This is a genomic window from Methylobacterium komagatae (genome assembly GCF_042661665.1).
GTDB lineage: Bacteria > Pseudomonadota > Alphaproteobacteria > Rhizobiales > Beijerinckiaceae > Methylobacterium > Methylobacterium komagatae.
In genome coordinates this window covers 4,314,074-4,368,768 of record NZ_JBHSWN010000001.1, presented here as the reverse complement: position 1 = coordinate 4,368,768, position 54,695 = coordinate 4,314,074, and the positions used below count along the sequence as shown (strand labels likewise).

At 66.7% G+C, this 54,695-nt stretch carries 54 protein-coding genes, 1 tRNA gene and 6 pseudogenes (2 of these 61 running past the window's edge); 17 read left to right on the top strand and 44 right to left on the bottom strand.

The window, feature by feature from the left end; genetic code table 11:
* Positions 1–443, bottom strand: the 5' end (the start) of a protein-coding gene (gene hemN / locus ACFQE0_RS21730; RefSeq protein WP_378973346.1) for an oxygen-independent coproporphyrinogen III oxidase. 910 nt of this gene lie to the left of the window's left edge; 443 of the gene's 1,353 nt are visible here — the first part of the coding sequence; the start codon lies at positions 441–443; its stop codon lies off the left edge, out of view.
* 140 nt (positions 444–583) lie between these two features.
* On the opposite strand from hemN, the gene ACFQE0_RS21725 reads away from it, so the two are divergent.
* Complete coding sequence (locus ACFQE0_RS21725) at positions 584–1,330, top strand: Crp/Fnr family transcriptional regulator (RefSeq protein WP_378973343.1); 747 nt, start codon at positions 584–586, stop codon at positions 1,328–1,330.
* Positions 1,331–1,333: 3 nt separating this feature from the next.
* On the opposite strand, the gene ACFQE0_RS21720 is transcribed toward ACFQE0_RS21725, so the two are convergent.
* From ACFQE0_RS21720 to ACFQE0_RS21700, 5 genes and pseudogenes are all read right to left on the bottom strand, one after another.
* A complete protein-coding gene (locus tag ACFQE0_RS21720) occupies positions 1,334–1,813 on the bottom strand; it encodes a diguanylate cyclase domain-containing protein (protein ID WP_378975618.1) in 480 nt (159 codons plus the stop codon).
* Positions 1,814–1,848: 35 nt separating this feature from the next.
* Entirely contained in the window at positions 1,849–2,835 is a 987-nt protein-coding gene (locus ACFQE0_RS21715; protein ID WP_378973342.1) for a PDC sensor domain-containing protein, read from the bottom strand.
* A gap of 154 nt (positions 2,836–2,989) precedes the next feature.
* On the bottom strand, positions 2,990–6,232 hold the full coding sequence (locus ACFQE0_RS21710; protein WP_378973339.1) for an efflux RND transporter permease subunit: 3,243 nt from the start codon (positions 6,230–6,232) through the stop codon (positions 2,990–2,992).
* Between the two features lie 11 nt (positions 6,233–6,243).
* Positions 6,244–7,561, bottom strand: a pseudogene (locus ACFQE0_RS21705) (efflux RND transporter periplasmic adaptor subunit).
* Positions 7,562–7,652: 91 nt separating this feature from the next.
* A complete protein-coding gene (locus ACFQE0_RS21700; RefSeq protein WP_378973337.1) occupies positions 7,653–8,039 on the bottom strand; it encodes a hypothetical protein in 387 nt (128 codons plus the stop codon).
* Between the two features lie 343 nt (positions 8,040–8,382).
* Here ACFQE0_RS21700 and ACFQE0_RS21695 point away from each other — a divergent pair.
* The 3 genes and pseudogenes from ACFQE0_RS21695 (at position 8,383) to ACFQE0_RS21685 (ending at position 11,887) form a co-directional block, all read left to right on the top strand.
* A pseudogene (locus ACFQE0_RS21695) lies at positions 8,383–10,213 on the top strand (ATP-binding protein).
* Between the two features lie 73 nt (positions 10,214–10,286).
* A complete protein-coding gene (locus ACFQE0_RS21690; protein WP_378973335.1) occupies positions 10,287–11,192 on the top strand; it encodes a diguanylate cyclase domain-containing protein in 906 nt (301 codons plus the stop codon).
* Positions 11,189–11,887 carry an EAL domain-containing protein gene (locus ACFQE0_RS21685; RefSeq protein WP_378973332.1) on the top strand — a complete coding sequence of 233 codons (699 nt, stop codon included), beginning with the start codon at positions 11,189–11,191 and terminating at the stop codon, positions 11,885–11,887. Before ACFQE0_RS21690 ends, ACFQE0_RS21685 begins: the two co-directional genes overlap by 4 nt.
* Before the next feature lie 87 nt (positions 11,888–11,974).
* Here ACFQE0_RS21685 and ACFQE0_RS21680 read toward each other — a convergent pair whose 3' ends face one another.
* From ACFQE0_RS21680 to ACFQE0_RS21650, 7 genes and pseudogenes are all read right to left on the bottom strand, one after another.
* Positions 11,975–12,163 (bottom strand): putative motility protein, encoded by a 189-nt coding sequence (locus ACFQE0_RS21680; protein WP_378973329.1) that lies wholly within the window; start codon positions 12,161–12,163, stop codon positions 11,975–11,977.
* A gap of 118 nt (positions 12,164–12,281) precedes the next feature.
* Positions 12,282–13,169, bottom strand: coding sequence for an NAD(P)-dependent oxidoreductase (locus ACFQE0_RS21675; RefSeq protein ID WP_378973326.1), 888 nt, complete (start codon positions 13,167–13,169; stop codon positions 12,282–12,284).
* Positions 13,160–14,182: a transketolase family protein gene (locus ACFQE0_RS21670; protein WP_378973324.1), complete on the bottom strand. Its 1,023-nt coding sequence runs from the start codon at positions 14,180–14,182 to the stop codon at positions 13,160–13,162. Before ACFQE0_RS21670 ends, ACFQE0_RS21675 begins: the two co-directional genes overlap by 10 nt.
* Positions 14,179–15,030, bottom strand: coding sequence for a transketolase (locus ACFQE0_RS21665; protein WP_378973322.1), 852 nt, complete (start codon positions 15,028–15,030; stop codon positions 14,179–14,181). The genes ACFQE0_RS21670 and ACFQE0_RS21665 overlap by 4 nt, the downstream gene beginning before the upstream one ends.
* A 13-nt stretch (positions 15,031–15,043) precedes the next feature.
* A pseudogene (locus ACFQE0_RS21660) lies at positions 15,044–15,779 on the bottom strand (SDR family NAD(P)-dependent oxidoreductase).
* Positions 15,780–15,910: 131 nt separating this feature from the next.
* The gene (locus tag ACFQE0_RS21655) at positions 15,911–16,807 is read right to left on the bottom strand and encodes a LysR substrate-binding domain-containing protein (RefSeq protein WP_378973320.1); all 897 of its coding nucleotides are present in this window, start codon (positions 16,805–16,807) and stop codon (positions 15,911–15,913) included.
* A 56-nt stretch (positions 16,808–16,863) separates the two neighbouring features.
* The gene (locus ACFQE0_RS21650; RefSeq protein ID WP_378973317.1) at positions 16,864–18,546 is read right to left on the bottom strand and encodes a methyl-accepting chemotaxis protein; all 1,683 of its coding nucleotides are present in this window, start codon (positions 18,544–18,546) and stop codon (positions 16,864–16,866) included.
* A 322-nt stretch (positions 18,547–18,868) separates the two neighbouring features.
* Here ACFQE0_RS21650 and ACFQE0_RS21645 point away from each other — a divergent pair, with 322 nt between their 5' ends.
* Positions 18,869–19,144, top strand: a complete 276-nt coding sequence (locus ACFQE0_RS21645) for a PilZ domain-containing protein (protein WP_378973314.1) — start codon at positions 18,869–18,871, stop codon at positions 19,142–19,144.
* Positions 19,145–19,546: 402 nt separating this feature from the next.
* Here ACFQE0_RS21645 and ACFQE0_RS21640 read toward each other — a convergent pair whose 3' ends face one another.
* The 7 genes from ACFQE0_RS21640 to ACFQE0_RS21610 all read right to left on the bottom strand — a co-directional run bounded on the left by ACFQE0_RS21640 (position 19,547) and on the right by ACFQE0_RS21610 (position 21,597).
* A complete protein-coding gene (locus tag ACFQE0_RS21640; RefSeq protein ID WP_378973312.1) occupies positions 19,547–19,798 on the bottom strand; it encodes a hypothetical protein in 252 nt (83 codons plus the stop codon).
* Positions 19,799–19,943: 145 nt separating this feature from the next.
* Positions 19,944–20,123 (bottom strand): hypothetical protein, encoded by a 180-nt coding sequence (locus ACFQE0_RS21635; protein ID WP_378973309.1) that lies wholly within the window; start codon positions 20,121–20,123, stop codon positions 19,944–19,946.
* Complete coding sequence (locus tag ACFQE0_RS21630) at positions 20,114–20,455, bottom strand: hypothetical protein (RefSeq protein WP_378973307.1); 342 nt, start codon at positions 20,453–20,455, stop codon at positions 20,114–20,116. The genes ACFQE0_RS21635 and ACFQE0_RS21630 overlap by 10 nt, the downstream gene beginning before the upstream one ends.
* Positions 20,446–20,826 carry a hypothetical protein gene (locus ACFQE0_RS21625; RefSeq protein ID WP_378973305.1) on the bottom strand — a complete coding sequence of 127 codons (381 nt, stop codon included), beginning with the start codon at positions 20,824–20,826 and terminating at the stop codon, positions 20,446–20,448. The genes ACFQE0_RS21630 and ACFQE0_RS21625 overlap by 10 nt, the downstream gene beginning before the upstream one ends.
* Positions 20,820–21,170, bottom strand: a complete 351-nt coding sequence (locus tag ACFQE0_RS21620) for a hypothetical protein (protein WP_378973302.1) — start codon at positions 21,168–21,170, stop codon at positions 20,820–20,822. The genes ACFQE0_RS21625 and ACFQE0_RS21620 overlap by 7 nt, the downstream gene beginning before the upstream one ends.
* Entirely contained in the window at positions 21,167–21,388 is a 222-nt protein-coding gene (locus tag ACFQE0_RS21615) for a hypothetical protein (RefSeq protein WP_378973300.1), read from the bottom strand. The genes ACFQE0_RS21620 and ACFQE0_RS21615 overlap by 4 nt, the downstream gene beginning before the upstream one ends.
* A complete protein-coding gene (locus tag ACFQE0_RS21610) occupies positions 21,385–21,597 on the bottom strand; it encodes a hypothetical protein (RefSeq protein WP_378973298.1) in 213 nt (70 codons plus the stop codon). The genes ACFQE0_RS21615 and ACFQE0_RS21610 overlap by 4 nt, the downstream gene beginning before the upstream one ends.
* 509 nt (positions 21,598–22,106) lie before the next feature.
* Between ACFQE0_RS21610 and ACFQE0_RS21605 the strand changes: the two genes are divergently transcribed.
* Positions 22,107–23,570, top strand: coding sequence for an ATP-binding protein (locus ACFQE0_RS21605; protein ID WP_378973296.1), 1,464 nt, complete (start codon positions 22,107–22,109; stop codon positions 23,568–23,570).
* A 94-nt stretch (positions 23,571–23,664) separates the two neighbouring features.
* Here ACFQE0_RS21605 and ACFQE0_RS21600 read toward each other — a convergent pair whose 3' ends face one another.
* From ACFQE0_RS21600 to ACFQE0_RS21585, 4 genes are all read right to left on the bottom strand, one after another.
* Complete coding sequence (locus ACFQE0_RS21600; protein ID WP_378973293.1) at positions 23,665–24,345, bottom strand: hypothetical protein; 681 nt, start codon at positions 24,343–24,345, stop codon at positions 23,665–23,667.
* A 2-nt stretch (positions 24,346–24,347) separates the two neighbouring features.
* Positions 24,348–24,986, bottom strand: a complete 639-nt coding sequence (locus ACFQE0_RS21595) for a hypothetical protein (RefSeq protein WP_378973290.1) — start codon at positions 24,984–24,986, stop codon at positions 24,348–24,350.
* A 4-nt stretch (positions 24,987–24,990) separates the two neighbouring features.
* Entirely contained in the window at positions 24,991–26,850 is a 1,860-nt protein-coding gene (locus ACFQE0_RS21590; RefSeq protein ID WP_378973288.1) for a phage tail tape measure protein, read from the bottom strand.
* Positions 26,851–27,124: 274 nt separating this feature from the next.
* Positions 27,125–27,406: a phage tail assembly chaperone gene (locus tag ACFQE0_RS21585; protein WP_465264081.1), complete on the bottom strand. Its 282-nt coding sequence runs from the start codon at positions 27,404–27,406 to the stop codon at positions 27,125–27,127.
* A 55-nt stretch (positions 27,407–27,461) separates the two neighbouring features.
* On the opposite strand from ACFQE0_RS21585, the gene ACFQE0_RS21580 reads away from it, so the two are divergent.
* Positions 27,462–27,644: a hypothetical protein gene (locus tag ACFQE0_RS21580; protein WP_378975765.1), complete on the top strand. Its 183-nt coding sequence runs from the start codon at positions 27,462–27,464 to the stop codon at positions 27,642–27,644.
* A 204-nt stretch (positions 27,645–27,848) separates the two neighbouring features.
* Here the strand turns inward: ACFQE0_RS21580 and ACFQE0_RS21575 are convergent, their stop codons facing one another.
* The 5 genes from ACFQE0_RS21575 to ACFQE0_RS21555 all read right to left on the bottom strand — a co-directional run bounded on the left by ACFQE0_RS21575 (position 27,849) and on the right by ACFQE0_RS21555 (position 31,011).
* Complete coding sequence (locus ACFQE0_RS21575; protein WP_378973283.1) at positions 27,849–28,130, bottom strand: hypothetical protein; 282 nt, start codon at positions 28,128–28,130, stop codon at positions 27,849–27,851.
* Between the two features lie 53 nt (positions 28,131–28,183).
* Positions 28,184–29,686: a hypothetical protein gene (locus ACFQE0_RS21570; RefSeq protein WP_378973281.1), complete on the bottom strand. Its 1,503-nt coding sequence runs from the start codon at positions 29,684–29,686 to the stop codon at positions 28,184–28,186.
* The gene (locus ACFQE0_RS21565) at positions 29,683–30,060 is read right to left on the bottom strand and encodes a hypothetical protein (RefSeq protein ID WP_378973279.1); all 378 of its coding nucleotides are present in this window, start codon (positions 30,058–30,060) and stop codon (positions 29,683–29,685) included. Before ACFQE0_RS21565 ends, ACFQE0_RS21570 begins: the two co-directional genes overlap by 4 nt.
* A 9-nt stretch (positions 30,061–30,069) precedes the next feature.
* Positions 30,070–30,621: a hypothetical protein gene (locus ACFQE0_RS21560; RefSeq protein ID WP_378973276.1), complete on the bottom strand. Its 552-nt coding sequence runs from the start codon at positions 30,619–30,621 to the stop codon at positions 30,070–30,072.
* Positions 30,622–30,831: 210 nt separating this feature from the next.
* The gene (locus tag ACFQE0_RS21555; RefSeq protein WP_378973274.1) at positions 30,832–31,011 is read right to left on the bottom strand and encodes a hypothetical protein; all 180 of its coding nucleotides are present in this window, start codon (positions 31,009–31,011) and stop codon (positions 30,832–30,834) included.
* A gap of 317 nt (positions 31,012–31,328) precedes the next feature.
* On the opposite strand from ACFQE0_RS21555, the gene ACFQE0_RS21550 reads away from it, so the two are divergent.
* On the top strand, positions 31,329–31,493 hold the full coding sequence (locus ACFQE0_RS21550; protein ID WP_378973272.1) for a hypothetical protein: 165 nt from the start codon (positions 31,329–31,331) through the stop codon (positions 31,491–31,493).
* Between the two features lie 112 nt (positions 31,494–31,605).
* Positions 31,606–31,848, top strand: coding sequence for a hypothetical protein (locus tag ACFQE0_RS21545; RefSeq protein WP_378973270.1), 243 nt, complete (start codon positions 31,606–31,608; stop codon positions 31,846–31,848).
* A 551-nt stretch (positions 31,849–32,399) separates the two neighbouring features.
* Here the strand turns inward: ACFQE0_RS21545 and ACFQE0_RS21540 are convergent.
* The 13 genes and pseudogenes from ACFQE0_RS21540 to pdxY form a co-directional block, all read right to left on the bottom strand.
* Positions 32,400–33,524 (bottom strand): AAA family ATPase, encoded by a 1,125-nt coding sequence (locus ACFQE0_RS21540; protein ID WP_378973268.1) that lies wholly within the window; start codon positions 33,522–33,524, stop codon positions 32,400–32,402.
* Positions 33,524–33,760 (bottom strand): hypothetical protein, encoded by a 237-nt coding sequence (locus ACFQE0_RS21535; protein ID WP_378973266.1) that lies wholly within the window; start codon positions 33,758–33,760, stop codon positions 33,524–33,526. Before ACFQE0_RS21535 ends, ACFQE0_RS21540 begins: the two co-directional genes overlap by 1 nt.
* Entirely contained in the window at positions 33,757–34,287 is a 531-nt protein-coding gene (locus ACFQE0_RS21530) for a RuvC family protein (protein ID WP_378973264.1), read from the bottom strand. The genes ACFQE0_RS21535 and ACFQE0_RS21530 overlap by 4 nt, the downstream gene beginning before the upstream one ends.
* Positions 34,284–34,982: a hypothetical protein gene (locus ACFQE0_RS21525; protein WP_378973262.1), complete on the bottom strand. Its 699-nt coding sequence runs from the start codon at positions 34,980–34,982 to the stop codon at positions 34,284–34,286. The genes ACFQE0_RS21530 and ACFQE0_RS21525 overlap by 4 nt, the downstream gene beginning before the upstream one ends.
* Positions 34,983–35,189: 207 nt before the next feature.
* On the bottom strand, positions 35,190–35,414 hold the full coding sequence (locus ACFQE0_RS21520) for a DNA-binding protein (RefSeq protein ID WP_378973260.1): 225 nt from the start codon (positions 35,412–35,414) through the stop codon (positions 35,190–35,192).
* A 133-nt stretch (positions 35,415–35,547) separates the two neighbouring features.
* A complete protein-coding gene (locus tag ACFQE0_RS21515; RefSeq protein ID WP_378973258.1) occupies positions 35,548–36,081 on the bottom strand; it encodes a hypothetical protein in 534 nt (177 codons plus the stop codon).
* A gap of 8 nt (positions 36,082–36,089) precedes the next feature.
* On the bottom strand, positions 36,090–37,274 hold the full coding sequence (locus ACFQE0_RS21510; RefSeq protein ID WP_378973256.1) for a tyrosine-type recombinase/integrase: 1,185 nt from the start codon (positions 37,272–37,274) through the stop codon (positions 36,090–36,092).
* Between the two features lie 142 nt (positions 37,275–37,416).
* Positions 37,417–37,506: transfer RNA gene (locus tag ACFQE0_RS21505), tRNA-Ser, on the bottom strand.
* 149 nt (positions 37,507–37,655) lie between these two features.
* Entirely contained in the window at positions 37,656–39,923 is a 2,268-nt protein-coding gene (gene glgX, locus ACFQE0_RS21500) for a glycogen debranching protein GlgX (protein ID WP_378973253.1), read from the bottom strand.
* A 143-nt stretch (positions 39,924–40,066) separates the two neighbouring features.
* The gene (locus tag ACFQE0_RS21495; RefSeq protein WP_378973251.1) at positions 40,067–41,023 is read right to left on the bottom strand and encodes an ABC transporter substrate-binding protein; all 957 of its coding nucleotides are present in this window, start codon (positions 41,021–41,023) and stop codon (positions 40,067–40,069) included.
* 180 nt (positions 41,024–41,203) lie between these two features.
* Positions 41,204–41,904 (bottom strand): annotated as a pseudogene (locus ACFQE0_RS21490) (NUDIX hydrolase).
* Positions 41,897–42,781 (bottom strand): PhzF family phenazine biosynthesis protein, encoded by an 885-nt coding sequence (locus ACFQE0_RS21485; RefSeq protein ID WP_378973249.1) that lies wholly within the window; start codon positions 42,779–42,781, stop codon positions 41,897–41,899. Before ACFQE0_RS21485 ends, ACFQE0_RS21490 begins: the two are co-directional and overlap by 8 nt.
* Positions 42,782–42,814: 33 nt before the next feature.
* Positions 42,815–43,663, bottom strand: coding sequence for a pyridoxal kinase PdxY (pdxY, locus tag ACFQE0_RS21480; protein WP_378973246.1), 849 nt, complete (start codon positions 43,661–43,663; stop codon positions 42,815–42,817).
* Between the two features lie 134 nt (positions 43,664–43,797).
* Between pdxY and ACFQE0_RS21475 the strand changes: the two genes are divergently transcribed.
* From ACFQE0_RS21475 to glyS, 6 genes and pseudogenes are all read left to right on the top strand, one after another.
* Positions 43,798–44,319 carry a DedA family protein gene (locus ACFQE0_RS21475; protein ID WP_378973244.1) on the top strand — a complete coding sequence of 174 codons (522 nt, stop codon included), beginning with the start codon at positions 43,798–43,800 and terminating at the stop codon, positions 44,317–44,319.
* Positions 44,320–44,400: 81 nt separating this feature from the next.
* Positions 44,401–44,895, top strand: coding sequence for an MmcB family DNA repair protein (locus ACFQE0_RS21470; RefSeq protein WP_378973242.1), 495 nt, complete (start codon positions 44,401–44,403; stop codon positions 44,893–44,895).
* A 62-nt stretch (positions 44,896–44,957) separates the two neighbouring features.
* Entirely contained in the window at positions 44,958–46,742 is a 1,785-nt protein-coding gene (locus ACFQE0_RS21465) for a Na+/H+ antiporter (RefSeq protein WP_378973240.1), read from the top strand.
* A gap of 303 nt (positions 46,743–47,045) precedes the next feature.
* Positions 47,046–47,968, top strand: a pseudogene (locus tag ACFQE0_RS21460) (glycine--tRNA ligase subunit alpha).
* Between the two features lie 67 nt (positions 47,969–48,035).
* Entirely contained in the window at positions 48,036–48,482 is a 447-nt protein-coding gene (locus ACFQE0_RS21455) for a hypothetical protein (RefSeq protein ID WP_378973238.1), read from the top strand.
* Between the two features lie 50 nt (positions 48,483–48,532).
* Positions 48,533–50,632 (top strand): glycine--tRNA ligase subunit beta, encoded by a 2,100-nt coding sequence (gene glyS / locus ACFQE0_RS21450; protein ID WP_378973235.1) that lies wholly within the window; start codon positions 48,533–48,535, stop codon positions 50,630–50,632.
* Between the two features lie 42 nt (positions 50,633–50,674).
* Here glyS and otnC read toward each other — a convergent pair whose 3' ends face one another.
* Together otnC and ACFQE0_RS21440 are read right to left on the bottom strand one after the other, a co-directional pair.
* The gene (gene otnC, locus ACFQE0_RS21445; protein WP_378973233.1) at positions 50,675–51,352 is read right to left on the bottom strand and encodes a 3-oxo-tetronate 4-phosphate decarboxylase; all 678 of its coding nucleotides are present in this window, start codon (positions 51,350–51,352) and stop codon (positions 50,675–50,677) included.
* Positions 51,349–52,356: a LacI family DNA-binding transcriptional regulator gene (locus ACFQE0_RS21440; RefSeq protein ID WP_378973230.1), complete on the bottom strand. Its 1,008-nt coding sequence runs from the start codon at positions 52,354–52,356 to the stop codon at positions 51,349–51,351. The genes otnC and ACFQE0_RS21440 overlap by 4 nt, the downstream gene beginning before the upstream one ends.
* A gap of 197 nt (positions 52,357–52,553) precedes the next feature.
* On the opposite strand from ACFQE0_RS21440, the gene ACFQE0_RS21435 reads away from it, so the two are divergent.
* Positions 52,554–53,873, top strand: coding sequence for an MFS transporter (locus ACFQE0_RS21435; protein WP_378973228.1), 1,320 nt, complete (start codon positions 52,554–52,556; stop codon positions 53,871–53,873).
* A gap of 12 nt (positions 53,874–53,885) precedes the next feature.
* Positions 53,886–54,695, top strand: a pseudogene (gene ltnD, locus ACFQE0_RS21430) (L-threonate dehydrogenase); it runs 101 nt beyond the window's last position.

Here is a 54,695-nt window from a genome sequence, read left to right as displayed (position 1 = left end):
GTGAGGGTGCGCGGGTCGATCTCGACGGCGATCTCGGCCTCGGGGGCGATGGGAAAGCGCGCGCGCAGGGCGGCGATGAGGTCGCCGAACGCGTCGGGGGTCATCACGGTGGGCGTGCCGCCGCCGAAATGGATGTGCCGGACCGACGGGACCTGCGGCATGAGCCGCGACACGAGGTCGATCTCGCGCCGGAGCAAGCCGACATAGGCGGCGATGGGGCCGTCATGCCGGGTGATGACGGTGTGACAGCCGCAATACCAGCACAGGGAGCGGCAGAACGGCACGTGGAGATACAGCGAGGCGAAGGATCGTGCGGGCTGCACCCCGAGCCAGCCGGCGTAGGTCCGGTCACCGACGAGATGCGTGAAATGCGGGCTCGGCGGGTAGCTGGTGTAGCGCGGCAGACGCTCGTCGGCGTAGCGGGCCCTCACATCGTCTTGCATGGCGTCCCTTCCGGTCCCGGCCGGGTATGGACGTTGCAGGCCCTCGCCACCTTGACTTGCATCAACGGGTCTCGCCATCCGCAGGGGCGAAAGCGGGGCCGAAGCGCCCTACATGGGCGCGAGAGCGACGGGAGCAGGCGATGGCGGACACGAGGCGGGCGGAGAATCATCCTTTCGTTCGCAAGATCGAGAGTGTGGCGCTGTTCGACCTGTCAGCCTCCGAGCGGGCGGCCCTGGCCGGGCTGCCCATGCAGATGGCGGATTACGAGACCGATCAGGACATCGTGGTGGAGCACGAGAGGCCGAAGCGTTGCTTCGCCGTGCTGAGCGGGCTCGCCGCCACCTACAAGACCACCCAGGACGGGCGGCGGCAGGTCACGGCCTATCATGTCCCCGGCGACGTGCCGGACTTCCAGAGCCTGCACCTGGAAGTGCTGGATTTCAGCATCTGTGCGGTGTCTCCCCTGCGCGTCGGCTTCGTGACGCACGAGGCCCTGCGCGCCATGTTCGCCGCCGAGCCCCGGCTCGGGGACGCCTTCTGGCGCACCACGCTGATCGAGGGCTCGCTGGCCCGAGAGTGGATGCTGAACAACGGCCGCCGGGAATCCTACCCCCGCATGGCGCATCTGTTCTGCGAATTGATGCTTCGCCTGGAGACCGTCGGCCTCGCCGTCGATCACAGCTGCCAGTTGCCCCTGACGCAGTACGAACTCGGCGACGCCCTGGGGATCACCTCCGTCCACGTGAACCGGATTTTGCGCGAACTGCGCGAGAGCGGCCTTATCACCCTGAGCGGAGGGCGCCTGACGATCCATGATTGGGACGCTCTGGCCAAGGCCGGGGAGTTCGACCCCAGCTACCTGCACCTGCGCCGCCTGGACGAGTAAGCCTCAGACGGCGGTGACGAGCCGCGCGGGCCACGCGGGCTCCGGCCCGCCAGCGTGGCAGACGCGGTCCCTGCCCTGCCGCTTGGCGGCGTAGAGCGCCGCGTCGGCGCTCTCCATCCAGTCCTGCAGGCTCCGTCCCGGCGTCAGGGCGCCGTGGGCGAAGCCGACGCTGAGGGTGAGGATACCGCGCGGATTGTCCGCGTGCGGGATGGCGAGAGCGGCGACGCCCGCGCGGATCGCCTCGGCCAGCAGGGCCGCCTCCCCCGGCTTGCAGGCGGCGAGGATCGTGAATTCCTCGCCCCCCACCCGGAAGGCGCTGCCGCCGACGGCCTCCGCCCGCTCGCTCAGCACCGTCGCGACCTGCTTCAAGGCCCTGTCGCCCGCCGGATGGCCGTAGCGGTCGTTGAACCGCTTGAAATGGTCCGTGTCGATGGTGAGCAGAGCCCAGCGCGCCCGCTCCTCGGAATCGGCGCAAGCCGCGATCGTCCTCTCGAAATGCCGCCAGTTCCACAGCCCGGTCAGCGCATCGGTGGCGGCGAGCCGCTTCGCTCGTCCTGCGCCTCCAGCGCCTGATGCTCCGCGCGCTCGCGGCGGGTGAATTCCCGGTGCAGGAGGACGAGGACGCCGAGGATCGCGAGGCTGAGGAACGATGCCAGCGCGATGACGAACTGGGATTGCGGCCGCCACGCCCGTTCGATGGCGGAGGCCGGCAGGAAGACCGAGAGAGTCAGCGGCCAGGGCTCCACCTGCTGCGAGTGCCGCAGGCCCTGCGCATCGTCGGCGACGGGCAGGGCACCGGAATTCATCACCACGCTGCCGTCCGAGAAATCGAGGCTGACGGTGAAGGCGCTGTCACCCTTGAGGCGATCGAAGACCTCGCGGAAGTAGGACAGTTCGATGGCGCCCACGATGACACCGGCGAAGGTGCCGTCCGCATAGGAGAAGCGGCGGCTGAGCGGGATCATCTCGCGCCCGCTCAGGCGGGTGCGCCAGGGACGGCCGATGAACAGCCCGGATTTCGGGTCGTCCCGGTGGTGGGTGAAATAGAGCCTGTCCGAGCCGTCGAGGCGGCGGGGCACCACCGAGCTCGAATCGAGATAGGCCCGGCCGGCCGCGTCGAGGACGAGGATCGAGCCATAGCCCCGCGCCTGCGAGACCCGGTCGAACAGGGCGAGTTGGCGGACCTCCGGCGAGACCCCTTCGAGGGCCGGGAGCAGCATCCGGCTGGACACCGTCTGCAGGGACAGGTCGTAGAGTTCGATGTCGCGCGCGATGGCGCGCTCGGTCGTACTCAGGAGGCTGGCCGCATCGTGGCGGGCGTTGTCCGTGGCGTGGCGGCGCAGATCGTGGATCGTCCAGGCGGTGTAGGTCCACATGCCGCCGATGATCACGAGGGCGACGGCGGCCAGCAGGCGGCGTGGGTTCGACGAGGCGGAACCCGGAGCGCGCGCCCCTGCGGAGCCACCCTCGGCGCCCCACCCCTTCGCAGACCCCGTCGCGTGCATCGGCCCTCGTCGGCGCAGCAGCAATGCTGCCCCCTAATCTCAGTCTCACTGGCTCAAGTATGGTTGTAAATTCCTTTCAATTTGCCACTACAAGGACGAATACCGATATCCAAAAGCACGTCATCTGACGGCCCTCCGGCAATGTCACTCACATTCAGGTGTTCGTGACGGCGTGCGGATCTCCACCCGCCCGCAACGAGGCCCGCGCGCGGGCCGGGCCGCCGAAGCGCGCATAGAGGGCGGGCAGGACGACGAGGGTCAGGAGCGTCGCGCTGATCAGCCCGCCGATCACCACGGTGGCGAGCGGGCGCTGGATCTCGGCGCCCGTGCCGGTGGCGAGCGCCATGGGCACGAAGCCGAGGGAGGCGACGAGGGCGGTCATCGCTACCGGCCGCAGGCGCGTCATGGCCCCCTCGCGGATCGCATCCTTCAACGGACGCCCCTCCGCAGCGAGATGGCGGATGGCGGTGATCATCACGAGGCCGTTCAGCACGGCGACGCCCGACAGGGCGATGAAGCCCACCGCCGCCGGAACAGAGACCGGCATGTCCCGCAGCCACAGGGCGAGGATGCCACCCGTCAGCGCCAGGGGCACGGCGCTGAACACAAGGAGCGCATCGCGCGCTGAGCCGAGCGCGGATACGAGGAGCAGGAAGATCAGCAGGAAGCAGGCGGGCACCACGGCCGCAAGCCGCGCCTTGGCCGAGGCGAGGTTCTCGAACTGCCCGCCCCAGGCGAGGAAGGCACCGGCGGGCAGCGGCACCTGTGCCACGACCTTCGCCTGCGCCTCCGCGACGACCGAGCCGATGTCACGTCCGCGGACATTGGCCGTCACCACCACCCGGCGGCGTCCATTCTCGCGGCTGATCTGGTTCGGCCCCTCCGTGACGGAGAAGGACGCGACCTGCTTGAGTAGGACCGAGCCCGCCCGGCCGCCCGCCCCCGGCGGCAGCGGAACGGGGATGTTCTCCAGGGTCTCGCGATCCTCGCGGACCCGGTCTGTCAGGCGCATGACGATCGGGAAGCGGCGGTCCCCCTCGAACACCACCCCCGCCTCGCGACCGCCGATGGCGGCGCCGATCACATCCTGGATCGCCCCGGTGCTGAGACCGTAGCGGGCAGCCTCGGCCTTATCGATGCGGATGTCGAGGACGGGCAGGCCCTCGATCTGCTCGACCTTCACATCCTCGGCGCCCGCGACCCCGCGCAGCACCCCGGCAATGCGGTTCGCGGCCTTCAGGAGGGGCTCGAACTCGTCGCCGAACACCTTCACCGCGAGGTCCCCCCGCGTGCCCGCCAGCAACTCGTTGAAGCGTAACTGGATCGGCTGCGAGAACTCGTAGACGTTGCCTGCGAGTTGCCCGACCGCCGCCTCGATCCGCTCCTGCAACTCGGCCTTGGGCAGGGCCGGATCCGGCCATTCCCCACGCGGCTTCAGGATGACGAACGTGTCCGAGGAGTTCGGCGGCATCGGGTCGGTGGCGACCTCGGCCGTGCCGGTCTTGGAGAAGACCGTGGCGACCTCGGGGAAGGCGGCGACCGCCTTCTCGACCTTCAACTGCATCGCCTGCGATTGGGTGAGCGAGGTCGAGGGGATGCGGGTCGCGTTGAGGGCGATCGCCTGCTCATCGAGTTGGGGGATGAACTCCGTGCCGAGGCGGGTCGAGAGCGCCGCCGCTCCGGCAAGGATCAGCAGCGCGAGGCCCGCGAAGACGAGCGGCGCGCGGATCGCGGCCGTGAGTACCGGCCGGTAGAGGGATTTCAGCGCCCGGATCATCCCGTTGTCGCCCTCCGTGACCCGCCCGGTGAGGACGATGGCGATGAGCGCGGGCACGAAGGTCAGGGACAGGACGAAGGCGCAGGCGAGCGCGATGATGACCGTAAGCGCCATCGGCTCGAACATCTTGCCCTCCACCCCGGTGAAGGTGAGGAGCGGCACGTAGACGAGGATGATGATCGCCTGCCCGTAGAGGGAGGGGGCGATCATCTCGCGGGCGGAATCCCGCACCGTGACGAGACGCTCCTCCTCGGTGAGCACCCGCCCGAGGGCGTGCTGGCGCTCCGCGACGTGGCGCAGGGCGTTCTCGCTGATAATCACCGCACCATCGACGATCAGCCCGAAATCGAGGGCCCCGAGGCTCATCAGGTTGGCCGAGATCTTCGCCTCGACCATGCCGGTGACGGTCATCAGCATGGCGACGGGGATGACCAGCGCCGTCACCAAAGCCGCGCGGATATTGCCGAGCAGCAGGAACAGGATGACGACGACGAGGGCCGCCCCCTCCGCGAGGTTCTTGGCGACGGTGCGCACGGTCGCGTCGACGAGTTGCGTCCGGTCGAGGACGGTGCGCAGCTCGATGCCGGGCGGCAGGGAGCGGCGGATCTCCTCCATCCGGGCCGCGACGGCGGCGGCGACGGTGCGGCTGTTCTCGCCGATCAGCATGAGCGCGGTGCCGATCACCGCTTCGGACGCGTCCTCGCTCGCCGAGCCGGTGCGCAGGTCGCGGCCGATCCGCACCGTGGCGATGTCCTTGATCCGCACCGGCACACCGCCGCGCGTGGCGACGACCACGTTGGCGATGTCATCCATGCCCTCCAGACGCCCGGCGGCGCGCACGACATAGCTCTCGCCATTGTCCTCCAGGTAGCGGGCGCCCTGGTTGGCGTTGTTGGCCTCGAGCGCCCGCGCCACGTCGCCGAAGGACAGATCGAGGGAGGCGAGCACCGTGGGGTCGGGCTGGACGTGGTACTGCTTCTCGAAGCCGCCGATGCTGTCGACCCCCGCCACGCCCGGCACGGTCCTGATGCGCGGCCGGACGATCCAGTCCTGCACGGTCCGCAGATACGCCTTCTGTTCGAGTTCCCCCGCGAGACGCTGCCCCTCGGGCGTGAGGTAGCTGCCATCGGCCAGCCAGCCCGGCTTGCCGTCGGCCGCGACCGGGCGCTCGCCCGGCGGGGCGTAGCGCACCGACCACATCACGATCTCGCCGAGCCCGGTCGAGATCGGCCCCATGCCCGCCTGGGCGCCGGGCGGGAGATCCCGCGCCACCTGCGCGAGGCGTTCGGCCACCTGCTGCCGGGCGAAGTAAATGTCGACGCGCTCCGCGAAGACCGCCGTCACCTGCGAGAAACCGTTGCGCGAGAGCGAGCGGGTGTAGTCCAGGCCCTTGATGCCCGCGAGGGCGGCCTCGATCGGGTAGGTGACCTGCTTTTCGATATCGACGGGAGAGAGCGAGGGCGCGAGCGTGTTGATCTGCACTTGGTTGTTGGTGATGTCGGGCACCGCGTCGATGGGCAGACGGGTCGCCGCGTAGCCGCCGAACGCAGCGGCGAGCAGGGACAGGAGCAGCACCAGCCAGCGGCGGTGGACGGAAAAGTCGAGGATGCGGGCGATCATGGCCGGGCTCCTCAGTGGCTGTGCCCGGCTTCGCTCTTTCCGAGCTCGGCCTTGAGAAGGAAGCTGTTGCCGACGGCGATCTCCTCGCCCGGTGCCAGACCGGAGACGATCTCCACCGCGTCGTCGTCCGCGCGGCCGAGTTCGACCTCGCGCTTGGCGAAGCCTTCCGGCACGCGCACGAACACGACGCGCTTGCCCTCCACCGTTTGAAGCGCGGGTTTGGGCAGGCGGACCGTCACGGGATCCTCCGCGATCCCGATCTCGGCGGTCACGTAGGTCCCCGGGCGCCACGCCATGTCCTCGTTCGGCAGGGCGACGACCACCCGCGCCGAGCGGGTCTCCATGTTGAGGAGCGGGCTCACGAAGATCACCCTGCCCTGCCCGGTTCGGGTCTCGGCACCCTGGGCGCGCTTCACCGCGACGGGCGCGCCGTCCCGCACGTCGGCGAGGTCAGCGGTGGAGACGGCCAGCTCGATCCAGACGCTCGACAGGTCGGCGACCGTGTAGAGGTCGGCGGGGTCGCCTTCCTTGCCCACGGCCGTGCCGACATCGACCTTCCGTTCCACGATCCGCCCGCCGAGGGGCGCGCGCAATTCGTATTGGCGCAGCGTCGAGGCATTGGGGGTCGCCTCGTCCCGCTTCTGCGCGGCGGCGACCTCGGAGGCGTTGAGCCCGAGGGCGGAGAGCTTCTGCCGCGCGAGGTCGAGGCGCAGCTGATTTTCCTGGAAGAGGGCGCGGGCGTTCTGCCACGCGGCCTCCGAGACGGCGCGGGAGGCGAGCAGCTTTTCCTGCCGCTCGAAATTGGACTTCTGCAGTTCCGATTGGACCAAGGCCGTCAGGTAGTCGCTCTTGGCATCGGCCACCTCGCGGCTGTCGAGGATCGCGACCACGTCGCCCTTGGCGACGGTGTCGCCCAGCCGCTTGCGCATCTGCGAGACCGTGCCGACCACCCGCGCCGGGACGCGGGCGATCCGGTCGGCATCGGGGGTCACGGTGCCGGGCACGAGGATGTGGCGGGAGAGGATGCCGCCCCCGACCTTGGCCGTTGCGATCTCCTGCACGCGGATCTGCTCGGGCGTCATCCGCACGAGGCCTTCGCCCTCCTCCGCATGGTCATGATCCTCGTCGTGGCCGTGCCCGGAATGGGCCGCAGGGGTCGCGGCCTCCGGCGTCGTGGCTTCTCGGGACAGCGCGGAGGAAAAGCTGGCGCGCGGCCACCCCGCCGCAATCAGGGCATCCCGGACGGGGACGGGGACGGGGGCATGGGGGATGGCGGCGCCCGCAAGGGAGGCCGGCGGCCACGAGGGCCGCACTCGGAAGGATGCGCATGGACAGGACTCGACCGGGATCGGGCGTAGCCGGGAACGCCGCGATCGGGGGGTGATGAGGATGGATGGGCCGCGTGACGCGGGGGCCTGCCTCAGGCGCGAGGGGGCCGGGGGAGCCTGTCGGGGAAGACGGAGGAGGCCGCTTCGGCGGTGCGGGCGTAGCGCGGTCGCGCGGACGGGACGGGCGGCGTCAGGCCCGCCTCGCAGGGGCTGGCCGTGACATGGCAGCCGCAATGGGCGTGGCAGACGAGGCCGGGATCGGCCGCCTGATGGCCCGCCTCCGCCACCGTGTAGGTGGGGAGCTCCACCGCGCCGTGGCCGCCGCGATGGGCATGGAAGGCGAGATCCTCCGCCAGCCCGGCCGTCGGCAGGGTGAGCGCCAGGGTCAGGACGAGCGCGATCATCCGGGCGGCGGCCTGCCACCACCCGCCCGCCGTTCCGAGGATCCGACGGGATCCATGTCGACGCGCCGCGCTCATCGCGCTCCTTATGGCCGCTTTCTCCCCGTCGCTACAAGCACCCCGTCGCCGCCAAGATGCAGCGCAAGCATGTCGGGACCAAATCTCCGGATGAGCTTGGCGAGCATCTACCTAGGAACACGCACAATATATGCGCGGAGATTTTTCGATTATTACGCTATAGCAAGTCCGAAAAAATGCGGTCGCATCACCTGGATAAATTTAATCGGATCACAACCAGGCGTCGTATACTAATTGTCAACGACAATGCCCCATTGTGTTTGCCGGATTCGACTGCGTGGCGTTGCTTGCCGCCGCTTCCCAGCGGGCACACGTCCTGCCAGGGGCTCAGAGGATGTTCGGAATGACAGGCCCGTCCGATGACAGCGTCCAGACGGCGCGAATCGGAACGGTCGCATCCATCGACGGCATGAAGGTGAACCTCGCCCTGGAGGCGTGGAACAGGCGGCCGAACCAGCGGGTGACGGTCGGCCGGTTCGTCCGCGTGAGGGCCGGGGGCGCGATCCTCGTCGGCATCATCACCACCCTCGCCTCCACCGGAGACGGTCGGAGCATCACGGGCGCCGTCGCGGGGCTCGACCTCCTCGGCGAGATCCTGTCCGAAGGCGGGGCCGAGCGGTTTCGTCGCGGCGTCGCGCGCTACCCGGCCATCGGCGACGAGGTCGACCTGCTGCCGCCCGCCGACGTGCGCGTGGTCCACCGGGTCTCCGGCACCGGCTCGGTCGCGGTCGGCACGCTCTATCAGGATCCCGAGACCCCGGCCTGCCTCAAGATCGACGACCTCCTCTCGAAGCATTTCGCGGTGCTGGGGGCGACCGGCGTTGGCAAGTCGAGCGGCGTCGCCGTGATCCTCGACCGGGTGCTGGCCGCGCAGGATTCGGTGCGGGTCTTCCTGCTCGACGTGCACAACGAATACGCGTCGTGCTTCGGCGACCGGGCGAACATCGTCACCCCGCGCAACCTCAAGCTGCCGTTCTGGCTGTTCAACCTCGAAGAGATCGCCGACGTGATCTATGGCGGGCGCCCGCCGATCGACGAGGAGATCGATATCCTGGCCGAGGTGATCCCGCTGGCCAAGACCAAGTACCTCCAATACCGGGAAGCGAGCGACCGGCGAGCTCGTGAAGCGTGGCCTCGGCAAGAATGCCGGCTTCACCGTCGACACGCCCGTTCCGTACACGCTTCAGGACCTGACGCTGCTCATCGACGAGCGGATGGGCCGCCTGGAGAACCGCGCCTCGCGGATGCACTATCACCGGCTGATCTCGCGGATCGAGACGATCCGCAACGATCCGCGCTACGGCTTCATGTTCGAGAACGCCAATGTCGGTGGCGACATGATGGGCGAACTCCTGGCCCACCTGTTCCGGCTGGAGCCGGACGGGCGGCCGATGACGATCATGCAGCTTGCGGGACTACCGACCGAGGTGGTCGATGCGGTGGTCTGCGTGCTATGCCGCCTCGCCTTCGAATTCGGGATCTGGAGCGAAGGCGCCGTGCCGCTGCTCCTCGTCTGCGAGGAGGCCCACCGCTACGCCTCGGCCGACCGGTCCGTGGGGTTCACCCCCACCCGCCGCGCCCTGTCGCGGATCGCCCGGGAGGGCCGTAAGCACGGCGTGTTCCTGGGCCTCGTGACCCAGCGCCCGGCCGAGCTCGACCCGGCGATCATCTCCCAATGCAGCACGCTCTTCGCGATGCGGATGACGAACGAGCGCGACCAAGCCTTCCTCGCCGCCGCCGTCTCGGACGCGGCGAACCTCCTGGCCTTCGTCCCCTCGCTGGGGACGGGCGAGGTGATCGCCTTCGGTGAGGGCGTGCCGCTGCCCGCGCGCATGACCTTCTCGCAACTGCCCCCGTCCCGCCAGCCTCGCAACGACGTGAGCGGCCGCGACGCCGACGAGGGCCGGATGACGGTCAACGGCCCGTCCGTCGGGGCGGTGGTCGAGCGCTGGCGCGCCGCCACCATGAGCAAGCCCGCCGGCCTCGAAGCGGACGGGATGATCGCCGCCCGCCTCTCCCGCGAGCCCGCCACCGAGCCGCAGGGCAACGGCCCCGCCCTGGATCAGGCCCATCGCCGCCTGCTGCGCCGCCCCCTCGAAGGAGGCGACGTCCCTGCCCCCGCTCCGGCCGAGGGCGGCAACCGCCTCGTCCGAGCGCTCTGGCAGCAGGGCTGAGCGTGGATCCCTCCGCCCCCCGAGCCAGAGACGCATCCTCCTCGAGGCGGCCATCCAGGCCCTCCCCGTGGGGATGGTCGTGCACGATGCGCAGGGTCACTGCATCCTGGCCAACGCCCTCGCGCAGGACCTCGCGCCCGAGGCGACGCTGGACATGCCCGCCGACCTCGCCGCCCCGCGCGAGGCCAGGGTCGTGGCCGAACTGGGCGAGCGGGTCGTCGAGGCGCAGGCGCGCCCCCTCAGCGTCGACAGCGAGACCTTCACCCTCACCACCCTACTCGACGTCACGCAGCATCACCGGATCCAGCGCGACCTGATCGGCCGCGCCTATATCGACGTCCTGACCGGATTGCCGAACCGGCTGATGTTCGAGCAGAGCATCGAGGAGGTAATCGCGCAGGCCGCCCCGTCGGACCGCTTCGCGCTGGCCTTCATCGACCTCGATAACTTCAAGCACATCAACGATTATTACAGCCACGCGGCTGGCGACTCGCTGCTGCAGAAGGTGGCCGAGCGGATCCGGGGATCCCTGCGCCCGAGCGACATGCTCGCCCGCCTCGGCGGCGACGAGTTCGTGCTGCTCCTGAACCCCGTGACCGACCGGGACGCGACGCTCGCCTGCGTCGCCGGGATCTCCGAGCGGCTGAAGCAGCCCTTCTTCATCGACGGACACGAGATCTTCGCCTCGGCCTCCATCGGCCTCAGCCTCTATCCCGACCACGGCACCTGCTACGAGACCCTGCGTCGGCAGGCCGACAGCGCCATGTACCGGGTGAAGGGCAGCGTGAAGGGCGGCGTCAGCGTCTTCGAAGAGGCGATGAGCCAAGCCGCCACCGCCCGCATGGCGGTGGAGCAGCGCCTGAGGCTCGCCATCCGCGACCGCTGCTTCTGCTGCGCCTTCCAGCCCAAGGTCGACATGCGCACCCACGCGGTGAAGGGCGTGGAGGTGCTGCTGCGCTGGCGCGACGAGCCGGGGTGATCCAGGCGCCGGGCGATTTCGTGGAACTGGCCATCGAGCTGGGGCTCATCAACGAGATCACCCTTCAGGTGCTCGCCGAGACGGTGCGGGCGATCCCCGACCTCGACGACATGTTCGGGCCCGACGTGACGGTCAGCCTCAACATCGCGGCCAAGCAGGCCTGCGACGTGCCGTTCATGACTGCCTTCTGCGAATCCCTCGGGCGCACCGGCCTCGCCTCACGCTTCATCCTCGAACTGACCGAAGAGGCCTTCTTCACCAAGGGCCGGTTTCAGCGGGAGGTCCTGCCGCGCATCCGTGAGATCGGAGCACGGGTCTCGATCGATGATTTCGGGGTGGGCTATTCCTCCCTGGCGGCGCTCGCGGAGATCACGGCGGACGAACTGAAGATCGACCGCTCGTTCATCACGGACATCCACAAGCGCCCGCGCAGCCAGATCGTGCTCAAGGCCATCGAGTCGCTCGGGCTGGCGCTCGGCATGGCGGTCATCGCCGAGGGCGTCGAGACCTACGACGAGGTCGCCTACCTGCTAGGCGCCACGCAGATCCGCTGCGCGCAGGGCTATTACTACGCGCGGCCGATGCTTCTCGAGCAGATCCGCCTGGAGGCGAAGAGCCCCGCCCAGGAGCGCAATGTGGAACGCCAGCGCCGCGTCGCTACGTTCCGGCAGTCGCCGATGCTCCGGCACGGGTGAGGGCTCACGCAGGACCGAAGAGACGGGGCGGGATCGCACGCGGCCGGACCGCACCCGTCTCCTGCGGATCCGGGATCCCGGAGGGCTTCAGGCCCGGATGTCGAGGAGTTGTCCCTGGCCCGGAGGGGCCGGCGGGGAGGCCGTCGCGGCGGTCTGAGCCACGAGGGCGGCTACGGACTTCTGGGCGTCGATCTGCTGCCGGGCCACCGCCGTCCCGACGGACTGCGCGAAGGAGCCGGCCTGCATCTGAACGGCTAGGGTCGCGATGCTGGTCATACCCCAAATCTAGAGACCCATTCGTAAAGGTTCGCCCAAGAATCAGGGCGACCGAATTCTTAAAATGACGGATCGAAAGCCCGTCAGAGGCTGAGCCCAGCACGGGAACCGGTACCGATCAGCGCCGGGGGCCATTGAGGGCGCGGTAGGCTCGCACCACCTGGCTGTCGTCGAGGGCGCCCTCTCCCCGGCCGGAGGTCGAGAGGAAGAGTTGATGGGCGAGGCCGGCGAGCGGCAGCGCGGCCTTGGCCCCACGTCCGGCCTCCAGCACGATGCCGAGATCCTTCACGAAGATGTCGACGGCGCTGGTGACGCGAGGTTCGTCCTCCAGCATCCGAGGGCCCCGGTCGCGCAACATCCAGCTCGACGCGGAGGAGCCCGACAGGATCTCCAGCACCACGGCGAGGTCGACGCCGACCCGCTCGGCGAGCGACAGGGCCTCGGCGGTGGCCGCGATGTGCACGCCGCAGAGCAGTTGATTCACCGCCTTGACGGTGGCCCCCTGCCCCGGCTCCGTCCCCACATGGAACACCCGGTCGCCGAGCCGGTCGAGGACCGGGCGCATCGCGGCCAGAACCTCGGCCGGAGCCGCCGCCATGATGGTGAGCGTGGCGGCCTCCGCCCCCACGACCCCGCCGGAAACCGGGGCATCGATGAAACGGCGGCCGGTGGCGAGCACGCGGGCTGCGATGTCGGCCACGGCTTGCGGCGGGCAGGTCGCCATCAGCACCACGGTGGCGCCGGGGGCGAGCGCGTCGAGGGCGCCCTGGCCGAACAGCACGTCCTCGGCCTGGGCGCCGTTGACCACCATCAGCAGGATCGCGTCGGCATCCGAGGCGGCCTCTGCGACGGTCTCGGCCTTCCCACCCCCGGCGGCGGCGAGCGCCGCGCGGCTCTCCGGCCGGATGTCGTAGCCCCGCAGATCGAACCCGGTGGCGACGAGGTGCCGGGCCATCGGCATGCCCATGGCGCCGAGCCCGACGAAGGCGATGCGGCTCAGAGCCATTCCCGGATGCTCCGCGTCATCGCCGCCGTCGAGATACCGTAGCGGTCGTGCAGCGTCGGCAGGGCGCCCGCGTCGAGGAATTCGTCGGGCAGGCCGATCTGCCGGAAGCCGCGATCCGGCATCACGCCGCTCCGCATCAGAAGCCCGGCCACCGCCTCGCCGAGGCCGCCGATCACCGTGTGGTTCTCGGCCACCACCACGAGCCGCCCGCCCTTGCGCGCCTCGGCCAGGATCGTCGCCTCGTCCAGCGGCTTGATCGTCGGCACATGGAGCACCGCGACGTCGATCCGGTCGTCGCCCAGCGCCTGCGCCGCCTCCAGCGCCCGCATGGTCATCAGGCCCGACGAGATGACGAGCACGTCCCGCCCGTCGCGGATCGTCTTCGCCTTGCCCCACTCGAACGTGTAGCCGTACTCATCGAGGACCAGCGGGACGTTGCCCCGTAGCAGCCGCAGGTAGACCGGCCCCTGATGGGCGACCATCGCGGGCACGACCTCACCGATCTCATGCGCGTCGCACGGGTCGATGATCGTCATGTTCGGCATGCCGCGGAAGATCGCGACATCCTCCGTCGCCTGATGGCTCGGGCCGTAGCCGGTGGTCAGGCCCGGCAGGGCGCAGGCGATCTTGACGTTGAGGTTCTCCTCCGCGATGGCGAGGCAGATGAAGTCGTAGGCCCGGCGCGCCGCGAACACCGCGTAGGTGGTGGCGATGGGCGTGAAACCCTCCCGCGCCAGCCCCGCCGCCGCGCTCATCAGGAGCTGCTCGGCCATGCCCATCTGGTAGAACCGGTCGGGATGGGCCTGCGCGAAGATGTGCAGGTCGGTGTACTTGGCGAGATCCGCCGAGAGGCCGACGAGGTCGGGCCGGGACTGAGCGAGCTCCACCAGGGCGTGGCCGAACGGCGCCGCCCTGGTGCGCTGGTCGGGACCGGCGAGCGATGCGATCATCGCCGAGGTCTTCAGTCCCGCACCCTGACGCGGCGCGGGCTTCTCGTATTTCGAGCGCCTCACCGGCCCCTCCCCTCGTCGAGAATCCTCAAGGCTTCGGTCCACTCCTCCGGCTCGACGCGCAGGAAGTGGTTGCGCTCGCGGGATTCCAGGAAGGGCACGCCCTTGGCCATCCTCGTGTCGCAGATAACGATCCGGGGCTGGGCGCCCGTGTGGTTGCGGGCGGCGTCGAAGGCCGCGACCACGGCCTCAATGTCGTTGCCATCGACCCGTTGGACGAACCAGTTGAACGCTTCGAACTTCGGCACCAGCGGCTCGAAATCGAGGACACCGCGTGAGGCGCCGTCGGCCTGCATCCCGTTCACGTCGACGATGCCGATGAGGTTGTCGAGCTTGTGCGAGCCCGCCGACATCGCGGCTTCCCATGTCGAGCCCTCGTTGAGCTCGCCATCGGAGAACAGGTTGTAGACGAAGCTGTCGGACCGCTTCCGCTTCAGCCCGAGCGCCATGCCGACCGCGATGCCGAGCCCATGGCCGAGCGATCCGCCGGTGATCTCCATGCCCGGCGTGTAGGCGGCCATGCCCGACATCGGCAGGCGACTGTCGTCGCCGCCGTAGCTCGTCGGCTCGTCCTCGGGGAGGATGCCCGCCTCGATCAGCGCCGCGTAGAGCGCGATGGCATAATGGCCGATGGACAGGCAGAACCGGTCGCGGCCCTCCCATTCCGGGTCCTCGGGGCGGTAGCGGAGCGCGTGGAAGTAGGCCACCGCCAACACGTCGGAGATGCCCAGCGCCTGGGCGATGTAGCCCTGGCCCTGGACCTCGCCCATGAGCACGGCGTTGCGGCGGATGCGGTAGGCCCGCTCCCTCAGGGAGACGTTGGAGCCCGCATGGGTCGGTTCGGCCGACATGATCGCCTCCCGGTCAGTGGATGAGCATGCCGCCGTTCACGTCGATCACCGCGCCGGTGATGTACGAGGACAGGTCGGAGGCGAGGAACAGGCAGGCCTTGGCGACATCCTCGGCGACGCCGAGGCGCCCAAGCGGGATGCCCCTGGCGATCTCGGCCTTCGAGCTCGGGAGTGAGCTTGCCGCCCGTGATGTCGGTCTGGATCAGGCCGGGAGTGACGGAGTTCACCCGGACGTTGTCGGACCCGAGTTCGCGAGCCATGGCCTTCTGCAGGCCGAGCACGCCGCCCTTCGCGGCCGAATAATGCGGCCCGCCGAAGATGCCGCCGCCGCGCTGGGCCGAGACCGAGGACAGGCACACGATCGAGCCGGATTGCTGCGCCCGCATGGCGGGGATCACCGCCTGGCTCATGTAGAGGGTGCCGCGCAGATTCACGTCGGTGACCGCGTCGTAATTCTCCGGCCCGATCTCCATGATCTTCAAAGGCTGGGTGATGCCCGCATTGTTGACGAGCACGTCGATCCGGCCGAACCGGGCGAGGGCTTCGTCGGCCGCCGCCTGGCAGGCGGCCTTGTCCGTGACGTTGCAGGCGAGGCCCAGATGCCCGGCACCGATGTCGCGGGCGGCTCCCTCGGCGAGACCCGCATCGAGATCGAGGATCACGATCCGCGCGCCCTGCGCCGCGAAGAGCTTGGCCGTCGCCTTGCCGATCCCGCGCGCGGACGCCGCGCCGGTGATCACGCAGACCATGCCGTCGAGCAGTCTCACCCTATCCTCCCGGCTGGTTTGTCGGACGTCTGTTGCACGAAGACTGCGCTGGCCCGCCGGGACCTGACAAACGCGAAATCGGCAACCGCAGATGAATCTGGCTCAACTGGGACTTACGCCAGGGCCGGATCGAGCGGGATCCCGAGTTCCCCCGCGAGCCAGCGCGCAAAGACGCGCAGGGGCGCTCGGCGGCAGGAGGCGGCCGGGAAGACGAGATGATGGCCGACATAGCGCAGGTCCGTCGCTTGGCCCGCCAGGGGGGCGACGAGGCGCCCGGAGGCGAGTTCCCGCTCGGCGAGGCGAGTCGATTCGAGGGCGATGCCGAGCCCGTCGGCGGCGGCGACCAGTGCCAGGAAGCTCCGGTCGAAACGCAGGCCCGCCGTGGCAGGCGCGGCGAGACTGTTCGCCTCGAACCAGTGCGGCCAGCGCCATTGCTTGTTGTCGCTCTGGATCAGCGTCTGGCCCACGAGGTCGGCGGCGCTGGCGATGGTGGCCGCGCGGGCCGGATCGCAGAGGGGCGTGAGGATCTCCTCGCCCAGCGGCATGCGCACCACCCCCTCGCCGCGGGGCGGCCCGTAGACGATGTCCGCGTCGAAATCGTCATTGGTGAAGCGGGCATAGTCCATGCCTGCCGCGAGCCGCACCTCGATGCCGGGATACTCGCGCAGGAACCGGGCGAGGCGCGGGGTCAGCCATTGCGCGGCGAAGCTCGGGGCGCAGTGCAGGCGGAGCAATTGCGAGCCCCGGCTGGTGACGAGATCGAGGCCCTGGTCCAGCACCTCGAAGGCGCGCCCGGCATGATCGAGCAGGGTCTCGCCGGACGGCGTGAGGTCGACGCCCTGGCCGGTGCGCGCGAACAGGGCGATACCCAGCCCCTCCTCCAACTTGCGGATGGCATGGCTGATGGCGCTGGTCGAAAGCCCGAGCTCCTCGGCCGCCGCCTTGAACGAGCGGCGCCGGGCGGCGGCCTCGAAGATGCGGATCGCGGAGAGGGGAATGACCGGGCGCATGCGGCCAGTGTTCGCCGCCGGATGGCCCGGCGGCAAGGTGCCACGCTCGCGCCGTCCTAGGCCGCGCGCACCGTAGCCAGGAAGCGGCTCATCTCGTGCGCGAGTTGCTCGGACTGGCGCGACAATTCGGAGGCCGCGCCCAGCACCTGGGTCGCCGCCGCGCCCGTCTCCTCTGCCGCGCTCGCCACGCCCGCGATGTTGTCGGTCACCTCGCCCGTGCCGGTGGCGGCCTGGGTCACGTTGCGCACGATCTCCTGGGTCGCCGCGCCCTGCTGTTCGACGGCCGCCGCGATCGAGGTCGAGGTGGCGCTGATCTCGCGGATTCGCTGCGTGATGCTGGCGATGGCCGCGACCGCCTGACCGGTCGAGCCCTGGATCCGCCCGATCTGCACCGAGATATCCTGGGTCGCCCGCGCCGTCTGCCCGGCCAGTTCCTTAACCTCGGCGGCGACGACGGCGAAGCCCTTGCCCGCCTCCCCGGCGCGGGCCGCCTCGATGGTGGCGTTGAGCGCCAGCAGGTTGGTCTGCCCGGCGATCGAGGAGATCAGCCCCACCACATCGCCGATGCGCTCGACAGTGCCGCTCAGTTCGTGGACCAGAGCGCCGGTCTGGTCGGCATCGGCCACGGCCTGCCGGGCGATGGCCGCCGAGCCATCGACCTGACGACCGATCTCGTGAACGGACGAACCGAGTTGCTCCGCCGCCGCCGCGACGGTGGTGACGTTGCTGGCGGCGATCTCGGCCGCCGCCGCGACTGCCGAGGATTGCGCGGCCGTCTCGGCGGCGGTGCCGCTCATCGCACCTGCCGTCGCCTGCAATTCGGTGGCGGAGGACGAGACCGTGCCGATGATGCCGCCCATCGCGGCCTCGAAGCTGTCCGCCAGCTGCCGCATGCCGATCTTGCGCTGCTCGTCGGCGGCGAGGCGGGCCTGCGCCGTCTCGGCTTCGAGGGCGCGCATCCGGAGCAAACCATCCTTGAAGACCTGGATGGCGGCGGCGATCATCCCGATCTCAGTCTTGCGGCGGTGCTGCGGCACCTGCGCGTCGAGGTCGCCGGCCGCGAGTGCCGTCATCGGGCTCACCACCGAGGCGATGCCGCGGGTGACGCCGCGGACGATCACGAAGGCCAAAGCGGCGCACATCAGCAGGCCCAAGGCCAGGACGGCAACGACGAGCTGCCTCACCCGGGCGTAATCCTCACCCGCCTGGACGCGCGATACCTCCGCGCCGCGCGCGTTGAGCGTCACGAGGTCCTGGATGGCCTGGGTCGCCGCGATCTGCAATTCGTTCAGCTTGCCGCCCAGGATCTCCAATGCCTTGGCCTGATCGCCGTCGCGGGCCAGGGCCATGACCGGCTCCACCTCGGCGTGATAGGCCGCCCAGGCCGCCTTCAGCTTCTCGAAGGCCTGCCGCTCCTCCTCCGTGGAGATGAGCCCGTCATACTGGCCGAGCAGCTTCTTGATCTTGGCGCCGAGGTTGCCGACCAAGGCATCCATGCGCAGGCGGCCGCCTATGCTGTCGGCCGTGACCTGCCGGAAGCTCGCGACGGTGTAGCGGGCGAGCGTCGTGTTGATCTCACCGGCCCGCTGCTGGCTTGGCAACCACTCGGTATGAACCTGCTCGAGACGGGCATTGACGGAGGCGGTCGCCGTGAGGGCGACACAGCCGAGGCCCAGCAGAAGCAAGGCTGCGACGCTGAACGCTGCGATCAACTGCGTCCGGATCGAGAAGCGGTGCATGCGCTGACGTTTCCTGGAGGCACGTGCCTCGATGTGGGCTTGAACCCGTCGTGACGCAGCATCGGGGTGAATGATTAAAATATGATCGCGCCGACGGAAGCCCATCGACTGTGATCGTTCCATCGCTCGACAATGAACGCACCGGGCTGGTCAAGTAAGACAGCACAACGTGCGCGGGAACCTTCGCGGCCGACATCGCGCTCGGCCATGGCACCGCGAATGGATCTCGGGCAATAATCCAGCCATCCAATACAGTCGTTTGCCAATATTTAAGCGTTCTATCGTACACCCGATCGCATCAGGGCCAAAATGAGCAAAGCCTATGCTTAACAGACGCACAAAAGAAAGGGCACAAATCGCCCTCCCGATGACGGCCGCATTCACCAGCTCGGGCGAGTGGCCCTGCGTCGCGCTCAATCTGTCGGCCGCCGGTGCGTGCGTCGCCTTCGCGCCCGGCACGCATGTCCCTCAGTACTTCGAGCTTCGCGTCAGTGAGAAGGCCAAGCCGCAAACGGTCCGCGTCGTCTGGAGACGCGGCCACACGGTCGGGGTCGGCTTCATGAAGGAACGGCCGTCGCCGGACGTCTACCGCGGCTGAGGCCGAACGGGCGGCGAGCAGGCCGAGACGATGATTGGAGCAAGCGGAAGGTTATCTGGCGGAGGGAGCGTCCGCCAGCCTGAACAAAATTCATGTTTTCTGGCATGATCTTACCTCTACCGGGTGATCAACTACCCACGTCTTGACCCACGTCCTGAACGCGGGTGCTAAGCTATAAGTGCGAATGGTGACGAACGGCGCCGCCTGTAGCCGTTGTGAGGACGGCTGTCGCAACATCGTTGCATCGTTCTTGCTCGCTGATGGCGTCAGGTTCCTCCCGAGCCTTGACCCCCCACGCCTGCCTTCCTGTCTCAACAGACCGGGTCGAGGCGGGCGTGGGTGCAAAGGGACCGGCATTCGAGCCTACAACCAGACTGTTATGAGCGGGCCGATCTGCGGTTTTCAGCTGCCGACTGAGACGCTGGTCAGCACGTCCGCCGCGCGCTTCACCTCGGCAGCCATCAGTTCCTCGCTGGGGGTCTCCAACGGAAGCTCGCCGAGGATCACCGCGACGTCCCGCTTCACGTCTTCCCGCACCTCGGGGTTCTCCTCGGACAAGCGGCCGATGAGGACGCCCAGCACGATCTCCATCGCCGTCATCTTCGCGTAGAGTCGGGTGAAGTCGTCCAAGGGCTCGGGATCGTTCGTGTCCATGTCTCGCTCCACTAGATGGCCAAGCCCGAAAGCATCTTATGTTAACCCTATCGCAACCAGCGCTACTTATGGTTGACAACTGAGGCCAGCCTCAGTCGCCCGCGTCCTGTAGAGACACCTTCACCGTGAGGACGCGGGCGAACTTTCATCGGTCAGTTCGAACTTCCAACCCCGCCCGCCGGGCGAAGTCGTTGGCGAGGTCCACCCGCCGCCTGGAACGGGCGAAGGCTTCATCGGCATCCCGCATCAGCAAGTCTGATCGCGCGAGGTCGTGCCGAGCAAGCCGGATCTGCGCAACGGCGAGGAGGGAGAGGATCAGGCGCATAGTGTGCCCTCCTCGGCCATCTCGCAGTAGCGGAGGACCATGTAGGCACCCATTGCGTGGGAGCATTCGATCAGGGCCTCACGGGCGAGCGCTCTCGCTACTAAACGATCATCGCCGCCAGCGACGAAGAACGCCTTCTCCAACACCTTCTTAGCCTCTTCGCCGCGCTTGGTGATCTTTTCCGCCTCCTCACGGATCATCGCGATAGATCGTCGAAGCCGCGCTGCCTCCATCGCGGGGAGCGCCGCCTGCCTTTTGGCCTTGCTCAGGCGTCCGATGCGACGGCCATTCTCAGTCGCCAGACGAACCGGCTTGTGTGAGGTCACAGCCATGACGAGCCCTCCCTCCAATCGCAGCCGACCGTGCTGAGAACGAGAGCGGCGCGGGTCGAGGGCAGCGTAGCCGGAGGGTGCTCGAACTTATCCCGTCGAGGGTTGAGCGTCCGGTTGTCCTGACACCATTCGCGCCGGAACTTCATGATCGCCAGGGAATGGGCGTGGCTGGTGCTCGGCGCCAGAGCGCACCGCTCGATGAGGGCTTCGCCGTACTCGACAGCTAACCAATCGGTGTAGCGATCCAGAAGGCCGAGGGTGCAAGGCTCGGCGACAGCAGTCGGCGAACCGATGAGCGTCACGCCACCCCCGATGAGAGGAAGCGAGACGAGACCGCGTAGGAAGCCACGGCGCTGCACGGGGGCTACCATATCCCCCTCCCTTGCCACTCACAGCCAACGGCGCTCAGCACCAGTGCCGCCCGCGTCGAAGGTTGCCGGTGTGGCGCTCGCCAACCCTCAGGGCCCGCAAAGTGGTAGTCGTGCGCTCCCGTGTTGGTGGGGACGAAGCGTTCGCAAAGGGCATCGCCGGGGCTCAGTTGCTCGCAGAGCATCCGGCGCTCCATGAACAGCCACTCGTTGTAGGCCATCAGCAACCCATCCGTGACGGGCTGCGCCACGGCAGACGGGGCGCCGATCAGGGTGATGCCACCGCCAATCAGCGGGAGCGAAGTGAGGCCGCGCAGGAAACCTCGACGGTTCGCGGGGGCGTTCATGGCCGGTCCCCTACGACCGCCTCATGAGCCTCTTTGTACTGCTCCCTCAATCGCTGCCCGATTGCACGAAGCGGATCGGAGAAGGCTGTCAGGCACTCGGGCTCGATCATGTGCGGGCTCGACGCCACGTGATCGAGAGCCTGTGCGTACCGGAGCACGCTGTGTATGTCGTCTTCCATCTGAAAGACGGCATGGATGGCGCGACGGCGCTCGGTCATGCCCGGCCTCCCCCGTCTAGCGCTTCTAGCAAGGCGATGTCGGCCTCGATCCGGTCGGCGATCCGGCGTCGAAGGTCGCGGATACGCTGGCGGTCGGGATCAGCGGCATGCATGGCCGCGAGGGCGATGGTGACGGGGCCACGCTGTGCGGAAGGCAAGCGCGGGCGTTCACCGCCGCGAATGGGCGGTGTAAGGTGGTGGATAGCCATGAACAGCACTCCGAGTGCGGTTGGTGGTGAGGGCCGGATGGTTGATTGCACCCTTCCATTCGGCCCGCTTTTCTGCTAAACCTAAAACATGCTGCTGTCAATTATGGCTGAACCAAAAAAGCGCGGGCGGCCAGCGACGGGTCGCGACCCGATGTATGGCTTCCGCATGTCTGACAGCCTGCGGGATGGGATTGATGCTTGGCGCGAGGCCCAGCATGACAAGCCATCCCGATCTGAGGCTATTCGCCGTCTAGTCGAGGAAGCGCTTAGGTCCGAGGGCCTTAGGCAATAGCCATTGCCGTGCTCAAGATCGCCGTGTCTGGCATGTCGCCAAGCGATGGCATGAAAGCGTCCTGGGAACGGATCGGGACGATGAGATGATAAAAGATTATAAGCGTCCGGCAGGCTAACTAATTGAAATAACTCGACAAAAAATTCTCCCGCCGAATGAGCCCGCAAGCACGCCAGCCCATTCTGATATAAGGGGGATAAAAGCGACAGGACGCGAGATGGTCAACGACCCACAGGCTCTTCTCAAGAGATTGTTTAAGGAACCGACCGAAAGCGCATGGGTCGAGTTTAAAGAAAACAATGACGACCCTGAAATGATTGGTTCGTGGGTGTCGGCATGCGCTAACGCTGCAATTTTAGCTGGTAAAGAGCGCGGGTTTCTTGTCTTCGGCGTTCGCGACAAGCCACGGAAAATGGTTGGCACTACAGTAGATATTTCAAAAATGAAAAAGGGTGGAGAAAATTTTACAAACTGGCTCAGCAGAATGATTGAGCCCAGACTCATGATGGAATTTTTAGATTTTAGGGTTGGCTCACATAAATATGCAGTAATTGCCATAGAGCCAACATATGATAGGCCCGTAAAGTTTAATGGCACCGAATATCTTCGGATCGGCGAGAACACCAAAAAATTATCAGACTTCCCCAATCACGAGAGATCAATTTGGGTTGCAACTGGACGTCGTAAATTTGAAGACGCAATTGCGATCTCTCATCAAAGTGCATTCGATGTCTTCGAACAACTCGATGTGGATGCCTTTTATGCGCTTCTAAAAGAACAAAAGCCCAGAGTTCCTGAGGAGATCATTAGGAAATTTGAGATGTCCGGCTTCATCCGCGATGATATGGAGGGAAGTTATGACATAACAAATTTGGGCGCAATTGTTTTAGCTAAAGACTTGCATAAATTTCCTTCAACAGCAGGAAAAGCCATCAGAGTCATTCAGTATCGAGGCGAAGACAAGAGGCATTCAGAGAACGAAGAAGAATTCAATTCCGGGTATGCCGTCGCTCTACCCAGAGTGCTAAGACATATGAATTCCATACTGCCGAAGAAAGAGATCTATACAAACGGGATCCGTTCAGTAATCCCTGTATATCCAGTGACGGCGTTGCGTGAAGTGATCGCAAATGCGATGATACATCAAGACTTTACGATCACTGGCTCCGCTCCAGTCGTCGAGGTGTATGGCAAAAGAGTTGAAGTATCAAATCCAGGCGCCTCTTTGGTAGAGATAGATCGAATAATTGACGAAAGAAGATCTAGAAACGAAAAGCTAGCATCATCTATGCGTCTATTAGGTCTTTGCGAAGAACGTGGAGGCGGTTTAGACAAGGCCGGCTTTGAAATTGAAGAGCAGAACCTGCCTGCGCCTGAGTTTATATCCTCAAAAGACACCATGCGGGTCGTGCTGTATGGACCAAAATCTTTCTCTGAGCTAAATAAGACGGAAAAACTCCGGGCATGCTTCTTTCATTGTATTTTGAGATGGCTTCAGCGTGATTATATGAGTAACACTACTTTGCGAGATAGGTTCAGACTAGAGCAAGAGAACTACCAAGCAGTGTCTGCGATCATATCAGAGTCAGTGAAACGCAAGCGCGTTGTGCCCGCCGAAACAAATCAAGGAAAACGAAACGCAAAGTATGTGCCATATTGGACTAGAAAGCTTTCTCAATAGAATTTATTACATGATGGAATAATGGCAATCTTGGGCGCCTACAGCATTCGCAACTTGCCGTAGGCGATCAGTACTGATCTGCCATTTTTTGCGCTCAATATGGCAGTACCCCCTGCGTGTTCCGCATGAACAGCTTGTAGAAGTCGTCATTGCCCCCGGTGCGCACGAGCCGCGGCAGCTGCACGGACTGATAAAGCGGCGGGACGGAGGCGTTTGAGGGTGAGCCGTAGAGATTGAGCGTGATCGGCTCTGCCAACCCCGTCTCAATCCACGGAAGGCGATCCGCGCCGCGGGGTAGAGCCGTGTTCACCTCGGCGATCCGGCCCTCTGTGACCCGCATCCGCTCCAAGAGCGCGACGATGCCCTCCGCCAACTGCGGGTAGTGCTCGGTCATCTCGGCAATGACCGCATCGCGCTCGGCTCGAACCTCATCGTAGCGAGCCCGTAGAGCCGCCTGAGCCTCCCGCTCGGCAATCTGATCGAGCCGGATATTGAGCCGGATCTCAGACGCCTTCAGCCGCTCCATATCGAAGCGCAGGCTTTCACACTGCCGCTTCGCCTCGGTCGCCTCTTCCTCGGTCGAGAGAGGATCGACAGCCTTCGCCTCTGCGCTTATCCGATCCCGTTCGACGCGAGCGATGTCGGCCTGAGTGTCGGCGAGGCAGGACCGAAGCTCCGCCGTCGTCGTGTCCTTGGTAAGCGCATCGGCGACGCGCTGGCGCAGCGTGATCGTGGGCTCGGATGCGGTCGGAACCGCCTTCAGGTTCGCAACCATGCTCAGTGCTCCCATGCCTTGCTCAGATTGGCGACGTAGGCCGCACGGGCGCTCTGGGCGTCCGCTACGGCATCATTCGTTCGGTTCGCAGGCGCGGGATTGTCGTCGCCCCGCCATGCATCGCCTAGCTCGGAGACATGCCTAGCGTAGGCGGCCTGAGCGATGATGGGATCGCTGCCAGCGTTGACGCTCGTGTCGCCACGGCCAGCGGCGGCATACATCTCGCCGACGCGCTTCGTGGCCTGATCCGCCAGCCCATGCAGGTAGGACGAAGCCGATTGCGCGGCGGCCTGCGAGTCGCCGAAGTACCCCGGCACCGCGCCGCTACCGGCCGCGTACATTGAGTATCCAAGACGACGGGCAGCGTCAGCGGCCCGGCGAACGCGGAATACCTCGTTGCTCCCGTAATCGGCGAGGATCGTATTGATCTGCGCGCTATCTGCAGTCGGCAGATTGTCCATGAAGCGGATGCCACTGTCAGCCATGAGAATTCCTCTCGCGTTCGGTATTGCAGCACCATCGGCAAGGCGCATGCCCACTGCCATCAGGTATCCGGCTTTGAGAACTCCGTTTTCCATTGCCTCATCTTCAGTGACGGGCATTCCATCGGCATGCCGAATGTAAGATCTCTTCTTCATCATTGCCTCACGGTGAAGTTGTTGCGCCGGTCGAGGTCAGATTGCCCTTCACGACCGATGCACCCATGCTGGCGAGGCCGCGCTGCGTGCCCTCGGCCGCGGCAGAAGCCACACCCGCGACACCGTTGACCGTCTGCTGGATCGTCACGGACTGCGTGCGCTGATCATTGCCGGTGTTGGTGTTGTTCGTGACGTTGTTGACCACGGTCTCCTTGAGACCTTGGTTTGCCCAACTCAGCCCGTTGCCGCCGCCGATGCCAAAGTTGCTTTTGTCGAAGGTTGGAGCCGCGCCCGTGCCGGCCGACCCGAAGCCCAGGCGAGCGCCATTGCCCTTGCCGATCATGCTGGGGAAGGCGGAGGTGCCGAAGGTGCGTCGCATCGCGCTCGGCGCGGCGTTGTTAAATCTCTCTAGGAACTGGTTCATGCTCGGGCCGGACTTCAGATAATCAAGCCCCGGCAGATCATCGAAAGCGTTGCTCGCTGCGGCAGAGGTGTTGCCCTTGCGGTCGTCAATGTAGTCTAGGGCCGAGTTCATCTTCCCCGCGCCGTAGCCGAGGATCTGCTTCATCGGATCACCGAGGCGCTTCAGCAGCACGTCGAGTTGCTGGCTTGCCTGATCGATCTTCGACACGTCATTCTGAAGCTGCTCGGCGAACTGCGTGATGACCGATCCTTTGTAATTCTTCGGATCGTTGATCATGTCGAGGTATTCGCGGATCTTAGGGGCAGATGAGGCTAACCGCTCAACGTCGTCCTGACGCGTCTTCCCGAAGACACCCGTAAGCACCTCCGCGCGCTTCATCGGGTTGGTGATCGCGTTGATCTTGTCGAGGAATTCGAGCGCTGTCTTGCTAGGGTTGGCGACGAACGCCTTGCGAAGCGCATCGGACGTGTATCCGAGCTGCTTTAGACCCTTCTCCGCACCGGTCGAATACTCTGATCCGAGCTTCAGAAAGTTGAAGTAATCCTCAATGCCGCTGGCCGCGATTTCGGTCTGGACGCCGCGCTCTTTCAGACCAGCACCAAAGGCCAGTACGTCGCCGGAAGTGAGGCCCGCTGACTTGCCCGTGCCGCCCGTTCGCCGAAGGATTTCGAGTAGATCGATCTCCTTGGACGCGCTCTTGTCGGCCATCGTGTTGATCTGGTCGCCGATGCGCTCGATCTCGGCTTGGTTGGCCTGATAGATGTTTCCGATCTCGGCCATGGCCTGCCCAGTCGCTTCGGGCGTAGTTCCCCATGCGGTCGAGGCGCGAGCGCCGAAGGCGGTGAACCGCATAAGCTCGTCTTTGGGGCGGCCTGCGAAGCCCGCGGCAGCCAGCATCCCGGCAAGCTCTTCCTTGTTCTTGCCGGTGTCGCGCGCCAAGCGGGTGATCGCCTTAGCGTAGTCCTCCCGCTCGGCGGGGTTCGCGTCGGTTGCCTTCGTCACCTCGATCATCGCGCGCTCAAAGCTCATGGATGAGCGCAGAGCGGCAGAGGCGACCCGCCCGGCCGTATATGCGCCGCCCGCGATGACACCGGCACGACCGGGCGACAGGCCAGCGCCCGCGAGGCCCGGCTCTAGAACGCGATCATCACCCGGTCGCCGCCCCGGAATGCGGCCCCCTGGGCCATAACGCCCACCGCCGGGCCGCACTCGCGACGCGCGCTCGGCCTCGATGCGATAGCTGCGCCATGCGCGTGTCGCCCGCTCGATCTCGGCAGTGACTTTACCCAAACCGGACGTGCGGCCGCCGAGGTTGATCCTGAAGTCCTTGCCGAGTTCCCTCGTGGCCTTCTTGATCTTCTCAAGGTCTTTGAGAAAGGCACTGGCTTCCTTGCCGCCTGTGGCACGGAACCCAAGCTTCGCGATGAGTTCTTCGATTACCATTAGGGACGCCTCCCACGCACACGGTTGCGGGCAGTGTCAGCGGCCTTCACAGCTTTCTCGGCGACAAGATCGCGAACGTCTAGGATCTCATGGAAGTCGGCCAAATCGTTTAGGGTGTATACCGTTCGCAGGTCGTTCAACGTGCAAAGAGGCGGACTGGAAAATCCAGGCGTCGGCCGCAGCAAATACATCTTGTCTTTGATGTGCGGCGCCACGGCATTCCACTCGCGCTCTGACAAATCGGTTGGGCTTGCTTGCTTGATTGACCGGGGCTTCACGAAAGCCCTTCGGACAAAAAATCCCGGAACTGCACTTTCATGGCGAACCAAGCGACAGCGACCGTCTCCTTGAGAGACTGAGGCTTCACGCCAATCACGCAGGGATCGCCACCGACGCGGCACGTCTCGACAAGCTCGCGGAGGATGGCTTGGCACTTGTCGTGATCCATGCCGCCGGAGAGCGCGAGCACCATCAAGGCTGCTACGCCTTCCTTGTCGTCCTCGCCCTTGGTGATGCTGTCGAGCATGGCGGGAGCGGCGCTGAACATCTCGCTCACCCGCAGAAGAAGGCCGAGACCTTGATCAGCGGGTAGCTGCTCGCACCGGTAGACGTTGCTACCGATCTTCCGCTCACTCGCCATCTGCCTCACCCTCCTTACGACCAAGCTCGGGGAAATCTGTGCGATGGACGGCGGCGGCATTCGCCAAAGCGCGCTTAATCACGGCCGGGTCGGTCTCGCCGAGCGCGCGGGCGTGAAGCTGTTCTACGAAGGCTGTCCGATCCTGCGCAGCTGAGAGGCGACCAGCGACGGCACGGCGCACAAACTCAGCGAGGGTCACACCCTCCGTGACAGCGGCTCGCTTGGCGGCCTCGGTCAGCCCGCGGGGCACGCTCACAGCCAGCCGCTCGGGGTAGAGTCCGCGTCCGTCCGTAAAATTTGGCGCCGGTAGTTCGACAGGTTTCATGCGGCTTAACCTGCCGCACAATCCGCATATGTCCTAGGTCGGGTTTGCCATATCCGCCGCTATTGCCGATTTCGCCGAAATCACCGCAGAAAAATCGACACCGAGTCGGGAAAAATAGCTGGCCACATCTTGGGATTGCCTATCACCGGCCAGATAGCGAGCCAGCGCGGTCGCATTGCCTTCCAACAGCATCAGCAGGGCGACGTGCGAGATCATCCAATCACCGCCGACGATGCGGCGGCCAATGTCGTGTCGGGCGGCCCATTCCCGAACCGTGCGCGGCGCCTTGCGAGCGATCACGGCGGCCTGCGCCACGCTGATCGCCTCCTCCGGGATCCAGGGGATGAGAACCTGAGGGACGGGGCGCATCAGAACGGGAAGAAGCCGTAGTTGCGCCGGAAGTCAGCCGCTCGGTTGAAGGCGGTGGTTTCAGTCTCGTCGCCCAGCAGATCCATCGTCGTCAGCTTTCGCTGCGAGGCCATCACCAGCGCGCCGCAGACCGCGTTCGCCAAGTCGTCGTGCGCGCCCTTCTTCTGCGGGTGATCGATGACATCGCGGCCTGTGCCGCGGGTGGTGCGGCGTTCGAGGGAGATCAACTGCGTCTCAAGCTTCGGCAAGGACAGCAGCCGGCAGCGTCCTGAGTTGAGGATGGGAAGCCACGCGCCGTAGATCTCGGACTTACTCTGCTCGGACTCGACGTAGCCGATCTGCTCGTCGCGGAAGCGCTCCTGCACCCACGCCTTGCCGTAGCGGTCGCCGCGCACCTCGCGGATGCCGTAGGATCGCAGAAGCTCGGCGAAGGCTTCCACGACGGCGCTCGGCGAGGTCAGGGCAGGCATCTCCCGAACCGCGTCCAGAACGGCGGTCTTGTCCTCGCGGTGGGCAATTGCCAGTGCCATGGCATCGGCGCCGCCTCCCGACACATCCACGAAGGCGAAGTAGCGCGTGCCCGGCACAGCGGGGCGCTCGGTGATGTTGGTGTCTGTGCAGGCCCGTACCGCCTCGACAGTGACGAACGCTTCCACGTCCTTGCGGAATTCCGCGCCCCACTCCGCCCTCGCGGAGGCTGGGTCGTCCGAGTAAGCCGCGTCAACTTCCTCGGCCAGCGTTTCGCTCGGATGCATCGTCAGCGTCGGCGCCTGCACCACCAGGATGCGCGGGTCGCCACGCTCACCGTAATGCTTATCGTAGGTCTTCCAGAGTTCGCCCTTCCGCGCATACGGGCTCGACAGCACGAACAGTGGGCCGCCGAAGGTCGCGAGGCCGGGTCGCAGGGCTCGCAACACCTCCGTGTCAGGGTTCGCGGCCCCTTCCATCCACCAGAACGCAATCTCGTCTGCCACCGCGGCCACGGGCGTGAAGCCGCGCGCCGTGCGATAGCTCGCCGTCAGGACCTGAATATCGACGCGGTTCTTAAGCCGGATCGTCTCGGCGGTCGGCTCGCCGTCCAGCATCTCGGCGAAGGCGGGCACCTCTTGGAAGATGCCGACGAGGTAGTTGAACGCCTCGCGCGCCTGCTCCTTTGAAGCCGCCATCACCGGCACCCGTCCGCGCTGTCCGGGGGCAAAGGCACCCTCGTAGTCGATGAGGCGGGCGAAGTAGGCCGCCGCTACCGCGAAGGCGCGGGTCTTGCCGCCGCGCCGCCCGACCACGCCCCAGATCTCGCGGCAGGGTCGTGTCGGCTCGCGCTCGCGTCCGGTGAGAGCTTGGAAAACCTCTCGCTCCGCTTCCGTCAGTTCCTCACCCTGGCTGGCGATCAGGATGACCCGCCACGCCGCCCAGGTCTCGCCGGGCAGGATGCTGCCGAAGATGTCTGGGTCTTCCAGCGCGGCACGCATCGTCATGAGGCGCGGCAGGGCGATCTTCTTCATGCCCGTGCCTTCTCGGCCAGCCGCTGCTCAAGCGTCTTGTGTACGGGCCCGAGAGGGGGTCCCATACGGCGGGCCTGACGGTCCATCCGGTCGCCGATCTGGCCTAGCGCCTCGCCGTCCACCTTCTCGCCGCGGGCGAGCGCCGCGTGCATTAGGTCGCGCTGGATCGCGAGCCCGGCATAGGTGCGGATCGCCTCGATCTGGTGAAGGTCCATCACGGCTTGCCCGCCGCGCTCGGCCGTCAGGTCGGCGATCAGATCACCGTAGCGGCGGCCGACCTCCGTGCGGCCGTCCACCTCGCCGAGGAACAGCGTCGTGCCGTTGGTGAGACGGGTGCGGGCGCGGGGGTTTCGCCGGGGGAGGCGTCCTGTCATGGCCCGGCCTCAGTAGAGGATCTGAACCGTACCCCCGGTGGGCACGGTCGCATCCACCACGGCGACGTTGCTGATGATGGACCCGCTCCCGCCAGTCGGGTCGTCCGCTGACAAGGTTCCGCCCGCAGCCATTTTCAAGACGAAACCGCTGCCGCCCTTCACTCGAACGCCACGGCCGGGCGGGAGCGGCGTGCCGGGGGTCAGAGTGACGGCGCGCGTGTAAGGACCGGTCGCATTCGGTGATGCCGTGACAGGGGCTCCCGGATCGCCCAACACAACCTGCGCGCCGATGGCTGCGAAGGCGTTCAGAACGGCGTTGGCCTGCAAGGTAAGCGCGTACACCTCACCGACACGGGTTGCGTCTTCAACCAACGCCGCCGCGAAGTCGGTCGAGATCGTGCCGTTGGATAGGTTCAAGACCGCGACAAGGCGCGGGGCCGAGTTGCCGGAATTGATGCCCGCGGACAGCGGGAACTTCAGATAGTCACCGTCCACAATCGGGCGGGACTGCTGCGTCAGCGCAAAGCCGCCGATGGTGCCATAGGTCTTGATCGTTGCCATCTCGGTCCCCTCAGTGAGGATGTCTCAAGAGCAGGCGCCAAGTTGGCATCTGCATTATGTGCGACCGTCTTCGGCTTGTCCGTTTCGATGCTTGCGGAGCCACGGAGCCGAAGTTCCCGTTGTCGGACGGGTCGCGGCGCCCTCAGGAAACGGGCTCCGAAGTGCTGGGGGCCGGGAAGCGGCCCGATGGGTGATAGGACTGGTGCAGCGTCACTGCGGGAGCGCTCCGGTGGCGCAGACAGCTTCGTAGTGCGACCGGATCTCGGCGAGTTGCTGGATCGCGTTCTCGCTGATCTCGCAGCCGCCGCTGGTGAGGAACCCGGAGACCGCGAACAGCGCGAGGACGAACGCAAATTCGCGCTCGTGTCCGCTGCCGGTCAGCAGGTTCATGGCGTGCTCGATCCCGTAGACCGCAGCCGCGAAGGCTTCGCTGTCAGCAAGTACCGGATCGGGCAAATCATCTGCCGCGACAAGAGGATTTCGCGAAGCAATCATGCTGAGATTATAGCGCAAATGTCGATATAATCTAGTGCACCATGAAGTATTACGCAGCAGTCCGCACCTTTCCGTAATTGTCTTCGTGGCACTTAAATTCAAATATCTGCCTGCGCCTTGATCGGCACTTAAGAGGCGTTCGTAGCCGAACCGGAACGGTGCTCATGGGGCTGACGTTCGTCAGGCACGACACAAACAACCCGGAGGAAGCCATGAACGCCGTGAAGCCCCTCGCCCTCATCGCCCTGCTGGCAGTCGGCATGGCCGGTTGCAGCGATAAGAAGGCCGAGAACAACACCCCGACCAAGCCCGACACGACCAAGATGGAGCCGCAGACCGATCAGTCGGCGCCGCCGAGCCAGAAACCGAAGCAATAAATTATGCCTCTATGAATTCTGCAGCGCCTTATAGGACATTTCAAAAGGTCCCATTGGTGCTATCGTTGGTCTCAGCCCCGCAGCTTTTGCCGAGCTGCCGGGGACTTTTCCGATGCGACTTGATCTTGGCGCAAAAGGCGATTGGATCGTTGACCCGAGTGAGTTGGCGACCCGCTTTCAGGTCAGCGCGGCTTTCCTTGACCGACTTAAACGGAAGGGGTTGGTCCAGGCGTTCATCAGACCGGGAGAAGCCACCGGGTCCGACGAGACGTGCGTCACGGTGAACGTGATGAACCAAGTGTGGCGCGGCTTCTTCGACAAGACCGGCAAACTCGTCCGCGAAGAGCTTTTCTGACCGACGCCGATCTGACGACGCTCATTGCGATAAAATTGCCCCCAATCGTGGGCGAGAACGTGGGTAGCGCGACAGCACCAATCTCAACGCATTGCCGTTGCGCTACTTTTCGGCCTCGATAGCGGAAGACCTATCCGCCTTTTCGGTTTTCGGGGGCCCAGCGGGACGCTGGCGGATTTAATTGCGCCGCCGGAGTAGGTAGCGTGCTACCTCTCACACCAATCCGAAAAGCCCTTTCCCTCTACAGCCAACGGCGGCTGTCGTTTCCCTTGCCTGCCAGCGCTCCCGTCACGAGCGTGCGCTGGATAAGCGTCGTTGGGGCGACGTTCTGCGCCGAACCGACCCCAGGCGCTATAACCGCACCATCTCAGAGCCGATGGGGGTTTCGTTGGGCAATGGTCTGATCAGCGAGCTTGTCGTGCTTGCCATTATCGTCGCCGCTCTCGTCGCGGGCGCCATCCACGTTCTGAGAAGCAAGGACCGCTGAGTAGCGTCTTCGTGCGCGCACAACCAACACCCCCATAAGAAGGGTAAGAAAATAAGAAGGAGTATCAGGATACGCCATCCGCTTCGCTTCTTATCTTCTTACCGGTCTTATGGGGGGTGCTGAGGTAGGCGGCGATAAGATCGGCGCGGTTGGGGTGGACATACAAGCCCCGCGAGATCTTGTGGACGTCACCAGCCTTCGCGAGCTTAAAGAGCAACTGGTCGATGCTGTTGCGGGTAGCGCCGGTCGCCAGGGCCAATTCTTTCGGGTCCATCGGCGCGTCGGCTTCCTCCAACGCATCAAGGATGGCGCCACGCTCGTCCGTCCGCCGGACTTCTGATGCAGCACCCTGGACATGCCACCGGCAACCGACCCTATCGAACACGATGGCGCTCTCGATCTCCTCGACATCGCGTCCGCGGCCGTAGAGGGTCGCACCGTTGCCGTCCCGGTCGAGGATCAGCGTCGTGTCGGCCGCGCCGGAAAGGCCAAGCGTCCCGGACACCTTCTCGAATGGGTCGCTCTCCGCGCCGGATTTCCGGGTGTGATGCACGACGACTATGGCGACGCCGAATTCGCCTGCGAGGCCCTGAAGCCCTTTGATGGCCGCGTAGTCGGCCTCGTACAAAGACTCACTCGAACCGCGCACCGGCTTGAACATCGCCAGCACGTCCACGATGACAAGACGGGGGTTGGCCTTCGAGATGATCCACTCGCGGATCTTGGCTAGGCCGCCCTCGTTCGCCCGAGGCCATTCGGTAGCGTACTCAAAAGCCTCCGGCCATTCCTGGGTGAAGGCGCCGAGAACCTTGTCGATCCGCCGCTGAAGGCGGCGGCGGTTGTCCTCAAGGGCGAGGTACAGCACGTCGCCCTGCTCGCAGACGATGCCGCCGAGGCAGTCCCCGCCGAGAGCGACGGCAAGGCCGCTCTCCAAGACCAGCCATGACTTGCCGAGCTTCGGCCGTCCCGCGAGGAGGGTGCAACCTTCTGCGATATAGCCCGGCACAACGTAGCCAATGGGCGGGAAGGTCATCCGCCTCAGGGCTGCGGCGGACTCGATCACGGGACCCTCAGGCCGCTTGGCGACGCGCCGCCGCGATGGCGCAAGGGTCTCCGGATCGGGACCGGGCCACCCATGGAAGGGGTCCGGGCCGTCCGACGCCTGTTGATTGTAGGCGCGCTCCGACATTACGCACCTCCCCGTCGCGCGGCGGGACGAGACAGCAACTCGGCTGCCTGCGTCGCGGTCAGGAGGGCGGCGGTAGCGGCCCGCAGCGTGTAATTGACCCCGCGGGCGTCGTTCACCGCTGCGAACCGGACGGCCATGTCAGCATAGGTTGCGGCCAGTTCGGCGGCCTCGCCGATGGCATCGAAGCTGAGCCCGTCCATCGCGATCCGGTCGGGGCTATGCGTGATCGTCTTCATGCAGCACCCCCTTTCGCGAAGGTGTCGGCGGCGAAGCGGGCGAGCAGGGCGGCATCGCTCCGACCGTGATCCTTCTTTCGACTGAAGCTCTCGGCCGAAGCCGGGAATAACCGGAGGGCGAGCGCCCGGCTGGCCTCCTTGGGATCGGCAGATGCGAGGATGCCATGATGCCGCTTCCAGACGGAGGGCGTCACGAGGTGGATCGGCAGATGGCAGAGCGCCGCGACGGTCTTCACGGTGGCGAAGGCCGAGCCGATACCGAACGCCTGTCGGCAACCGTCGCGGGGTTGGGGGCCCTGCCGCTCAATCGCCGCGAGCGTCGGCCCGAGTTGCTTGATCCGCCGCTCCAAGGCGTGCGGGTCCACCTCGCCGGCGCAAATCGGCATGTCCATGATGGACACACGCTCCGGGACGCTCGGAAAGTAGAAGCAGATCGCACCGGTCAGGCCGGGGTCGATTGCCATAATGCAGGTTTGGGGAAGCTTCTCTTCGGCTTCCGCAATGCAGAATTCGGGAGGCGTACTCATGCTCGACCTCCCTCGGTGATCCAGCGCGGAAGATCGAAGGTCGAAACAAGGCCCTGCGCAAAGTTGGCATAGCGCGGGCGGGCGGATCGCCAGTCGCGGAACCACGTCTCCCGGAACGGGTGAAGCCAAGCGATACCAGCCTGACGCCATTCGTAGTGTTCGGTCAGCGCGTACATCGCCGCCGCCTCGATGCAGTCGATCTCGGTCTCGCAGAGATGTTCGAGGGCGGCTGTCATCACGCCGGAGATGCCGAGCGCGGCGATCTCGGCGGTAAGGACATCGTTCTCCCAGGTCGCTGCCTGCTCCTGATTGTTGCCGATGATGTCGATCAGGTAGTCGGCCCGGTCGCACCACCGCGAGTAGTCGAGGACAGCCGTAGTCCAAGCCTCGACCGGCACGTCTGCTTCCATGCCTGCGACTCGCGGGTAGGCAGGCTGCCGCGGTATCGGCAGAGCGATCTTCGGAACCCGGTGGCCGCCGTAATCCTCAAACTTCGGGCAGCCACGCAGTCGATTGGCGTCAGCGACAAAGCGGCGGCGCTCGCTCTCATCGTAGATCCCGGCGAAGACCGCCGTACCATCAAGCCCGAAAAGGAGGTGATCAGGGTTGTCGGGGTTGGCCGCGTCCGGGAGGTAGACCGGCACCGTGACGCCGTAGGGCGTGGGGAAAGAGCCGTAGGGCTGCTTGGGGCTCATCGCTGCGCCCTCCATGTGTCGTGGGGGACGAAGCAAAGCTCGGCGATTACCGCGGCCGTCGCGGGCGCGACGCCGAAGCGGCTAGTAATTCTATGGACGGCGAGGGAGTGAGGCGCTATATCGGAAGGGTCGAAGCGATACGACAATTCCGAAGCCCGCTGGCGTGCCACCGCCGTGCGGGCTTCACCTTTTCTGGATGCCATTCTGCTACGCGGCCTCCTGCTCAAGAGAGGCCACGAAGGCGCGAAGGCTGTCATCGGGCACGTATGTAGCTGCACCGATCTTAACGGTGCGCAGTTTGCCCTTGGCTACAAGCTTATAAAATGTATCGTGCCCAATTGAGAGCGCGTACTGCACATCTCTTGCACGGTGCAAAAGCTTCCCCGTTGACGGCGACAGGTCTCCCTGCGCCGCCTGAACGCTGATGTTCATGGCTGCACCTGATGGTTGTTCCGCACCGGTCTGTGCGGATGCAAAACTATAAAAGCGCTGCGCGAACCAAAATCAAACTAGTCTTCGGAAGCCATTTGTATCGCTTCGGAAGCGTTTGAAGAGATTTCTGATTTTATGCCAAAAAATCCGGCGCGTGCCGCTTAATCCAGTCCTGAAGCGACCGACTGGTGATCGATTTGTCGTAAGCCTTCAGATCTCGATTGACTGCCACAAGAATGCTTTCGGCGGTCGTATGCGGATGCGCTCTTGCCGCGTGCCAGTCAGAAATGTTTTTGGCGAGAACCTCTTTCTGCATTCTGAGGTGCTTTTCGGCCGCCTTCACTTTTCCACCTCTCGCGACCGCTGCTTGCCTGTCCCCATTTAAAGCGCGGCTGCTATCTGAGATGCCACAACAGCCAAATATTAGCGCTGTTGCCATCGCCAGCTTTGCGGATTGCGCATAGATTGCATCGAGCGGGATGGTCCCATCTAAATCGAAAAGAGCTGAAAGGCCCTCCAAGTCTTTGCAGTGCTCTTCAAGCAGAGATATAGCATGCCGAATTACCGCTCTGTCTTCCTCGGTTGAATAAGCGCTGTCAGAGAACGTCTTAGCTAATTCTACAGTGCTGCTGATTTCATGCTGCCAGAGTTGCTTCGAAGGGCTCATGGTAGTCCTCAGCCTGTTTGCTGGATCCAGCTAGCCCAGCATGCCATCAATCCCCGCCGCTTCTCGAACAGGTCGCCCCGCCGGTAGGCCCGCTCGACCTTGGACTCGACGGTGTGAGCAAGCGCCATCTCGACCACCTCGGATGGGAAGTCCGTGGTCTCAGAAGCCCAGTCCCGGAACGAACTGCGGAACCCGTGGACGGTGATGTCCTCGCGCTCCATCCGTCGAAGCAGCACCAGCATGGCCATGTTGGAGAGCGGCTTGCTGCGTCGGCTGCCGGGGAAGACGTAGGTCGCGTCCAGGCCCTTCATCCCGGCGAGGAGAGCCAGCGCTGCCGACGACAGCGGTACGCGGTGTTCGGCCCCGGCCTTCATCCGCTCTGCCGGTACGGTCCAAATCCCAGCGTCTAAATCGATCTCGGACCACCGGGCCCCCAGCGCCTCGCCCGTGCGGGCCGCCGTCAAGATCGTGAAAGCTAAAAGCTTCGCTGCGACGCCTGTCTGCTCGGCGAGCACCTTCATGAAGGCTGGCACTTGAGCGAACGGCAGCGCGGCATGGTGCTCCACCTTCTGTACCCGCGACCGCTTCGGCAGCAGGTTGGCGAGGTGGCCTTTCCATCGCGCCGGATTTTCCCCGCGCCGGTAGCTGTGAGTCGTCGCCCAATCAAGGATCGCCTCGACCCGGCCGCGCACCCGCGTCGCCGTCTCGGCCTTCGTGGTCCAGAGCGGTTGCAGCGCCTGCATCACCAAGCCGGTATCGACCGCAGCGACGGGCAAGTCACCGAACACGGGAAAGGCGTAGGCTTCGAGCGTTGCAGTCCACTGCGCCGCATGCTTCGCGTTGCGCCAGCCAGCCTTATGCGCCTCGATGTAGCGTTCGGCGCAGGTGCGGAAGGTGATCGCCTTCGCGGCCTCAATGGCAGCGTCTTGGCGCTGGCCCCGCCGCATCTCGATGGGGTCGATCCCTTCGTAGAGCAGCTTCCGGTAGGTCAGCGCCTTGTCGCGCGCCTCGGCCAGCGAGAACGTGTTGGCCGACCCAAGCCCCATCTCCCGCGACTTTCCGCGCAGGGTGAAGCGGAAAATCCAGCTCTTGGCGCCGTTGCCCGTGACTTGAAGCCAGAGGTTGCCGCCATCCCCGTACATGCCGGGGGTCTTGAGCTTCGCGACTCCTAGGGCTGTGAGCTTGCCCACCATATCGGCCTCACCCGCGTGGCTACCCACATGATAAACGCGGATTTGTGCCGAAGCCAGCCGCTCGTCGCGGAAAGCCTGGGGCAATTTTCTGAGGTATTTTGGGAGCTTAGGTCTTCCGCAGCTATCGGTGCGGAAGGTTATCTGGCGGAGGGAGCGGGATTCGAACCCGCGATACGGTTTCCCGTATACACACTTTCCAGGCGTGCGCCTTCAACCACTCGGCCACCCCTCCGTCCGGGGCCCGGCGCACGGTGCAGGACCGTGCGCGGCAAGCCTCGCGGGCCGGTGCTGTATCCTGCGCAGGGGGCATTGCGCAAGGCACGCGCTTAGAGAAAAGGCCCGCACCCCGGAAAAAGCCGAGGCGCGTGGCCGGAGAGGGCGTCAGTTCTCCTCGTCCAGGTGGAAGCGGACGCGTTCGACATTGGCCCGCTCGAAGGCCTGCATGACATGCTGATACGACCGCTCCATGTCGGTCGCCGCATCGCCCGGCGTGTCCTCGGGCTTCAGCACGAACATCAGGAGCGACCGGCCGGTCACGTCGTAGGGCTGGCCGAAGCCGAAGCTCTCCGCGTCCTGGCTGTCGGGCAGGTTGGTGTCGAGGAGCCGGGTCCAGGCCTCGCCCCCCACCGTCTCCGGCAGGGTGAAGGTCACGAGGTCGTGGTAGGCGTTGAACAGCAGGAGCAGCGTCGCGTCGCCGCCCTTGCGGTGCAGGCCCGTCGGCTGGGCGCGGCCGTCGAGGCGCACGGCGAAGGACCGCGCCTCCCCGTCGCTCCAGTTCTCCGGGGCCATCTCGCCCCCGTCCGGGCGCAACCACGTCACGTCCTTGACGCCGAATTCCTCGTCGTACTGGCCGTTCAGGAACCGGCCCCGGTTGAGGATCGGCAGGGCGTTGCGCAGAATGATCAGGCGCTGTGTGAACTCCGCGAGGTCCCGCTCCTCGTCCTCGATCGCACCCCAATCGAGCCAGGAAATCCGGTTGTCCTGGCAATAGGCGTTGTTGTTGCCCTTCTGGGTGCGGGCGAACTCGTCGCCTGCCAGCAGCATCGGCGTGCCGCGTGAGAAGAACAGCGTCGCCAGCATGTTTCGCATCTGGCGCAGCCGCACCGCACGGATGTTCGGATCGTCAGTCGGGCCCTCGACCCCATAATTGTACGACAGGTTGTGCGAGTGCCCGTCGCGGTTGCCCTCGCCATTCGCCTCATTGTGCTTGTCGTTGTAGGCGACCGTGTCGTGCAGGGTGAAGCCGTCATGCGCGGTGAGGAAATTGACGCTCGCCCAGGGCTTGCGCCCGCGCTTGTCGAACTTGTCCGCAGAGCCTGTGATGCGCGCGGCCATGTCCGGCAGAAGGCCGCCATCGCCCTTCCAGTAGCCGCGCACGTCATCCCGGAACCGGTCGTTCCACTCGGCCCAGCCCGGCGGGAAGCCGCCGACCTGATAGCCGCCCGGCCCGCAATCCCACGGCTCGGCGATGAGCTTCACCGAGTTGAGCACCGGGTCCTGGCGACAGGTGTCGAGGAAGCCGCCGCCCTCATCGAAGCCGTAGGGCTCGCGTCCGAGGATCGTGGCGAGGTCGAAGCGGAAGCCGTCGACCCGCATCTCGGTCGCCCAGTAGCGGAGCGAATCGGTGACGAGTTGCAACACCCGCGGGTGGGACAGGTTGAACGTGTTCCCGGTGCCCGTATCGTTGATGTAATAGCGCTTCTCGTTCGGCAGGAGCCGGTAATACGAGGCGTTGTCGATGCCCTTGAACGAGAGGGTCGGGCCCTTCTCGTTGCCCTCAGCGGTGTGGTTGTAGACCACGTCGAGGATTACCTCGAGACCGGCCCCGTGCAGGCGGGAGACCATCTCCTTGAACTCGGAGAAGGCGAAATCCGGCACCGCCGCGTAGCGCCGCGCGGGCGTGAAGAACGAGATCGTGTTGTAGCCCCAGTAATTCACCAGATCCTTCTGTTGCAGGTAATCGTCCTGCACGAAGGAATGGACCGGCAGCAGTTCCACCGAAGTCACGCCGAGGCTCTTGATATAGTCGAGCACCTCCGGCGTCCCGAGGCCGGCATAGGTGCCGCGCAGCTTCTCCGGCACCTTCGGGTGGAGCTTGGTGAGGCCCTTCACGTGGGCCTCGTAGAAGATCGTCCGCTCCCACGGCACGTTCGGCTTCTGGTGGCGGCCCCAGGTGAAGGCGGGGTCGATCACCCGCGAGCGGCGGGTGTACGGGGCGGAATCGCGGTCATCGAAGCTCGTGTCGTCGCCGGATTCCATCTTGTAGCCGAACAGGGCCGGATTCCACGTGATGGAACCGACGAGCCCCTTGGCGTAGGGGTCGATCAGCAGCTTGTTCGGGTTGAAGCGGTGCCCGGCGGTGGGCTCGTAGGGGCCGTGGACGCGGTAGCCGTAGATCGTCCCAGGCCGGGCATCGGGCAGGTAACCGTGCCAGATCTCGTCCGTGTATTCGGGCAGCTCGATGCGCTCGATCTCGCGCTCGCCCTGGTCGTCGAACAGGCATAGCTCGACCTTGGTGGCGTGAGCCGAGAACAGGGCGAAGTTGACCCCCAAACCATCCCAGGTGGCCCCGAGCGGATAGGGCAGACCTTCCAGGATGCGCGAGCGCGACGCGCGGGCCTGAAGGTTCGAACGTGGGGAATCGGACATGGGGTCTCCGGTGCTCGACCCGCCATGTCACGGCAGGGGCCATCCGGGAACGTGCCGGACACGGCGAAGCTCCCCTTGGCTCCCCGAAAATTTGGTGCGCCGCCGCCGCCGGCCGCCGATCCCCGAAGGCCCGTGGCCCGGCCTCACTGCGAGCCCGGCTCCGTGAAGCTCTTGTCGACCGCGCGGGCGACCTCGAGCCGCCGCGCCAGGATGCCGTAGCGGGTCGCGCGATCCGACGCTTCCTGCACCTCCCGGACCACGCCGTCATCGATCACGATCGGCTTGTTCCGCTGGGCGCTGTAGGCCGCGAACAGCACATCCTCCGGCAGCTTGGTCTGCTCGGCGGTGGACTTGGCGTATTCGGCGAGGTGGTCGAGAGACCAGAGCCTCGCCTTGTTCAGGCGGTCGACGAAATCCCGCAAAGCCGCCCGCTTGGTGGCGATCGCACTGTCCGAGGCGGTGATGAAGGTGATGGTCGGCGTCAGGCCCTCGCCCGTGGCGACCACCCGCGCCCTATCCTTCAGCTGGGCGAAGGAGACGTAGGGCTCCCAGATGGCCCAGGCATCCACCGAGCCAGCGACCAGCGCCACCTTGGCGTCGACGGGGCCCAGGGGCGCGAAGGTGGCGGCCTCCGGTGCGATCCCGGCCTTTTCGAGGGTGGCGGCGATCAGGAACTGGCCCCAGCCGCCCCGCGTGCCGGCCAGGCGCTTGCCCTTGAGGTCGGCCGCCGAGCGGATCGGCGAGTCCTCGCGCACGAGGATCGCCTGAGTCGTCGCCTCGGCCCGGGCGCCGCCGACCGCCTTGATCGGCGCGCCCGCCGCGTAGGCCGTGAGGAACGAGAGGTCCCCGGTGTAGCCGACATCGAGGGCCCCGGCGTTGAGGGCCTCCAGGATCGGCGCGGCGGCGGGAAACTCCGACCACTCGATCCGGTAGGGCAGATCCTTCGCGTAGCCGGAGATGTCGAGCAGCGAGCGGTTGCCGCCCTTCTGATCGCCGACGCGCAGGACGACCGTCTCCGCCGCCGCTGGAAGCGCCGCCAGCATCAGGGCGGCGAGGAGGGAGGCCGCGAGGCGGCGGGACGGGAAACGATCGGCGCTCATGGGATCCGTCATGCTGGCCCGCCCTCGGAAGAGGGCGGAAGTGACGGCGAAGCTTACAAGGACGGATTAGACGATCAATGGAGTGATCGTTCGTATTTCCGGCGTTGCCGATAAAGGATTTTTGCATCTTCGCCGCAGGTGAGAAGACAATATCCGAAGAAGTCTCGCTCCTCGCAGGCTTCAGCCGAACGCCTCCGCCAGATAGGCCCGCGCGAAGCCCGGCATCCGGGCGGGATCGATGTCGGCGGGCCCGCGCAGGATGCGAAGGGAGGCGAGTTCCGGCTCGTCCTCGGCCTGCCGGTGGGCCTCGGCCCGCGCGCGGATCGCCTCGGCGGGGTCGGGGAAGCGCACCGGGCGCAGGAAGGCGAGCTGCCCCTCCCCTTCGAGGAAGATCCAGTCTCCGGCCGCGCCACCGGGCAGGAGCAATCCGGTCTCCTCGATAAATTCCCGCTCGGCGCTGCCCGCGAGATCGACGACGGTACCGCGCACGTCGTCCCGGTCCGGCGTGCCGCAGGGGAAGTAGAGCTGCCCGGCATTGGCGGTGTGGACGCCCATCTCGCCGACCAGCACCGCTCCGTCCGCCCCCCAGGGCACGATGGCCGCGAAGGCGTTGGCGACGCCGCCGCCGAATTCGCCCCCGTCGCGATAGGCGATGAACTGCGAGTAGCGCGCCTCGAACAGATCGACCCGGGCGATCCCGTCGCGGACCTCGCACGCGCAGGCCAGGAGGACGATGCCGTCGAACATCGCCGGTCGCGCGCGCGGCGGCGTTCCCAATGGGCGGCGATCGCCGCCTCGTTGTCCCGCGCCCAGGGCCAGTCGTAGGGCACGAGGCGGGCCTCGAGGCCCGTGAGGCGCGCGGTGTGGAAGCCCTCAGACACGTAAGGCGCCTTCCGACACCAAGACCGCCGCGCCACCGATTTCCACCGAGCGCAGGGCACCGAATTCGATATCGATCTGCAGGGCGATGGTGCTCGGGCGGCCCATCGCCTGTCCCTGGGCGATGGCGACGTCGTGGGTACCCTCGCCCAGAGCCTCGAACTGCATCAGCACCCCGGCGAAGGCTGCCGCCGCCGAGCCGGTGGCGGGATCCTCCGCGATCCCCATCGCGGGGGCGAACATCCGGGTGCGGAAGGACAGGCCCGTTCCCTCCGGGTCGGGGGCATAGAGGTAGAGCCCGTCGCCCGCCTCCGGCGCGTCGGCGGGGCGCGCCGCGTCGAGGCGCGCGGCCGAAGCAATCGGCACGCAGGTGAAGCGCGGCCCCGTCCCGTGCCGGCTCGGGCGGTGGCGGCCGAAGCCGATCTCCTCCGGCTCCAACCCGAGCAGGGGCGCGAGAACCTCCGGTTCCGGCCCCGGCCCGAGATACTCGGGCAGGGCGGGCAGCTTGAACCGGGCGCGCCCGCCCGAGCCGTCGGGCAGGGTCTCAACGACACAGGGCACGATGCCGACCCCCTCCTCCAGGCCGAAGGCGCGGGCATCGGCCGCGGACGGATCCCGGAGGGCGAGCAGCACGGCGGTCCCGACCGTGGGATGACCGGCGAAGGGCAGCTCCCGGGCGGGGGTGAAGATCCGCAGCCGCGCCCGGTGGCGGGGCTCGTCCGGCGGGAACACGAACACCGTCTCCGACAGGTTGAACTCCCTCGCGATGGACTGCATCGCCGCCCCGTCGAGCCCATCGGAATCGAGGACCACCGCCAGGGGATTTCCGGCGAGCGGCTGCGTGGTGAACACGTCGAGGGTGGCGAAGCGGCGCGTCATGGCATCACCTCTGTCGGGTGGGGAGGGCTGGGGTCAGACCGCCTCGGCAGGGAAGACCTCGGAGGGCGCGACGAACTCGTCCTGAGCCGCGACGGTCAGGATCTCCCGCGAACCCGCCTCGGCGGTGCGCCGCAGCAGGCCGTAGACGGAGGCCGCCGCTTGCTCCAGCGCGGCGGCGGCCGAGCGGGTGCGGGCGTAGTGGACGAGGAAGAGGGCGGCGATGCAATCGCCCGCGCCGTTGATCGCGAGGTCGAGGCGCGGGGTTCGCACCCGGAACAGCCGCCCGCCCTCCCCGGCCAGCAGGTCGATGCGCCCCTCCGGTGTCTCGGCGATGGCCGCCGAGGTCACGAGCACCACCCGCGGCCCCCGCGCCTGAAGGGCGGCGATGGCGGCCTTCGCCTCGGCCAGGGTGCGGGTCGGCAGGCCGGTGAGGAGGTTCAGTTCGAACAGGTTGGGGGTGAGGATGTCGGCGGCGGGCACGGCCCGCTCGCGCATGAACTCCGTGATGCCGGGGCGGACATAGACGCCCTCCTCCGTGTCGCCGAGCACCGGATCGCAGCAATAGAGCGCATCGCGGTTCTCGGCCCGCACGGCGGCAACCGCCTCCAGGATCGCCTCGCCGATCGCGGCCGAACCCATATAGCCCGACAGCACCGCGTCGCAGCGGGCGAGCGCCCCGCGCTCGGCCACGCCCTTCACCACCTCGCGCACGCTGTCGGCGGCGAAGACCTCGCCGCGCCACGCGCCGTAGCCGGTGTGGTTGGAGAACTGCACGGTGTGGACCGGCCACACCTCGACCCCGAGCCGCTGCATCGGGAACACCGCCGAGGCATTGCCGACATGGCCGTAGGCGACGTGGGACTGGATGGAGAGGACGTTCACGCTCAGGGGCTCCTCGACCGGTCGTGGTTAGCTCGTTCCTCCGTCCTTCGCATCCCCGGTGTCACGCATGCCGGACTTGCCGGGGTGCCATGCGCGCAACAGATGGGGCTGGCACAGGAGAGTTTTCCCGCCCCATGGACATCGAAGCCCTCAAGGACTCGACAATGGCCTTCGTGGAGACCCACAGGGCTTGGACGCCGCTGATCGCGGGGGTTCTCGCCTTCTGCGAGTCGATCGCCGTGCTTTCGATCTTCGTGCCCGCGACGGTGATCCTCGTGGCGATCGGCGCGCTGGTCGGCGGGGCGGGGCTCGAATTCTGGCCGGTGGTGGCCGGCGCGGCCGTGGGCGCCGCCCTGGGGGATTGGGTGTCCTACGAGTTCGGCCATTGGCTCGGGCCGGGCGCCAAGGAGAAATGGCCGCTCAACCGCTACCCCGAGATGACCGCCAAGGCCGAGGGATTCATCCAACGCTGGGGCATCGCCGCCGTGGCGCTTGGGCGCTTCTTCGGCCCGGCGCGGGCGCTGGTACCGCTGCTCGCCGGGGTGCTCGGCATGAGCCGCCTGCCCTTCCAGCTCGCCAACGTCGCCTCGGCGGCGGTTTGGGCCTTCGTGCTGCTCGCGCCCGGTGCGGGGCTGCTCACGTGGTTCGACAAGTGAGGCGCGTGGTGGCGCGCCGCAGGTGACGCCACCGGCCCGAGCCATCAGGATGTCCCGATTCGGCACGATACCGATTCGGATATGACAGCCACCGCCACGCCCGAGCCCGCCCTCGTCCTCCCCCCGGACCGGCGCCAATCCCCCACTGCCTTGCGCATCCAGCGCGGGGTCCGGAGGCTGTTCTCCGAGATGGGTTGCGTGACCCTGCCGGAATTCTCCCTGGTGAACGGGCGCCGGGCCGACGTCATCGCCCTGTGCGGGGCGGGGCGGCTCACCATCGTCGAGATCAAGTCGAGCGTGGCGGATTTCCGGGCCGACCGGAAATGGCCCGATTACCGCGATTTCTGCGATCGCTTCTTCTTTGCGATCCCCGACGACGTGCCCGAAAGCCTGATCCCGGAGGAATGCGGTCTGATCGTCGCCGATGCCTACGGCGCCGGGATCCTGCGCGAGGCGCCGGAGCACGCCCTCAGCGGCGCGCGCCGCAAGGCGGTGACGCTCCGCTTCGCCCATAGCGCCGCCCGGCTGCTGCACGCCCTGGCCGATCCCGGCGCGATCCGCGAAGGGGCGCTGTAGGGCGTCCTTCGGGGGCCGCTTTCGGCTTGCCCCGTGGACCCGTTGCGGTCCACAGCTTGAGCATGACACCCGTCGCGCTGTTCGAACTGGTGCTCGCGCTGCTGGCTGCGGCGCTGGTCCTGTCCCTCATCGCAGGCCGCCTGGGCCTGCCCCCGGCCGTGGCCCTGGTGATCGGCGGCATGGCGCTGGCCTTCGCACCGGGCCTGCCTGCCTTCGACCTCGACCCGGACCTGATCATGGTCCTGTTCCTGCCCCCGCTCCTGCTCGAATCGGCCTACTTCACCGTCTGGCGCGATTTCCGCGCGGCGATCGGGCCGATCCTGTCGCTTTCGCTCGGGGCGGTGCTGTTCACGACGCTGGTCGTGGGCCTCGTGGCGCATGGAGTCGCGCCCGGCCTGCCCTGGGCGGCCTGCTTCGCGCTGGGCGCCATCGTCTCCCCGCCCGATGCCGTCTCGGCCAAGGCGGTGTTGAGCCGGGTGAGCCTGCCGCGCAAGACCGTCACCGTGCTCGAAGGCGAAAGCCTCGTGAACGACGCGTCCGGCCTCGTCCTCTACCGCTTCGCGGTGGCCGCCGCGCTGACGGGGGCGTTCAGCGCCTGGGGCGCCCTGGGCAGCTTCGCGTGGCTCGCCGTGGCGGGGGTGGCGGTGGGCGTCGCCATCGGCTTCGTCGTCAACAGGGTGATGGCGCGTCTGCACGATGCGAACGCGGCCACGATCGTCACCTTCCTCGTCGCCTATCTCGCCTATCTCGCGGCGGAAGAGATCCACGCCTCCGGCGTCCTCGCCGTGGTGGCCTGCGGGCTGATGCTGGGAGGCCGCGAGCACCTCACCTTCGATGCCCGCACCCGGACCCATGCCATCGCCGTCTGGGCCTTCGTGGTGTTCGTGCTGGAAGCGCTGGTCTTCGTGCTGATCGGGCTGGCGCTCCGCGGCGTGCTCGCCCGCATGGGCGGCAGCGAGGATGCGCTGATCGCGGGCCTGCCCCTGGCGGTCGCGGCGACGGTGACCTGCGTTGCCGCCCGCCTCGCCTGGGTGTTCGCCGCCGTCAACCTGCCACGCCTGCTGCCCCGGCGCTGGCGCGATGCCTCCCCACCCCTTCGCCCGGCCATCCCGCTGGTGATCGACTGGGCGGGAATGCGCGGAGTCGTGACCCTCGCGGCGGCGCTCGCCCTGCCACTGGGCTTCCCCGGTCGCGACCCGATCCTGCTCGCCGCCTTCGCGGTGATCCTGTTCACGGTGCTGGTGCAGGGCACGACCCTGGGTCCGCTGATCCGGCGCCTCGCCCTCGATGCGAAGACGCGCCTGCCTGACGGCCATCTCGATGCGACCATGGCGCGCGTGGCGGTGAACGAGGCGGGACTCGCCTCCCTGGAGACGATGATCGAATCCGAGACCGGTACGCACCGGCATCCGGTCCTCGTGGAGCAGTATCGCCGCCGGGTCCGGGCGACCTCACGGCTGCGCGACGATCGCTCCGTCGCGGAGGTCGAGCGGGACGCTCACATGGCGGCGGCGCTCGGCGCCATCCGGGCCGGGCGCTCGGCCCTCATCGGCCTACACCGCGAGGGGCGCATTCACTGGCTCGGTGCTCAGGACCATCGAGGCCGAACTCGACCTCGAGGAACTGCATCTGCGCCGGCTCGCGGGCGAACCGGCGGGGCATGGTTGAGGATCAACGGGCGGCGCAGCCCTCCGGCGTGCCGTAGCTTCCGTAGACGACACGCACCTTGCGGGCGCAATCGGGCTTGGCCACCGGCGCGATGGGCGCGACCTCCACCGGCTCGACTCGCAGGGTGGCACCAGCCACCGGGTCGTCGGAGGTCGCCAGGGCCCGGCTCGCGCTCATGACGACGGGCGTGGCGGCCATGGCGGACAGGGCGAGGGTGGCGACGAGGGCAAGGTTACGACGGGCGAAAGACTGGGTCGAGAACTTGGTCATGGTCCATGATCCGCAACATTCGGCAGCACATCGGGCGCCGGATAACCCCTGGTTGCATCGATAACTTGGCTGTGGGCTTGGCGGTTCCCTGGCGCCGCAGCGCCTTGACGGGGCGGGCACGCGCCATAGCGCCCTGCCCTTCGGCCGCCCGCCTTGCGTCCCCGGCCCCGCTCTCCTAGACCCCGCTCGATTCAGACAAGCACCGACCGATCATGCCGAGCGCCGCGCCCACTCCGAAAAAATCCTTCCAGGGGCTGATCCTGGCGCTCCAGACCTACTGGGCGGAGAAGGGCTGCGTGATCCTGCAGCCCTACGACATGGAGGTCGGCGCGGGCACGTTCCATCCGGCCACGACCTTGCGCGCGCTCGGGCCGAAGCCGTGGAAGGCGGCCTATGTCCAGCCCTCCCGCCGCCCGAAGGACGGGCGCTACGGCGAGAACCCCAACCGGCTCCAGCACTATTACCAGTTCCAGGTGATCCTGAAGCCGAACCCGCCGAACCTGCAGGAACTCTACCTCGCCTCGCTCGAGGCCATCGGGGTCGACCTGAAGCTCCACGACATCCGCTTCGTGGAGGATGATTGGGAAAGCCCGACGCTGGGCGCCTGGGGACTCGGCTGGGAATGCTGGTGCGACGGGATGGAGGTGAGCCAGTTCACCTACTTCCAGCAGGTCGCAGGCTTCGAATGCGCCCCCGTGGCGGGCGAGCTGACCTACGGTCTGGAACGGCTCGCCATGTACGTTCAGGGCGTCGAGAACGTCTACGATCTCGACTTCAACGGCGCCGAGGGCGAGGACCGCGTCACCTACGGCGACGTGTTCCTTCAGGCCGAGCAGGAATATTCACGGCACAATTTCGAGGCGTCGAACTCGGAGATGCTCTTCCGCCAGTTCGCGGACGCGGAAGCCGCCTGCCGCGCCTATCTCGACGCGGGTGAGCCGAAGGAGGGCGAGCGCCATCGCATCGTCCAGCCCGCCTACGATCAGTGCATCAAGGCGAGCCACGTCTTCAACCTGCTCGACGCGCGGGGGGTGATCTCCGTCACTGAGCGCCAGAGCTACATCTTGCGGGTGCGCGAGCTGGCCAGGCCTGCGGCGCGGCGTGGCTGAAGACGGCAGCGGGCGGAGCCCCTTGAGCCGTCGCGCGTTGCCGCCCCGCCAACCGGCGCGCCCCGGCGCGTCCGCAGACGCGGGAACCATGCCATGAAGAAACAGACCGTCTTCGCCCTCGGCCTCGTCGCATGGGGCCTCGCCCCGGCGCTGGCCGCCGAGGCCGGCCCGGAGGCCGTGGTGAAGAAGCTCTATGCCGAGCCGCACCCGAATCACTCGGCCGTCTACACGAAGCGCCTGCAGGGCCTGTTCGACGCAGATGCGAAGCAGGCCAACGGTGCCACAGGCAACCTCGATTTCGATTACCGCCTCAACGGCGAGCCCCTGAAGCCGGACACGGTGAAGAACCTGACCTTCAAGGAGGCCACCGAGGGCAAGGATCAGGCGAAGGTCACGGTGGAGCGCAAGGGCGGCAACGGCGCCCAGGCGATCGTCTACGACCTCGTGCGTGAGGATGGCGGCTGGCGCGTCTCGGATGCCCATGCCATCGGCGACCGCAAGTGGCAGCTGACAGCGATCCTGAAGGGCGAGGCGCACTGAGGGGCCTCTGAACCCTCGACAGGTGTGCGGCGCGGCGATATGGCCGCGCCATGCCCGACCTCCTGCTCGAACTCCGCTCGGAAGAGATCCCCGCCCGCATGCAGCGGCGCGCGGCCGAGGATCTCCGGAAGCTCGTCACCGACGCCCTCGTCGCGCGTGGCTTCCTCTACGAGGGCGCCAAGGCCTTCGCGACGCCGCGCCGCCTCGCCCTCCACATCGCCGGGCTCCCGGCCCGCGGCGAGGCCGTGCGCGAGGAGCGCCGCGGCCCCCGCGTCGGGGCACCGGACGCCGCCGTCCAGGGCTTCCTGAAGGGCGCCGGGCTCACCAGCCTCGATCAGGCGACCACCATCACCGATCCGAAGAAGGGCGAGTTCTACCTCGCGGTGATCGAGAAGCCCGGCCGCGAGACGCTGGACGTCCTGGCCGAGATCCTGCCCGAGATCATCAAGAGCTTCCCCTGGCCGAAGGCGATGCGCTGGGGCGCGGCCTCGGCCCAGCCGGGATCCTTGCGCTGGGTGCGTCCGCTGCAATCCATCGTCGCGACCTTCGGTCCCGAGACCGAATCGCCCGAGGTGGTACCCTTCGAGATCGGCGGCATCCGCGCGGGCACGACCACCTACGGCCATCGCTTCCTCGCGCCCGGCCCGATCGAGGTGCGCCGCTTCGACGACTACATCCAGGCGCTGGAGAAGGCGAAGGTCATCCTCGACGCCGACCGCCGCAAGGACGTGATCTTGCACGACGCCCGCGACCTCGCCTTCGCGCGCGGCCTCGACCTCGTGGAGGATGACGGCCTGCTGGAGGAGGTGGCGGGGCTGGTCGAATGGCCGGTCGTGCTGCTCGGCTCCTTCGACGAGGCCTTTCTCGACATACCCGCCGAGGCGATCCGTGCCACGATCCGCGCGAACCAGAAGTGCTTCGTGCTGCGGAAATCCGGCTCCGAGGACTTGGCCCCGGCCTTCATCCTCGTCTCGAACCTGATCGCCAGCGACGGCGGCCTCGCCATCACGGCGGGCAACGAGCGGGTGGTGCGGGCGCGGCTCTCCGACGCCAAGTTCTTTTGGGAGACGGACAAGGCGATCAAGCTCGAGGACCGCCTGCCGAAGCTCGACACCATCGTCTTCCACGAGAAGCTCGGGACACAGGGACAGCGCATCGAGCGCATTGCAGCCCTCACCAAGGAACTGGCCCCGCTGGTCGGCGCCGATCCCGCCCTGGCCGAGCAGGCGGCGCGCCTCGCCAAGACCGATCTCGTCACCGAGATGGTCGGAGAGTTCCCCGAGTTGCAGGGCCTGATGGGCGCGAAATACGCCGCCCTCGAAGGCCTGCCGGAGAGCGTCGCCACGGCGATCGAGGATCATTACAAGCCGCTCGGCCCTTCGGACCGGGTGCCGCGCGACCCCGTCGCCATCGCCGTGGCGCTGGCCGACAAGCTCGACACGCTGGTGGGCTTCTGGGCCATCGACGAGAAGCCGACGGGCAGCAAGGATCCTTATGCGCTGCGGCGTGCGGCCTTGGGCGTCGTCCGCTTGATCCTCGACCGGGGCCTGCGCCTGCGCCTGCTCGACCGGTTCGGCGCGGCGGATCGCGGCCTGCGCGAGCGGGCCGGGGCTGATCCGGCGGATCTGCTCGCCTTCTTCGCCGACCGCCTGAAGATCACCCTGCGGGACATGGGTGCCCGGCACGACCTCGTGGACGCGGTCTTCGCCCTGCCCGGCCAGGACGACCTGCTGCTCATCGCCCGCCGGGTCGAGGCGCTCCAGAAGTTCCTGGAGACCGAGGACGGCAAGAACCTGCTCGCGGGCTACAAGCGTGCGGCCAACATCCTCCGCATCGAGGAGAAGAAGGACGGTCGCGCCTTTGACGCCGCCCCCGATTCCGCCCTTGCGGCATCGGGCGAGCCGGCCGAGCGGGCGCTGTCCGAGGCGTTGCAGACTGCCCGCGCCGAGGCATCGAAGGCCGTCGCGGCGGAGGATTTCGCCGGGGCCATGCGGGCGCTCTCGACGCTGCGTGCCCCGGTCGACGCCTTCTTCACGGACGTCACCGTCAATGCGGACGATCCGAAGCTGCGCGAGAACCGGCTGCTGCTGCTCAACGCATTGCGGGCGGCCACGCGGGAAGTCGCGGACTTCTCGAAGATCGAGGGGTGAAACACCCCCCTCTCCCCGCGTGCGGGGAGAGGGGTTGTGCTTCTACCCGTGATCGTGATCGTGCCCGTCTTGCTCCGGTAGGGTGAGCCCGAAATGGCTCACCAGATCCTGCACCTGCGCGGGTGAGAGATGGCGCGGGTTGAGGTTGCGCAGCAGGAGATAGAGCTTGGCCGTCTCCTCCAGTTCCTCCGTCGCGAAGACCGCTGCCTCCAGGCTGTCGCCCGCCACCACCGGACCGTGATTGGCCAGCAGGACGGACGAATAGCGTCCGGCCAAGCCCCGGATCGCGTCGGCCACCGCCGGGTCGCCGGGGCGGAAATAAGGGACGAGCGCCGTTCCCCCGGTGCGCATCAGGTAATAGGGGGTCATCGGCGGCAGGACCGCCTTCGGATCGATCTCCGGCAGCATCGACACGGCGACCGCATGGGTCGAATGCAGGTGCACGATCGCCCGCGCGCTGTCGCGGCTCTCGTAGAGGGCGCTGTGGAGCGGGATCTCCTTGGTCGGCTTGTCGCCGGAGACGAGACGGCCCTCCCCGTCGAGGCGTGAGATCCGGGCCGGGTCGAGGAAGCCGAGCGACGCGTTGGTCGGGGTCACGAGCCAGCCGCCGTCGGGCAGGCGCAAGGAGATGTTGCCCGACGAACCCGGGGTCAGGCCGCGCTCGAATAGCGACCGGCCGTACCGGCAGATCTCTTCGCGCAGGCGGGCTTCTTCGCTCATGCGGTGGCTCCTTCGATCAGCGTGAAGCCGAGATCGATGCGTGTGGGGTCGCGCCCGGTAAGGCAGGCGGCAGCGGCGCGGCCGATCTCGAGGCGCGGCGTGCGCACCGTCGAGAGCGGTTGAGGCATGGCATCGGCGAAGTCGAGGCCGTTGAAGCCGAACAGAGCGATCCGCCCCGGCACGGAGATCCCCGCCGCGAGGCAGGCGAACCAACCGCCCAGCGCCATGTCGTCGTTGGAGAAATACACCGCGTCGAGATCCGGAGCCCTGGCGATCAGCGCCTCGAACCCGGCCCGCCCCGAGGCGGCCGAGGACCGGCCGGGCCTGATCTCCCGCGCGGCGAACGCCAAGCCCGCTTGGGCGAGCGCCGCCTCGAACCCGGCGAGCCGCTTGCCCGCCCGCAGATCCGCCTCGGGATCGTGTCCGCAATAGCCGATCCGCCGGTAGCCGCGGGCGAGGAGGTGCCTTGCGCTCGCCGCGCCCGCCTCCCGGTTCGAGAAGCCGACCACCGTGTCGATCCCCTCCCCGTCCGTATCGATCATTTCCACGACCCGCACGCCCGAGGCACGGGCGAGGGACACCGTTCCGGGATTGTGCTCCAATCCCGTGAGCAACAGGGCCTCCGGCCGCCAGGACAGGAGCGCGGCGACCAAGGCCTCCTCCCGATCGGGATCGTATTCGCTGACGCCGACGACGCTCTGCATCCCCGTGCCGTCGAGCGCCGCCGTGAGCCCGCGCAACAGGTCCGGGAACACGATGTTGGCCAGCGAGGGAATCACCACGCCGACGAGCCCCGTGCCCATCCCGCCCCCGGCGAGATGCCCCGCCAGCCGGTTCGGTACGTAGCCGAGGCGTGCCACCGCCTCCGCGACACGTTCACCCGCGCGCTTCGAATAGGAGCCGTGGTTACGCAGCACCCGCGAGACGGTGCTCTCGCCGACACCCGCCGCCCGGGCGACGTCGGCCAGCGTCACGAGCCGTCCCGGCGGCTGGAATTCGGTCATCCCCTGTCCCGGCTTTTCGCGAACCACCTTCCCCGTCATGGCGACGGAGCGACTCCCTACAACCCGACATAAACGTCTGCATTTTGTTTCACAACCAGAATTGGCAGCGCTGCCAAACGGCGATATAGGACCGTCAACGCCGCCAGCGAGCGGCCGGACCATCCTTCGCATCGCGGGGGAAAGGGAGGAGACAAGCCATGTCCATCCAGGCCGCCGCGGCGCCGGGAAGCGCCGTGAATACCGACAAAAGCTTCATCGACAGGACCTATGCCAAGGTCTTCTGGCGGCTCGTGCCGTTCCTGATGCTTTGCTACGTCGTCGCCTATCTCGACCGGGTGAACGTCGGCTTCGCCAAGCTCCAGATGTCGAAGGAGCTCGGCTTCTCCGAAACCGCCTACGGCCTCGGCGCGGGCATCTTCTTCCTCGGCTACTTCCTGTTCGAGGTGCCCTCGAACGTCATCCTGCACCGGGTGGGCGCGCGGGTCTGGATCGCGCGGATCATGATCACCTGGGGCGTCATCTCCGGCGCGTTCCTGTTCGTGAACTCGGAGGCGACCTTCTACGCGATGCGCTTCCTCCTCGGCATCGCTGAGGCCGGGTTCTATCCGGGCGTGATCCTCTACGTGACGAACTGGTTCCCGTCGCATCGCCGGGCGCGGGTCATCACCGTGTTCATGGCGGCGATCCCGATCTCGGGCGTGTTCGGAAACCCGCTCTCCGGCTGGATCATGGATTCGTTCCACGAGACGCACGGCCTGTCCGGCTGGCAGTGGATGTTCCTGCTCGAAGCCATCCCCGCCGTCATCATCGGCATCGCGGTGTTCTTCTACCTCGACAACCGCCCCTCGGAAGCCAAGTGGCTCGATGCGGCCGAGAAGCAGGTTCTGGAGCGCGACCTCGCCGCTGAGGAGCGGACTAAGTCCGACAGCCCGCACTCCATCGCCACCGTGTTCCGCAACGGCCGCGTGTGGTTCATGAGCCTGATCTACTTCCTGTTCGTGGCCGGTCAGTACGGGCTGACCTTCTGGGTGCCGACCATCGTCAAGGCGTCCGGCATCCAGGGCAACTTCACGATCGGCCTCGTCAGCGCGATCCCGTTCCTCGTGGCGACGGTGACGATGGTCTGTCTCGGCCGCAGCGCCGACCATTTCCGCGAGCGCCGCTGGCACCTGATCATCCCGGCTCTCATCGGCGCGGCGGGCTTCGTGGTCTCGGCCTCGACCGGCGACACGGTGATCGCCATCGCGGCGCTTTCGGTCGCGGCGGGTGGCGTGCTGGCCTGCTCGCCCCTGTTCTGGTCGCTGCCGACCGCCTTCCTCAGCGGCGCAGGCGCCGCTGCGGGCATCGCGCTGATCAACTCGGTGGGCAACCTCGCGGGCTTCGCCGGCCCCTACGCCATCGGCGCGCTCCGCGACGCCACCGGCAGCACGGCGGCGGGCATGTACGTTCTGGCGGTGACCCTGGTGCTCGGCGCGCTCTGCGTGCTGATCGTCCCGGCCCGTCTCGTGAACCGGTAAGGGAGGGGGATCATGACCGAACCGGCACAGAAGGGCCGCGTGGCCCTGATCGGCCTGGGCTCGATGGGCTCAGGCATGGCGGCCTCGCTCCTGCGGGCGGGCTTCTCCGTCGCCGCCTGCGACGTGAACCCGGAGGCGGTCGCCCGCTTCCGTGAGACGGGCGGCGAAGGGGCGGCGAACCCCGCCGAGGCGGCCAAGGGCGCCGCCGTGGTGGTCGCGGTAGTGGTGAACGCCGCCCAGACGGAAGCGGTGCTGTTCGGCGAGAACGGCGCGGCCTCCGTCATGCCGGAGGGAGCGGTGTTCATCTCCTCCGCCACCATGGACCCGGCCATCGCCCGCCGCCTCGCGGCGCGATTGGAAGAAACCGGCCGCCACTATCTCGACGCGCCGATGAGCGGGGGCGCCGTGCGCGCCGCCGAGGGCGGCCTGACCTTCCTGGCCTCGGGCTCGAAGGCGGCCTTCGCGGGGGCGCGCGCTGCCCTCGATGCGATGGCGGGCACCGTCTACGAGCTGGGCGACGAGCCCGGCCAGGGCGCGGCCTTCAAGATGATCAACCAGCTGCTCGCGGGCGTGCACATCGCCGCCGCCTGCGAGGCGATGAGCTTCGCGGCCAAGCAGGGCCTCGACCTCGCCAAGGTCTACGAGGTGATCACGAAGTCGGCGGGCAACTCGTGGATGTTCGAGAACCGCGTGCCGCACATCCTCGACGCGGACTATTCCCCCGCAGCGCGGTCGACATCTTCGTGAAGGATCTCGGCATCGTGCAGGACATGGCGCGGGCGGAGAAGTACCCGGTGCCGGTGGCGGCGGCCGCCCTGCAGA

Coding starts and splice junctions, on each gene's coding strand:
- ACFQE0_RS21535 (WP_378973266.1), bottom strand. CDS start 33,760: ATGAAGACGATCACGCATAGCCCCGACCGGATCGCGATGGACGGGCTC.
- ACFQE0_RS21435 (WP_378973228.1), top strand. CDS start 52,554: ATGTCCATCCAGGCCGCCGCGGCGCCGGGAAGCGCCGTGAATACCGAC.
- ACFQE0_RS21470 (WP_378973242.1), top strand. CDS start 44,401: ATGACAGCCACCGCCACGCCCGAGCCCGCCCTCGTCCTCCCCCCGGAC.
- ACFQE0_RS21620 (WP_378973302.1), bottom strand. CDS start 21,170: ATGAACGCCCCCGCGAACCGTCGAGGTTTCCTGCGCGGCCTCACTTCG.
- ACFQE0_RS21655 (WP_378973320.1), bottom strand. CDS start 16,807: ATGCGCCCGGTCATTCCCCTCTCCGCGATCCGCATCTTCGAGGCCGCC.
- ACFQE0_RS21680 (WP_378973329.1), bottom strand. CDS start 12,163: ATGACCAGCATCGCGACCCTAGCCGTTCAGATGCAGGCCGGCTCCTTC.
- glyS (WP_378973235.1), top strand. CDS start 48,533: ATGCCCGACCTCCTGCTCGAACTCCGCTCGGAAGAGATCCCCGCCCGC.
- ACFQE0_RS21525 (WP_378973262.1), bottom strand. CDS start 34,982: ATGAGCCCCAAGCAGCCCTACGGCTCTTTCCCCACGCCCTACGGCGTC.
- ACFQE0_RS21545 (WP_378973270.1), top strand. CDS start 31,606: ATGCGACTTGATCTTGGCGCAAAAGGCGATTGGATCGTTGACCCGAGT.
- ACFQE0_RS21520 (WP_378973260.1), bottom strand. CDS start 35,414: ATGAACATCAGCGTTCAGGCGGCGCAGGGAGACCTGTCGCCGTCAACG.
- ACFQE0_RS21675 (WP_378973326.1), bottom strand. CDS start 13,169: ATGGCTCTGAGCCGCATCGCCTTCGTCGGGCTCGGCGCCATGGGCATG.
- ACFQE0_RS21550 (WP_378973272.1), top strand. CDS start 31,329: ATGAACGCCGTGAAGCCCCTCGCCCTCATCGCCCTGCTGGCAGTCGGC.
- ACFQE0_RS21530 (WP_378973264.1), bottom strand. CDS start 34,287: ATGAGTACGCCTCCCGAATTCTGCATTGCGGAAGCCGAAGAGAAGCTT.
- glgX (WP_378973253.1), bottom strand. CDS start 39,923: ATGTCCGATTCCCCACGTTCGAACCTTCAGGCCCGCGCGTCGCGCTCG.
- ACFQE0_RS21540 (WP_378973268.1), bottom strand. CDS start 33,524: ATGTCGGAGCGCGCCTACAATCAACAGGCGTCGGACGGCCCGGACCCC.
- ACFQE0_RS21465 (WP_378973240.1), top strand. CDS start 44,958: ATGACACCCGTCGCGCTGTTCGAACTGGTGCTCGCGCTGCTGGCTGCG.
- ACFQE0_RS21725 (WP_378973343.1), top strand. CDS start 584: ATGGCGGACACGAGGCGGGCGGAGAATCATCCTTTCGTTCGCAAGATC.
- ACFQE0_RS21495 (WP_378973251.1), bottom strand. CDS start 41,023: ATGAGCGCCGATCGTTTCCCGTCCCGCCGCCTCGCGGCCTCCCTCCTC.
- ACFQE0_RS21440 (WP_378973230.1), bottom strand. CDS start 52,356: ATGACCGAATTCCAGCCGCCGGGACGGCTCGTGACGCTGGCCGACGTC.
- ACFQE0_RS21665 (WP_378973322.1), bottom strand. CDS start 15,030: ATGTCGGCCGAACCGACCCATGCGGGCTCCAACGTCTCCCTGAGGGAG.
- ACFQE0_RS21515 (WP_378973258.1), bottom strand. CDS start 36,081: ATGAGCCCTTCGAAGCAACTCTGGCAGCATGAAATCAGCAGCACTGTA.
- ACFQE0_RS21590 (WP_378973288.1), bottom strand. CDS start 26,850: ATGGTAATCGAAGAACTCATCGCGAAGCTTGGGTTCCGTGCCACAGGC.
- ACFQE0_RS21595 (WP_378973290.1), bottom strand. CDS start 24,986: ATGATGAAGAAGAGATCTTACATTCGGCATGCCGATGGAATGCCCGTC.
- ACFQE0_RS21510 (WP_378973256.1), bottom strand. CDS start 37,274: ATGGTGGGCAAGCTCACAGCCCTAGGAGTCGCGAAGCTCAAGACCCCC.
- ACFQE0_RS21475 (WP_378973244.1), top strand. CDS start 43,798: ATGGACATCGAAGCCCTCAAGGACTCGACAATGGCCTTCGTGGAGACC.
- ACFQE0_RS21555 (WP_378973274.1), bottom strand. CDS start 31,011: ATGAACCTGCTGACCGGCAGCGGACACGAGCGCGAATTTGCGTTCGTC.
- ACFQE0_RS21485 (WP_378973249.1), bottom strand. CDS start 42,781: ATGACGCGCCGCTTCGCCACCCTCGACGTGTTCACCACGCAGCCGCTC.
- ACFQE0_RS21690 (WP_378973335.1), top strand. CDS start 10,287: ATGGTCGTGCACGATGCGCAGGGTCACTGCATCCTGGCCAACGCCCTC.
- otnC (WP_378973233.1), bottom strand. CDS start 51,352: ATGAGCGAAGAAGCCCGCCTGCGCGAAGAGATCTGCCGGTACGGCCGG.
- ACFQE0_RS21710 (WP_378973339.1), bottom strand. CDS start 6,232: ATGATCGCCCGCATCCTCGACTTTTCCGTCCACCGCCGCTGGCTGGTG.
- ACFQE0_RS21700 (WP_378973337.1), bottom strand. CDS start 8,039: ATGAGCGCGGCGCGTCGACATGGATCCCGTCGGATCCTCGGAACGGCG.
- ACFQE0_RS21455 (WP_378973238.1), top strand. CDS start 48,036: ATGAAGAAACAGACCGTCTTCGCCCTCGGCCTCGTCGCATGGGGCCTC.
- ACFQE0_RS21625 (WP_378973305.1), bottom strand. CDS start 20,826: ATGGTAGCCCCCGTGCAGCGCCGTGGCTTCCTACGCGGTCTCGTCTCG.
- ACFQE0_RS21635 (WP_378973309.1), bottom strand. CDS start 20,123: ATGCGCCTGATCCTCTCCCTCCTCGCCGTTGCGCAGATCCGGCTTGCT.
- ACFQE0_RS21610 (WP_378973298.1), bottom strand. CDS start 21,597: ATGGCTATCCACCACCTTACACCGCCCATTCGCGGCGGTGAACGCCCG.
- ACFQE0_RS21605 (WP_378973296.1), top strand. CDS start 22,107: ATGGTCAACGACCCACAGGCTCTTCTCAAGAGATTGTTTAAGGAACCG.
- ACFQE0_RS21715 (WP_378973342.1), bottom strand. CDS start 2,835: ATGCACGCGACGGGGTCTGCGAAGGGGTGGGGCGCCGAGGGTGGCTCC.
- ACFQE0_RS21630 (WP_378973307.1), bottom strand. CDS start 20,455: ATGGCTGTGACCTCACACAAGCCGGTTCGTCTGGCGACTGAGAATGGC.
- ACFQE0_RS21640 (WP_378973312.1), bottom strand. CDS start 19,798: ATGGACACGAACGATCCCGAGCCCTTGGACGACTTCACCCGACTCTAC.
- ACFQE0_RS21560 (WP_378973276.1), bottom strand. CDS start 30,621: ATGGCAACGATCAAGACCTATGGCACCATCGGCGGCTTTGCGCTGACG.
- ACFQE0_RS21650 (WP_378973317.1), bottom strand. CDS start 18,546: ATGCACCGCTTCTCGATCCGGACGCAGTTGATCGCAGCGTTCAGCGTC.
- ACFQE0_RS21645 (WP_378973314.1), top strand. CDS start 18,869: ATGCTTAACAGACGCACAAAAGAAAGGGCACAAATCGCCCTCCCGATG.
- ACFQE0_RS21600 (WP_378973293.1), bottom strand. CDS start 24,345: ATGGTTGCGAACCTGAAGGCGGTTCCGACCGCATCCGAGCCCACGATC.
- ACFQE0_RS21565 (WP_378973279.1), bottom strand. CDS start 30,060: ATGACAGGACGCCTCCCCCGGCGAAACCCCCGCGCCCGCACCCGTCTC.
- ACFQE0_RS21570 (WP_378973281.1), bottom strand. CDS start 29,686: ATGAAGAAGATCGCCCTGCCGCGCCTCATGACGATGCGTGCCGCGCTG.
- ACFQE0_RS21615 (WP_378973300.1), bottom strand. CDS start 21,388: ATGACCGAGCGCCGTCGCGCCATCCATGCCGTCTTTCAGATGGAAGAC.